The sequence below is a fragment of the Pseudomonas sp. 22515 genome, from assembly GCF_052044625.1.
GTDB classification, from domain to species: domain Bacteria; phylum Pseudomonadota; class Gammaproteobacteria; order Pseudomonadales; family Pseudomonadaceae; genus Aquipseudomonas; species Aquipseudomonas alloputida.
In genome coordinates this window covers 1-48,669 of record NZ_JBQENN010000036.1, presented here as the reverse complement: position 1 = coordinate 48,669, position 48,669 = coordinate 1, and the positions used below count along the sequence as shown (strand labels likewise).

Here is a 48,669-nt window from a genome sequence, read left to right as displayed (position 1 = left end):
AGGGCACCTCGAAAAACCTCGGCCCCCTGCGATTGGTAAAATTGCGTTGTCCTGATTTCGTTCTCTGACACCAGCCATGAAGAAGCGCACTGCCATCAAGACGGACCTGTTCGCTGACGAACATCATCGGAAGAAGATCGACACGCTTGGAGATCCGCTGGCCCAGATCGAGTCGTACATCGATTTCGCGGCACTTGCGGCGGAAGTCGATCGGGTAGCGCCGCGCCCTGTCAGCCCTCAAGGCGGTCGCCCGCCGTATCCGACGGAGACGATGGTGCGGATTCTGGTGCTCAAGCGGCTGTACAACCTGTCGGATGAACAGATGGAGTACCAGTTGCTTGACCGGATGAGCTACAAGCGATTCTGCGGGTTGGCCAGCGCGGTCAATATTCCGGATCGAACGACCGTGTGGACGTTCGAGAACCGCATCGGCGACGCCGGCGCGAAGGTCCTGTTCGACGGTGTCACGGCCCAACTGCTCCGGCACGGATTCATCGCCCGCGGCGGCCAAATCGTCGATGCCACGCTGGTGCCTGCTCCCAAGCAACGTAACAGCCGTGAGGAGAACAAGCTGGTCAGGGAAGGCGCGATGCCGGCTAACTGGAAGCCAGCCAAACGGCGCCAGAAGGATACGGATGCCACCTGGACGCAGAAGCACGGCAAGAACCACTTCGGCTACAAGCTCTCGGTCAACGTGGACAAGAAGTACAAGATCATCCGCAAATTCGAGACTGATACGGCCAGCGTCCATGACAGCAAGCACTTCGATGCGCTCATCGACCGGAGCAACACGAGCCGCGATGTCTATGCGGACCGAGGCCACACCAGCGCAGACCGGGAGGGCTGGCTCAAGGATCACGGCTATCGTAATCAGATCCAGAGGAAGGGGTACCGCAACAAGCCCCTTTCCGAGTGTCAGCAACGGCGCAACCACCGCATCGCCAAGACGCGTGCCCGAGTGGAGCACGTGTTCGCGAGCATCGAGCAGATGGGCGGCAAGTTGATCCGTACCATCGGACAGGGGCGCGCGAACTTTGCGATGACGATGATGGCGGCCTGCTACAACTTGAAGCGGCTGGTGTACTTCCAGAAGGCGGGAATCAAGGCCTTCTGACGCCCGGAGTGGGCCGAATCGCCGCTGCAGAGGGCGATTCGGAAGAAAAACGGGGCGACACCGCCCAGAAAGCGGTGATTCGCCGCAGAAATCGAACCGAATTCGATCATGGCCATCATTTGGCGGTCGGATTCACTGAAAACCTCGCGTTATTCGAGGTGCCCATAAACAACAGCAGCAGTAATAACGAGCGATTCGGACGCACGACAAATGCGCCCATTGCGCTCATGGATAACGAATCCATGGTTGAGTCCTGAGTTAAAGGGGTCTTGGGCCGCACAGCAGCCTATGTCAGAGCACGAATGTGGCGCGCGGTGGCCGTTCAATCAGGAAGATCGGGCTTGGAGGAATGGAGTAACGAGGGGCGGGTATCGGCTGCGTACGTTCAGGCAGCGTGCTGATGCTGAGCAGCGTGGTCAGGTGCGGTGTTTCATGCACATGGTCGGCGGTCAGCGGTGAGTGGCAGTGATCCCCGTATGCAGCACAGGCGAGCGCCTCGTCACCATGGGTATGCGAATGTGCGCCATTGTTGCCACTCCCGACTGGCTGACTCGAACCCATAAAGAGCGCAGAGGTGTGCCCGGCCCAGGCTATCAAGATGGCCAGAGCAAGGGCAAAAATCACCTTAGTGCTGATGGGGTTGCTGAGCATGTCGTGTTTCTTTTGATGCCTAAGCGGATGGTTGTTCTGAAGGGGTAGTTGGTTTGACCATATCCCCCCCAGGGGGATAGGATGCGAGCGTAATTCATCGATGCATGAGACTCAAGGCATGAGCGATCACGAACACGGCCATCAGCACCAAAGTCATAGCGATATCATCAAAAGGTTGAAGCGTGCGGAGGGCCACCTGCGCAGCATCGTCAGCATGATCGAAGACAGCCGGGCCTGCGTCGACATCGCTCAGCAACTGCATGCCGTGGAAAAAGCCGTCTGCCAGGCCAAGCGTGTGCTTATCCAAGACCATATCGATCACTGCCTGGAACACACCGTCGAAGCACTCGCGACAGGTGAACGCGCATCGCTCGAAGACTTCAAGCAAATCACTAAGTACCTCTAGGCCTTTTCCCATGTCGAGCTTCGCTGAACTGCTGCAACAGGGAGCCTCGCAGGCCTGGTTGTACTTCCCCAGTGCCATCCTGCTGGGAGCCTTGCATGGCCTAGAGCCAGGGCATTCGAAAACCATGATGGCGGCGTTTATCGTGGCCATTCGCGGCACGGTGAAGCAGGCTGTTCTGCTGGGACTGGCCTCAACGCTTTCCCACACCGCAGTGGTTTGGCTGGTGGCCATGGCCGGCATGTACCTGGGGCAGAACCTGAATGCCGAAACCACCGAGCCGTATTTCCAGCTTGCGTCCGCCGCCATAATTATCACCATCGCCCTGTGGATGCTTTGGCGCACCTGGCGTGGCGAGCAGATGTGGCGCTTCGAGGAAGGCGATGATCTTCAGCATGACTATCACCACCACGATGAAATGCAGCGCATCGACACCGGGCATGGGCGCATCGAACTGTCGATCTTCGAAGAGGGCGTCCCTCCGCGCTGGCGACTGAATATCTTGACTGGCCATGCCTGGTCGGCAGCTGAAATGAGCCTGCTGACGACCCGCCCCGATGGCCTGGCCCAGCAGTTTCGCTTCGTCGACCGAGGTGACTACCTGGAGTCAGTGGACGAGATTCCCGAACCCCACGAATTCACAGCGCGCCTGAGCCTCGGCCATGCCGGTCATTCTCACGACTATGATCTGGAGTTCCACGAGCACGGCCACGGTCATGGCCATGATCATGCAGAACTGGAGGGCCTGGAGCTGTCGTTGGAGGGCTACCAGGATGCCCATGAGCGGGCGCATGCCAACGATATCCGCAAGCGCTTTAGCAATCGCAACGTCACCACGGGCCAGATCATCCTGTTCGGTTTGACGGGCGGGCTGATTCCTTGCCCGGCAGCGATCACCGTGCTGCTGCTCTGCCTACAAGTGAAGGAAGTCGCGCTGGGAGCCGTGCTGGTGTTGTGCTTCAGCATTGGCCTGGCCATCACCCTGGTTACCGTTGGTGCTGCCGCCGCTATCGGAGCACGCCAGGCGTCCAATCGCTGGCCCTGGCTTGGTGCTGTGGCGCGTCGCGCTCCGTACCTGTCCAGCCTATTGATCATCGGTGTGGGGATTTACGTGGGTGTCCATGGCTGGATCGGCCTGAACGCCTAGCCTGATGTGCGAGTTATCCGGCTATTTCGGCCTGTTCCTCGCCGCCTTCGGTGCCGCCACGCTGCTGCCCATGCAGCCGGAAGCGGTGCTGGTCGGCTTGCTGCTGACCGACCCCTATGCCGCCTGGACACGGCTGGCCGTGGCGACCACGGGCAATGTACTGGGCTAAGCACTGAACTGGCTGTTGGGCCGTTTTATCGAACACTACCGACACAAACGCTGGTTTCCCGTCAGCGAAGAAAAACTGGAAAAGACCCAGCAGGCTTATCACCGCTTCGGGCGCTGGTCGCTGCTGATCAGCTGGGTACATATTATTGGTGATCCACTCACAGTAGTGGCTGGCGTCCTGCGGGAACCCTTTTGGAGCTTACTGTTGATCGTAACGCTGGCCAAGGCCACTCGCCATCTGGTGCTGGCCCCTGACGCTCGGGTGAGACAGGTCAAGTTCTTCGGCTGGTCGCTCGATAAGTATTGGATTGCCGCTGTCGAAGATTTAATCCGGCAAGAGATGGTCTTTCCTCAAGCCTGCGCATTTACAATATAGGCACTCTCCCAAGTGCTTACTGTTCGTGGTCGGGCGCTAGATTGACCAAGGGGATTATTCCAGCTTGAGCAGAGCGCACCCACCCAGCGAGGGTCTCGAGATTCTGTTGCAGCGACTCAGCCTCCGTCCAGATGCAGGCATTCTCAGTAGGTACTGTCAGTGGCACACCCTCTACAAGGGTTAGGGCCATCGCATGAAGCTTCAGCAGCTCATCTCGGACAGCCACAACTCCACCTAACTCAGCCAGACAGGCATCGAATTGGTCAACCAGTCGCAGAAGCTGGGAGGTGTCGAAGCTGGCTCGCAGCTTGTCCAGTGCTACACCATCCACTTCTCCGTAGGGTGTGACTCGAAAAGTCGCGGGAGGGATCTCGATCATGTTGCCTCCTAGGCACCGGTCTTGCTGGCCGTGTTGGCTCGAAGCGAGCCGGCGGCCTGTTGGAATACCGAGTCCTTGATCCAGGGCTCCGGTGGCCTATTGAGCTTGAGGTTGAACTCACCGAAGCGCTTGACGTTGCTGGTCAGGTAGGGGCTGAGGAACGACACGTCCTCATCGGTGAACTGCCAGCCCTCGCGGGCCAGTTTATGCAGGATGCGCATCATGTCCACAGTGTTCTGCAGGATCACCGACGAGGCCACCATGTCGTTGTAGCGCAGCCGTTTCTGCTGCTCGTCCGGATCGTTTTCAGCAATCACATCGCCGCCGAAAGATAACCACTTGGAGAAACCGTTGTAGGACTCGATCTTGTTGGTGTTCGCGGTGACCTCCTGGCGCAACTCGCGACTGCCGATCCAGTTGAGCAAGAAGATCGTACGGATCACGCTGCCCAGTGCCTGAGCCGCATGGTAGAGCTTGTTGCGCCGGCTGTAGGAGCCGAGTTTGCGCAGCAGCATGGGCGAGGAAATCTTGCCGGCCTGGATCGACAATGCGACCTGCATCAGATCCTGCCAGTGGGTTTCGATCAAGTTCCAGTCGGCAGTGTCGGTGAACAGGCGGTTGATATGCTTGTACGAAGCACCGCGATCCGGCCGGCACATCACCAGGTCGCGCCAGTTGCGAATACGTGGCATCAGATTGATGCCCAACAGATGGGTGAAGGCAAACACCGTGGCCGACTGCCCTTGGGTATCGGAGTACACCGTGTCAGCCTCGACGCTGAGATCAGCCTTGAGCAGCCCCTCGATCACGTAGATCGCCTCCCAGATGCCCGGCGGGATGAAGTGCTGGAACACGGCGATGTAGTTGTTGGCCACGTGCCGATAGGCCACGGCTCCCATTTTGCGGTAGCGAAAGTGGTAGCCGGCCAGCAGGTTGTCATCATAGAAGTCGAACTGCGTGCCGTCCGCAGCCACCGCCTTGCCATCGCCCCAGAGCTTGGGCAGATCAAGTTGAAGGTAGAGTTCCACCAACTCGCGGTTAGCCTTGTCCAGTTTTTCCAGCGAGAGGTGACGGCGATTCGTATAGGACAGCATGTGTGGCGTGACATTACCGGTCAGATGCCGTGCAGCCTGGCTAGGGCCTAGGTTGCAGCCCATGGCGAAGATCGTCATCAGGTAGCGCTCGGCAGGCTCTTTGAGCTTCGGCTCGTTACCGGACATGGGCCCGAAATGCCGCGTGAACTGAATCCAATGCTCGATGTTAGCCATGATATCGAGCACATGCCTGGCCGGCATGCGCTGCATAAGCGCCGTCTGCAGCGAGATGGCCGAAGGGGGGATGTCCCGCGCCGCTACTCGGCGCAACACCGGTTCTCCAGCTTCGTTAATCGATACGTCCCCTCGGCATGATGGGAATTTCTCGTCCAGTTGTTGCGCGGTTTCCTCCAACTGGGTCTTGAGAGAGGCAACAAACTCCTTCGCTGTGCCAGGCAGCCCCATCTTTTCGCAGTAGGCCGGTAGTCGCTGGAGACATTCCTCCCAGGGTAGCAACTGCTTGCGATAGTCGGCGAAGGATACCGACCCTTGTACGCACATGTCGCCGGATCGCAGCTCGCTGGCCAGGTAGGAGAAAACGCAAACTTCCAGATAGCGCCGGTTGGTCGGTGGCCCCTCACTCGAAGGGCGACGAACGACCTTGACCCAGCGCTCCGACGCAAACGACAAATCGACGTGCTCGTCGATCCATTCGCGGTGTAGATTCTCGCTGTCCTGGATCAGTTGAAGTGCCTGAGTCAGCGACCGATCCTGAGTCGTGGGCTCCAGTTGGAGAAGGTGACTGAGACGGAACAACAGCGAGCGATGGGACCTGAAGTGCTTCCAGATCAACGGCAGGTAGTTATTACCGCCGGTAGCTTGGACTTCGGCGCAAGTCTCACGCAACCGATCCAGATTGCCATCAGGGGAGAGGTATTCCCGAATCAGGCTGCCAGCTTCCTGGTCATCCGGTTCTTGAACCAGAATCTGCACCACGCCGTCCAGGGTCGCCGCCAACTGCTCCAGCTTCTGGCGTTGTCGCGCCTGGATTTGTTCCAGCTCCTCCTTGGCGCGTTTATGGATCGTCGAAATCCGCCGGATGAACATCTCGGCCAGGTGGTCCCGAGTTCGCACACGCATTCGATATATCAAGGCCAGCATCAGCGTGTGGCGCTTCGGCAGCGAGCAGTCCTTCAGCTCGGAGACGTCCGCCGCCGCGGCTTGGGCAGCAAAGTGGCGAATCTTGGCATCGACGATCCCCTCAAAGATGGCCTCCAGGTCCCCGAAGCTCTCTAGCCAGGCCAAGTGGTCGATCAGCACCTCCAGGTGCTTGCGAGATGGCTTCTTGGGTGCCTGTTTCAGCGCATTGAAATCGCTCTGGCGCCGGCCGAAGTCGGTGTCGAGCAGCTCCTTCAGCTTGTAGATCACCTCGATTGGCGCTCGAGTCACGACTAGGTTGAAGGTAACTTCCTGGGCACTCGCCAAGGCGGTTTCTGCGAGGTTGTTGAGCGTCGAATAAGCCGGAAGCTCATAGCCACGCTGAATCAGCTCATCAAGCATGGCATTGATGAGATCGACTCGCTGCTCAAGAACTACAGCGCAGTCACGTGCGATCTGCTCAGTGACCGCTAGCCCGTCGCTGCTGTAGAAGGGGGTAACCTGCAGGTACTGCCGTACCGCTGCTTGGTGCCGGTAAAGGGTGCGGGGATTGCTATAGCGTGGAGCTATTCGTGCGCCGTAGCGGAGGCATTGCCGGACATGACTGATGAGTTCCTGAGGAAGCTCCTCGAACGGAACGAAATAGTGCAGCTGCTGAAACACCTTTAACTGGATTGCCAGCCCAATCGAGAGCGCTGGACTCTTAGCGGTGTTGTTGACCCATTCGATCTCTGAATCAGACAGGGAATAGCTTCGATGAAGCTCCTTGGCCGGTAGCTGACTGGGCAAGATAGGGTAGGCTGTTCTTTCCACCGATGCCATTGAACACATCCCCCAAGCGAGGCAAAAGCATCAGCATAGACGGCTAGCCAGACGGTGGATGACCAGCAAGCCACGGCCTCTCGAATAACCTTTTAAATCATATATTTACAGAACGAATGTCCTAATTTTTGCCTTATCTCGGCATAACCCCTGGTCGAGGCCACAGTGCAACGCGCACGCCCGGTCTTGCTTACGGCATTGGCAGCCATCCTGGCCTTCATCCCCCTCACCCACTCGGTGTTCTGGGGCACCTTGGCCTACACCCTGATCGGAGGCACGTTCGTGGGCACGATCATGACCTTGGTGTTCCTGCCGGCGATGTATTCCATCTGGTTCAAGATCCACCCAGATAGCCGCATTGCCAAGCCAGCAGCTGCACGCCGCGCCTGATTGAACATTGCCTGCAACCCGTGCGCGCCCGGTGTCATTCGTGGCGCGCTCATGATCCAACGAGAGGTCGAAATGGCTCACAACGTTATTCAAAAGCGCATCGTGGTGACCGGCACCGGCGTTGTTAGCCCGCTGGGCTGTGGCGTAACGGAAGTATGGCGTCGATTGCTGGCTGGCCAGTCCGGGATTCGCGCGCTTGCTGCCGATATCGTCGAAGGCACTGGCGTGTCAGTGGGCGGCAGCGTGCCCACATTGGCCGAGGATGCCGTGGCAGGCTATCAACCCGAGCAGGTCATCCACGCCAAGGAACGCAAGAAAATGGATCGATTCATCGAGTTTGCGCTGGTAGCAGCGGATGAAGCATTGCAGCAAGCCGGCTGGCATCCCGAGCGTCAGGCGGAACGCGCGCGAACCGCCACCGTCATCGCTTCCGGAGTCGGTGGCTTCGGCGCCATCGCAGAGGCGGTGCGCACCACTGACACACGTGGCCCTCGCAAGTTGTCGCCCTTCACGGCGCCATCGTTCCTGGCCAATATGGCAGCGGGTCATGTCTCCATACGCTACGGTTTTGAAGGCCCACTTGGGGCACCCGTCACAGCGTGCGCTGCGGGGGTGCAGGCCATCGGCGATGCCGCTCGGCTCATCAGAAGCGGCGAAGCGGATATCGCGATCTGCGGTGGCGCCGAAGCGGCAATCGATCGCGTGACGCTAGGCTGCTTTGCGGCTGCACGAGCGCTCAGCACGGGCTTTTCGGATAGCCCTGAGCAAGCCTCCCGTCCTTTCGATAGCCAACGGGACGGGTTTGTCATGGCTGAAGGGGCTGGCTTGCTGGTGATCGAGTCGCTGGAACATGCGCTGGCCCGTGGCGCCAAGCCCCTGGCCGAGCTGGTCGGCTACGGAACGAGCGCTGATGCCTACCATTTGACCGCTGGTCCCGAAGACGGAAGCGGTGCCAGGCGTGCCATGCAACTCGCGCTGCAACAGGCGTCGGTAGCGCCTGGGGACGTGGACCATATCAATGCGCATGCGACTTCTACCCAGGTTGGCGACAAGGGTGAACTTTCAGCGATTCGCGCCGTATTCGGTAGCGGCAGCGGCGTGGCGATTACATCGACCAAATCGGCCACCGGCCACCTCTTGGGGGCGGCAGGCGGTATCGAAGCCATTTTCACGGTGTTGGCGCTGCAAGACCAGATCGTTCCCCCCACGCTCAACCTGACTCAAGTCGATGATGCTGCGCTTGGCCTTGACCTGGTTGCAGGAACAGCCCGTGAAATGCCCATCGAATACGCCTTGTCCAACGGTTTCGGATTCGGTGGTGTGAACGCCAGCGTGCTGTTCCGCCGCTGGGAGGCCAGCGTATGAACAGCCAACTCGAAACCCACGCCAACGAAGCTGACGGCGAGACTCAGAGGGCCAACGTTCTGACGGCCAAGGTCATCCTTCTACTGGCAGCACTCGCTGCCATCAGCAACTTGTCCACCAATATCATCCTGCCCGCTTTTCCTGAAATGGCTCGACAGTTCAACGTCTCATCCCAGAAACTCGGGCTGACGCTCTCCAGCTTTTTCATCACCTTCGCCTTCGCCCAATTATTGGTAGGGCCGCTTGCCGATCGCTATGGCCGCAAGCGGCTGGTAGTGGGTGGGCTGATGATTTTCGTGGTGGGTACGTTTTGGGCGGCTAACGCCGCCACATTCGACATGCTGATCCTCGGACGAGTAATCCAGGCTATTGGCGTGTGTGCCGCCGCGGTTCTGGCCAGAGCCATCGCTCGCGATCTTTATGAGGGTGAGAACCTGGCACGCGCGTTATCGCTGACGATGATCGCTGCCGCCACAGCACCAGGCTTCTCACCTTTGATCGGCAGTATGCTGAACACCACTTTGGGATGGCGTGCACTTTTTGTAGTCGTCGGCATGTCGGCAATCCTTATCGCGCTGTTCTACGTCAGAGGGATAGGTGAAACCCTTCCTAGCCGTCGTCGGGTGACTCAATCAGTACCTGCGGTCCTGATCGCATACGGCAAACTGGCGTCCAACCGCCTCTTCATTTTGCCCGCACTGGCGACCAGCCTGCTGATGAGCGGCTTATTCGCCTCGTTCGCCGCTGCGCCGTCCATCTTGATGGACGGTATGGGGCTTAACTCGCTCCAAGTGGGCCTTTATTTCGCGGCAACTGTCTTCGTAGTCTTTGCCGCTGGCTTGGCTGCTCCTCGCTTGGCTCACCGTTGGGGTAGCCGAGCCATCACCTTATCAGGCCTCGCGACTGCGTGTTTGGCGGGTGCATTGCTGCTGGTAGGCCCGAGCAATCCAAGCTTGGGCTGGTACTCATTGTCGATGGTGCTTTTCCTAGGGGGTATGGGTATTGCCAATCCGCTGGGAACGGCCTTGACCATGACACCGTTCGGGAAAGAAGCAGGACTGGCCTCAGCCCTTTTGGGATTCCTCACCATGGCAATCGGAGCAGTGTCGACCTGGATGGTTTCAACGCCGAATTTTCCCACTGTTGCCATACTGGGAACGACCCAAACTGCAGTGTGCTTGCTAGCAATCATGCTGTTCGCGTGGTATGCCAAACGAAAGGTACCACACAGCACTCAGCGCACATGAGCTAACTCAACTCGACAAATCTCTCCAGTAGGTCCCTCAGCCCCACCGGCACTGGTCGCCGATTATGGCGGTCAACGAAAACGTGCACAAAATGCCCGCTCGCGACCGCCTGCTTATGGCCTTCGACCCCAGCGACTACGTTTCAGCTCACCCCAGGCAACGCATTCTAGGTCAGCGTTGATCTTGTCCAGCAGTTTTCTCCCACTCCAGCAGCCACACGCGAAGCGGCTTCCTGCCTCTACCTGGTCAAGAACACGGACATGATTTGCAATCTAACCTAAATGTTATGTTATAACTAACTAAATTAAACGTTACCTCTGGCTCGACTGCGAACCGTCCATGGCCGGCAACCGGTCCCAGGCCGGGCCCGTCGCGCGCTGCTGACCGATGAGGAAAGGGCCCAGGGAACGGAAGGCTGGATGAAGCTGACCAACCCCTTCCCCGGCTGGAACTGATTCATACCCCTTGCTGCTACGTGCAAGGCTCCCACCACTGGATAGACATGATGAGCTCAGCATTACCCGACGTTTCCGTCACCGACCTGGCCCACAGCCTAAGCCCGTTGCAATGGGTCGGCATGCAGGGTATCGACCTGCCGGTAAGGATCGAAGAACCGACCTACCAGCGCGAGCTACACGCCCGGGCGGATGTCCAGGTCGACCTGCCGGCGCCGCACGTCAAAGGCATTCACATGTCCAGGCTGTATTGCCTGCTGGACGCTTGGGGGCAGGCTGCGGCGGTGTCGCCGGCAAGCCTCTTCGCGCTGTTGCAGGAGATGATCGACAGCCATCAGGATTGCGGAAGCCGCAATGCCAGGTTGCGCCTGGATTTCGATTTGCTGGTTCGCCGCCCTGCGCTGGTGACCGAGGGCCTCTCTGGCTGGAAGTCGTACCCGGTTCACGTGCTCGCCACGAAGGTCGGCGGGGCACTGAACCTGAGTATCGAGGTCAGGATCGGCTATTCCTCGACCTGCCCGTGCTCGGCCGCTCTCTCCCGACAATTGATTGAGGACGGCTTCCTGCGAACCTTCAAGGACCAGCCGCTGCTCGAAGCCAGCGCCGTCGCGCAGTGGCTGCGCAGCAACGCGTCGCTGGCGACGCCACATAGCCAACGCAGCGAAGCTCGAGTGCGCGTCACGGTACCTTCCGATGCCCCGGATCTCGGGTTGCTGGCCCTGATCGACCAAGTCGAAGGCGCTTTGCGCACGCCGGTTCAGACCGCCGTAAAACGGGCTGACGAACAGGCTTTCGCAGCGCTCAACGGGCAGAACCTGATGTTCGTCGAAGACGCTGCGCGGCGTATTCAGGCAAGCCTGCGCGGTTACCGCGATAGCCAAGTGCACGTTCGCCACCTGGAAAGCCTGCACCCGCACGATGCCTCGGCCTGGTCCGCCCCGCAGGCATCTGCGCCTGACCAACAAGAATCATTTGCAACCGGTAATGAGCGCTAACCACTGGCGTTACGTTATTACATCTAATAACATGCGTATCCCAACACATGAACATTTCCTCATCAGGATTCATTTGTCAGGCCTGACGCAAGGCGGCCCCTCTACTCGTAAGGGTTTCTAGTCATCTTTGATGCAGCACCGCCCGAAGCAGCGCGCGGCATCGATGTTGGCGTCGAGTGCAGCCTGATGGTGTATCCGTTGTGATCCCCTTCGAGCTCGTGGACAGTGCCCAAGTCAGGACGCACCAAAAAATGCAACGTTATAGCGTGAAAAACGGAGACTTTACGTGAACCCTCGTGCCCCCCTTCTGGCCGGCCTGACGCTGGGCTTGTTCGGCCAGCCGATTTCAGCGGCACAACCCTTGCTGCTGAACGAAACCTCCATCACCGACGCCTACCTCGAAGAGCGCGCCGACGGGCCGGTGCAAGGCTACCGTGCCAACCGCTCTGCCACCGCCACCCGCACCGATACCGACCTGCGCGACACGCCGCAGAGCATCGACGTGGTGCCCGCACAGGTGATCAAGGACCTCAACACCACCCGCATCGACCGCGCCCTGGACTTTGCGGGTGGCGTGTCGCGGCAGAACAACTTCGGCGGCCTGACTTTCCTCAACTACAGTGTGCGCGGCTTCACCACGGGCGAGCTGTACAAGAACGGTTTCGCCATCAACCGCGGCAGCTACAGCGCGCCGGACACGTCCAACATCGAACGCATCGAAGTGCTCAAAGGCCCGGCGGCCAGCCTGTACGGCCGTGGCGACCCTGGCGGACTGGTCAACATCGTCACCAAGCGCCCCCAGGCCGAAGCCTTCAGTACCCTCACCCTCAGCGCAGGCAGCTGGGACCGCTACCGCACCGCCCTGGACGCCAACTCGCCGCTGGACAGCGAGGGGAATCTGCTGGGCCGGATCAACCTCGCCGTCGAAGACAACGACAGCTTCCGCGATCATGTCGGCAGCGAGCGCCGTATCGTCAGCCCCTCCCTGAGCTGGCAACTGTCACCCGACACCCGACTGATGATCGACACCGAGTTCTCCCGAACCGAGTCGGTGTTCGACCGAGGCATTCCGGCGGTCAACGGCGAAATGGGGTCGGTCAAGCGCTCGACCTTCCTTGGCGAGCCGAATGACGGCGAGATCCGCAACGACAACCAGACCCTCGACGTGGCGCTGGAACACGTGCTCAACGACAACTGGACGCTGCGCCTGGCCAACCACTACACCCAGGGTACGCTCAAGGGCAACAGCTCCGAGCCCCAGGCCCTGGTGGGCACCACCATCACGCGCTTCTATCGCGAACGCGACTTCGAATGGAACGACAACATCACCCAGGCTGAGCTGCACGGGCAGTTCGAGCTGGGTGGCTGGCAGCATCAGACCCTGGTCGGGCTGGAGTACGAAAACTACCGCAACAGCCAGAAGTACCCGCAAAGCGCCACCTCCGCAGCGTATGGGCTGGATATCTACAACCCGGTATACGGCAAGCCGAAGCCGGCCATCACCCGTGCCAACGACTTCTTCGAGCACACTGAAAGCTATGCGATCAACCTGCAAGACCAGATCGCCTTCACCGAGCGCTTGCGCGGGTTGCTGGGCATACGCCTGGAGCGCTTCGAGCAGACCTCGCAGAACCGCACCATGGGTCTGAGCAACAGCCAGGAAAAGGACGTTGCCACACCGCGCATCGGGGTGTTGTACCAACTGACCCCGCAAGTCGGCGTGTTCGCCAACGCATCCACTTCGTTCAAACCCAACACCATCGGCACCCAGGGCCAGGTGTACAAGCCTGAAAAGGGCTTGGGTTACGAGACCGGGGTCAAGCTCGACCTTCTCGACAGCCGCCTGGGCGCGACCATCGCCTTGTTCCATATCGACAAGGAGAACGTCATCACCACCGACGCCCTTGGCGAGAGCGTGGCGGCGGGCGAAGCGCGCAGCCAAGGCCTGGACCTGCAGTTCAGCGGCCAGCTGACCGACGCGTTGCGAGTGATCGGCGCCTACGCCTACATCGACGCCGAGGTCACCAAGGGCGACGCAGCCCTGCCCAAAGGCAGCGACTTGCTCGGCATCGCCCGTAACAGCGGCAGCCTGATGGGCGTGTACGAATTCCAGGACGGTGCCCTGCGCGGCTCGGATGTGGGCGCGGCGGTGAACTACGTCGGCGAACGCTCCGGCCAGGCCGGCAGCGACTTCACCCTGGACGCCTACAGCACGGTCGACCTGTTGGCGCACTACAAAGCCAGCGAACAGGTCACCGTCGGCCTTAACCTCAACAACCTGTTCGACCGCAAGTACTACGAACGCTCGTACAACAGCGCTTGGGTGCTGCCCGGGGAGCCACGCAACTTCAGTGTAAGCCTGACCCTGAGCCTTTGAACCGAGGAACCATCATGCATCCATCGTTGAAAGTCGCTTCCCTGCTGACCCTGATGGTCAGCGTCAACGCAGGCGCCCACGGCCTGTGGACCGAGGAGCGACGTGGCAATATCGAGGCCGTATACGGCCACGGCGCCGAGGATAACGCCTACAAGGCGGAAAAGATCAAGCGCGCCTGGGCGTTCGACGCGACCGGGAACATGGTCCCGGTCACGGTCAAGCGCCTGGCGGATCATGCCGTGCTGCAACCACTTACCCCGCCTGCGGCACTTGCCGTGCTGCTGGACAACGGGCCTTGGTCGCAGCGCCCGGACAGGCAATGGGTCAATCAGGATCGCACCCACGTCAAGGATGCGATCGCCTCCACCCACAGCTTGAAGTACAGCCTGGCAATCTACCAGCGCGGTGCTCGCCTGCCGAAACTGAACATGCTGCGTTTGGCGATTATCCCCCTGAGCGACCCTCTGCAAATCGGGCCAGGCAAGACGCTGGAAGTGCAGGTGCTGCTCGTTGGCAAGCCGGCTGCGGATATACCGCTGCAGGGTGATTACCGGGGCGCCCCTCACCAGGTCAGCGCCACCACCGACAAGCAAGGCCGGGCACGTATCACCGTACGCAATGAAGGACTCAACATCATCGCGGCCCAGGCTACCCTGCCAATGGCAGACGGCAGCCCCGTGGCCCAGCAGAGCCTGTTCAGTTCACTGTCGTTCCTGGGTGAGCCGCACCACGAGTAGACTAAGCGACCTACCTCGGCCGTGACGGCCGAGGTATGGCAGTTGGAGGCGTTCGGAATGAGTGCCTGCAACCAGCATCCGCACCATGACCATTGGCACAAGCCCAGCTGCGGCCACACGGCAATCGAACACGATGGGCATGTCGATTACCTGCATGATGGGCACTTGCATCACATGCAGGGCGATCATGTCGATGAACACACTAGGTCGCGTTTGCCGAGCTCCCAGCGCTAATTGAAGAGGTCAACACTTGCGGGCGCTCCTCGGGCGCTACCACCGGGGCAGCAGGCATCCGGTATTGGTTCTCCCACTTCGCCACAACCAGAGGCGCCAGTGCGTTGCCCAAGACATTCAGCGCCGTGATCGGCATGTCCATCAAGCGATAGACTCCGGCGATGAACGCAATACCTTCCACCGGCAGACCGGCACTGGTCAGCGTAGCGGTCAAGATGACGAACATGGCACCCGGGACGCCGGCTGCGCCCTTGGAGGTCAGCACCATGATGATGATCAGCATCGCCTGGTCAGCCAAGCTCAGGGGAATCTCATAGAGCTGCGCGATGAACAGCGTGCCGATGCCCACGAACAGCGATGCGCCATCCAGATTGAAGGAATAACCCGTAGGGATAACCAACGTAGCAATCGAACGCGGCGCACCGTAGGCCTCGACCTTTTCAATCAGCTGGGGCATGACAGTCGCCGAGGCGGCGGTACTGAACGCCAGGATCAACTCATCCTTGATCGCCTTGATCAGGTCGAAGATGTTGATCCCTGCAACCTTCGCGATGCCGCCCAGCACAACCACGCCGAACAGAATGACCGCGACATAGGTGACGGCTATCAGTTTTGCCAGAGGCAGCAACGCGGAAAGCCCGAAGTTGGCGACCGTCACGCCGATCAGGCCAAAGATCCCGATGGGTGAGTAGTGCATCACGATATGCGTCACCTTGAACATCGTCGCGGAAATGGCATTGACTACCGCGATCAACGGCATTTTCTTCTCTTTGTCCAGAGCACTTAGCCCAAAGCCGAACATGACCGAGAAGAACAGGACAGGCAACAGCTTTCCTTGCGCCATTGCACCGACGATATTGTCCGGGATGATATTGAGGATGACTTGAGCAAACCCTGTGCTCTCCGAGGTAGAGGGAAGCGAGAGCGATTGGGTGTTTGTCAGCGTCGTCAAGTTGGCACCTACGCCTGGCTGCGCAAGATTGCCAACCAGCAGGCCACACACAATTGCGATGCTGGTCACGACAAAGAAGTAGAACAAGGCTTTCACCCCTACCCGCCCTATCGCCTTGCTATCACCATTGCCTGCAATCGCGCCGACCATGCACGCGAATACAAGGGGTATGACAATCATCTTCATCATCTTGATGAAAATATCGCCGACGGGTTGCAAAAAACTGCTGATTATCCAGGCTTTATACTCGGGAAAGAAATTGAGAAGTGCCCCCACTACAACCCCGAGCACAAGACCTACAATAATTCTAGTCACCAGACTAGTCTTCGCCATACGTCCTCCAGTTATTATAATTTGGACTGTACATTGGCCGGCAAAAATGCCAAACACATCGTTGGAGCCTATTATTTTTATTGAGTGGCCACTCATCGATACACGCCTCTTATCTCACGCAGACAAAGCGGGAGGCGCGTCCCGAAGGTTTATGCCAATCAGCTGGCAAATACACCTTCAAAGTCCTTGAACCCTTTAATCTCGATCGGGTTGCCACTGGGGTCCAGGAAAAACATCGTTCGCTGCTCCCCAGGTTGGCCCGGGAATCGTACAACCGGCGGTATGTCGAACTGCACGCCATGAAGCGCCAGGCGGTCTGCCATCGCGAACCAGTCATCCAGATGCAGCACCAAGCCGATATGCGGCATCAGCACTTCATGGTCGCCGACTTTACCGGTACGGGTAGTTGGAAAAGGAACACCTTTGTGAAGCGAAATCTGATGACCGAAGAAATCGTAATCCACATAAGTTTCACTCGCACGGCCTTCTTTGCAGCCGAGAATGTTACCGTAGAAGTTACGAGACGTTTCGAGATCTGTGACGTGGTACGAAACATGAAATAACGATTTCATAACTAACCTCTTTGCTTCGTGATAGAACTTTTGGGGAGGTTAGCGTAGCCTCGCGCACGTGCTAAAGCGCATTTTTCCATCTCTCAGCGAAAGGAAATGTTTTGGACACTCGATTTCTCGAAAGCCTGATTGCGGTAATAGAAACTGGCTCGATTGCCGCAGCTGCTCGACGGGAAAACCTGACAGCACCTGCAGTCAGCCAACGTATACAAGCACTCGAGAAGTCACTGGCGTGCGAACTCCTGATCCGAAGCGCACACGCTGTCGAACCGACCGAGAAATGCCTGTCATTGCTGCCGAAGATTCGAGATCTGATCCAGGGGGCAGCAGAGCTGAAAGAGGATCTGGACACCAGTAGCCTGTCGGGGTATCTCGAGATCGGTGCGATCTCTACAGCGTTGACAGGCATATTGCCAGAGGCCATGAATCAGCTATCAAGCATTGCCCCGCAACTGAGGCTACGCATCACGCCAGGGGACTCGCGCAGACTTTACGAACAAGTAGCCTGCGGAGAGCTCGATGCGGGAATCATGGTATGTCCGCCCTTCACCGTCCCCAAAACCATTCGTGTACAGGTGCTTCGAGAAGAACCCCTGATGCTTTTGACCAAAGACCCGATTGACAAGCGCGACATCCGCTCGACGATTCTTGGTCGAAACCTGATTCGATATGACTCAAATGCCTGGGGTGGGCAGATTGCACAGCAGTACTTGAATGACAATAACCTGCAACCCGATGTCCTCTGTAATCTGGATGCGCTAGATGCAATCTACATCATGGTCGCAAAAGGTATGGGGGCCTCCGTCGTCCCGCTATGGGCGGGATTGAAAACGGACGACGTACAGGCAACACCCGTGTCGGACGCTGACCGCTACATGCGCCAGGTAGTCCTGCTTTACAAGTCCAACCCCAGAAGGCCTAAAGCGGTGGAGGCTTTGAAGGAACAGCTTATGAATAACTGCAGCTTCCCATCGATCACACACGCGCTGCGTTGACTGCCTCAGCCATCATGCTTGAACTGACTCGGGGCCGGATCTCACCACGCCCATACTGGCAACAACAGGAGTGGCGGCCTACCTCTCCGAGGGTGTCGCCCATCTCGTTACCCCTGCGCATTTTAACCCGGCTGCAGCCGGCATGCCGCGCGCTTGTTTGCACACGCGGGCAGTGGACTTGTGCTTTACGAACTCCGCGCTCTTGCTGCCGAACTCATCGGTGAGCACTGAGTCTCGGTGGGCCTGTACATGAAGCCGACATTGCTGCGATCGCCCTCCCCCGACAGTACCCGATTGACTATTCGTGCTTGAAAAATCCCCCCTGTTCAGATGCACCAGAAGATGTAGAATCGCTCGCCAACCTCTAAACCTGATCATTCAGTTGTCACGCCGAGTCCTGCAATGAAGCTGGCCCACCACACACGATCACAGGTCGCCTGGGTGCTGTATTTCAGCATCTTGTTCGGCTCGTTGCTGTGCGCCATGGGCCATGGGCAAATGGCCGGGTTGCGCCTGGCTGGCATGGATGATGCCGCCTGGTGCACGGCCGACAGCAGCGGCATGGTCCAAGGTGAGCAAGACTTCAGCGATCCGAGCCTGCCTGCCGGCGGTGACTGCGTGATCGCCAGCCTGTTCAGCGCCACACTGCTGGCCGTATTTTTCGGCCTACTGACCCTGCTCGCCGGCGAGCCGGGCAGCCCTTTACCCAACCAACCTCCGCCACGCCTGCCCAAGCAGCGTTGGCCACTGGTCAATCCCCGCGCCTCTCCCGCTTCGCTTCTCGCGTTCTGACATCGCCACGTCCCCGTGCCGCCTGATCGGCAGCGGGCGTGTGCTCACCGATTTCAGCCAGGAAGCCTTGCATGTTCCGCATGACCACTTTGGCGCTGCTCGTTGGCAGCGCAACCTGTGCCTGGGCGCAGGATGACACCCTGACCCTGCCGGCCAGCACTGTCACGGCCACAGCCAATCAACCCACGGAGGCAACCCGCCTTGACCTTGATCGCCCCATCGAAAGCGGCTCGCGGCTGAACCTGAGCGCCAGGGAGAACCCCGCCTCCGTCAGCGTTGCCGACCGCAAGACCATGGAGCGCATTGGCGCACGTAACTTCCAGGACGCCGCCAATGCACTGCCCGGGGTTAACGCCTCGGCTCCGCCCGGCTGGGGGGGATATGTGGCGTACCGAGGGTTCAACGGTGCCCAGATCAGCCAGTTGTTCAATGGCATCAATTTGCAGTATGGCGGCGCGGCGCGCCCGGTGGGCGCCTGGATCTACGACCGCGTCGAATTGCTCGGCGGGCCGTCCTCCTTCCTCAACGGCAGCGGCGCTGTCGGTGGCAGCCTCAATTTCATCACCCGGCTGGCAAGCCGTGACGAAGACACCTTCGAAGGGCGCGTCAGTTATGCACGCTACGACACCATGGAAACGTCGATCGCCTTCAACAAGGCGCTGAACACGGGCGACGGCCCACGCCACTATGCACGCCTCGACTACAGCCGCACCAGCACCAACGGCTATATCGATCGCCAGGAGAATGGGGCCGGCAACCTGGCCTTCTCGCTGCTTAGCGACATCAACGACCAGCTCTCGCACACGCTGGCCATCGAGTACCTGGAAGAGCAAGAGGACAGCCCCTACTGGGGCACACCGGTATTGCAGCCACTGGTCGGTACCTTGCACATCGACAAGCACAACCGTTTCAACAACTACAACGTCGAAGACGGTCGCTACGAGCAGCGCACCCGGTGGCTGCGCTCGATCACCGACTACCGCGTCGACGACAACACCCAACTGCGTAATACCTTCTACCACTACAACGGCCAGCGCGATTACCGCAATCTCGAGGTGTATCGCTACAACGCCGACAACAGCGCCATCGCTCGCTCCGGCGGCTATCGCCAGCGGCACGACCAGGAGGTCAACGGCAACAAGCTCGAGCTGACCCACCAGGGCCAGTTGTTCGGCATGGCCAGCGACTGGGCGTTCGGCATGGACTACAGCACCAACCAGCAAACCAACTACCCGCTGTCCAAGGGGGCGTTCGACACGGTTGACCCGAATAGCTTCGAACCCGGGCACTTCCTCGATATCCCCGGCATGGACGCGCCCATGACCAAGGGCAGAACCACCACCACCGACACCACCTCGGCCTTCGTCGAGAACCGTACCCGCCTGACCGATCAACTGTCATTGATCACCGCGCTGCGCTACGACCATATCGACTTCGACGTGGTCGACCATGTGGCGCGAGCCAGGCTCGACCGACGCTGGGACGCCATCACCGGTCGCCTGGGCCTGATCTATGACCTGACCTCCAACGTCAGCCTGTACACCCAATACAGCACCTCGGCCGAACCACCAGGCGGTACCCTGACCAGCGCCTCGATCAGCCAGGTCGGCGACTTCGACCTGAGCACCGGCCGTCAGGTCGAGGTAGGCAGCAAGTTCGACTTCCTCGACGGCCGCGGCTCGGCCACGGCAGCGGCGTATCGCATCGTGCGCAAGGATATCTCCGTGCCCTCCTCGACCGTGCCCAACACCACCGAGCAGGCGGGCCAGCAGACCTCCACTGGCATCGAGCTGGCAGCCTCGTTCAAGGTCACGCCCAAGCTGCTGGCGGCGGGCAACTTCAGTTGGGTAAATGCCGAATACGATGAATTCAACGAGACCATCGGCGGCGTGGTGTACTCGCGCAAGGGCAAGCACCCGGTCAACATCCCCGACCGCGTGGCCAACCTCTGGTTGACCTACGACCTGGCGCCCGGCTGGCAGGTCGGGGCCGATGCCCGCTATGTCTCATCGGTGTACGCCAACACTGCCAACACCGCATGGGTACCGTCGTACACCGTCTACGGGCTGTCCATGACCCACGACCTGGACAAGCACGTGCAAGTCAGCGCGCGCCTGCGGAACCTCACCGACGAGGTGTATGCCCGCTTCATCCACCAGACCAACACCCAATACTACCTGGGTGAACCGCGCAGCCTGGAAGTCGCTGTGCAGTGGCGCTACTGATGAGCGTGAAGCGCCAGCTGTACCTGTGGCACCGCTGGCTGGGCATCGTCGCCTGCCTGTTCATGGCGCTGTGGTTCGTCTCCGGGGTTGTCATGCTGTACGTCGGCTACCCCAAGCTGACACCGACCGAGCGCCTTGCCCACCAGCCGGCTTTGCCGGCGGGGTGCTGCGCCGAGTTGCCCGAACATTGGGCGCAACAGCCGCTGAAGGCGCTACACCTGTTCGCCTGGCTGATGCGGGTGTTCAGGGTGGCCGCCAGCATGCGCAGTCATTGAGCCCTCAGCGTGGTGCACCTGCGACAAAATGGCCTGCCACGGAACGTATACAGCCCGCAACGGATGCGGCTCAATTCGCTCCACGTTCGTTCGGGCCGTCATGCCTTGCCGCTGCCACGGGACCAGTGGCCTCGGCTGAACCCCGCGCCTCGCCCCTGGCCTGAACCGTCGCTGCTGTCTTGTGGTCATGGCGTGCGCTGCACGACGCCTGACCTTGCCCGACCGTTTTTGCCAGGAAACCACACATGCCTGCGTCCCGTTGCACCGCACGCGCCGTATTGCCCGTGCTCGCCTTGTTCGGCCTCAACCCACTGTCACTTGCCATCGCTGAAACACTGCCTGCCGAAAACTCGGTACTCACCCTCGGCGCGGTCAATGTGACCGGCACCGACAGCGGCCCCCTGGCCACAACCAGCGTGCTCAGTTCGGTGGATATTCTGGGCGGTGACATCCTCGAGAAGATGCCAGTTGCCTACAGCTGGGAGCTGTTCCGCCGGGCACCGGGGGTGATGCTCACCGAGTTCAACCAAGGCACCACCTCCGGCAAGCTTTCGTTCCGCGGTTTCAATGGCGAAGGCGAAATCAACGCCGTGAAACTGTTGATCGACGGCATTCCCAGCAACACCAATGACGGCAACATGCCCTTCATCGACTCGGTGTTCCCCATGGACATCGACAGCATCGAGGTGGTGCGTGGCACCAGCGATCCGCGCTATGGCCTGAACAACATTGCGGGCAACGTCAACATCAATACCCGTACCGGCGGCAACTACAACAAAGCGCGCATGCGTTATGGCAGCTTCAACACCCGCGAGGTGCAACTGGCCAAGGGCATCGAGACCAGTAACTGGACGCAGAACTACTTCTTCGCCCGCCAGCAGGTCGACGGCTACCGCGACCATGCCGACACCGAACGCTACAGCTTCGGCGGTAAATGGTTCTACACCCCGGACGATGGCAACTACCGCGTGGGCCTGATCGCCCGCCATTACGAGTCCGAAGCGCAGGAGGCCGGCTACCTGACCGAGGACAACGCCCGCCACCACCCGCGCATGAGCAACGACTACAACGCCACGGACAAGGGCACGCGGCGGATGAACCAGGTCAGCCTGCATTTCGATACCGAACTGGCGCAGACCCTGTCCTGGTCCGCCAGGACCTACGTCAACACCTTTGACGACCGGCGCTGGACCCAGTACTGGAGCAGCAGTTCGCAGCAGGAACGCGACACGTACGAAACCCAGTACGGCGCCATTACCTCGCTCACCTGGCGCCCGCAGGTCGACTGGCTGCATGCCTTCACCCTGGAAGGCGGCAGCGATATCCAGAAGCAGGAAAACCGCAGCGAACGTTACCGCACGCTCAACCGCGTGCGGCAGGCGCAAACCCGCGACCAGCGTTACGACTTCAACACCGTGGGGGCCTATGTGCAGGCGGAGATCGAACCGGTCGAATCGCTGAAGATTGTCCCGGCGTACCGTGTGGACAGGATCAGCGGTGACTTCACCAACGAGATGACCGGCCAGGATTACGACATCAACGACTACGGCCTGATCAAACAGCCCAAGCTCAGCGTGGTCTATTCACCCTGGAAGGTCGCCAGCGTCTATGCCAATTGGGGCAGAACGTTCCAGGTGGGTACGGGCGCGGCCGCCTACAAAGTACCACCGCGCAACGAAGACCTTTCTCCGTCGATCAACGAAGGCTGGGAAACCGGTGTCAAGTTCACGCCAGCCGGTTGGGTCGATGGCCGCTTCGCCTATTGGCGCCAGGACGCCACGGGCGAGGTCAGCCGCCGTCTGAACGACCCCAGCGGCGAGTCGGACAACGTCGGCGAGACACGCCGCTGGGGCTATGACCTGCAGGTTAACCTGCACCCGGACGCACGCACCGAGATGTGGATGTCGTATTCCTGGCAGTACTCGAAAATCCTTGAGCCCAGCAGTGCCTTGCCAGCCAGCAAAGGCAAGGAAATCGACCACGTGCCGCATCACCTGTGGAACACCGGCATCAGCTACCAGGCCACCCCTGCCCTGCAATTGACAGCCTGGATGAATGGCCAGACCCACTACTACCTGGAACGCGAGAATACCCAGGGCCGGTATGGCGGTTACGTACTCACGAACCTTGGCGCGACGTACAAGGTCACCGAAGCGATGAGTGTCGACCTGCAGTTGAAGAACCTCACCAACCGCGACTATGAGTACGTGTGGTACGACCCGGATGGTGCGGAGGCTTCCCTGCACGCCCCGGGTGACGGTCGAGCACTGTATGCCGGCGTGACGTTCGACTTCTGAAAGTCTGCACGTTGGTCGGCGCCAGTGGCTCGGGCAACGCCCTCAGTGGCCTTGGCTTGCTCGACCGCTTGTTGGCCGTCGCGATCAATTGGCTTTCGAAGTGCCGGAAAACACGCTATGTTCGTGATTGAACTTGCGAGGGGAAACTGTGCAGCCAAGGCAGCCTTCGATCAAGTAAAGGATCCGCGCAACGACGTGAAATACGGGAAACGTCGCAGGTGCCGTAACCGTGGCGATAACCCGTGCTGCACTGCCACTACTTACCGCAACGCTTTCTGAATCCAGCAATCGAACAGGGCAAAGGGCATCACATGTGAACGCCAGGAGGCTTTTCCAGGACGCCGTCAAAGTGCCAGAATCCGCTACCGGTCACACGCGGCGGCGCCAGCCATGACAAACCTTGATCCCGGCGATGAAATAGCCTACTCCGTACGGAGGGATCGGCTTGAACAGCTGTTTGTCCAGTCGGCGCCCGCTGTGCTTGGCAGCTTCCTGGCCGCCGTCATGCTGTGCTGGTTGGGCTGGGAGCGTTTCGACCCGCAAAGGGTCATCGTGTGGATGACGTTATTGGGCCTGTCGACCGGCGTGCGTACCGCCATGTTCTTCGCCTATCTGCGAGCACCGGCCAACCAGCGCACGGCCGAACGCTGGGAGTGGCGTTACTGGGTCACGCTGATGCTGTCGGCGGCTATCTGGGGCTGGGGCGCCTTTGCCGTAATGCCCACCGACGACGCGCTGGGGCAGACGCTGATCATGTTGTTTGCCGTCGGCATGTCTGTCAGCGCGGTGTCGTGTTACTCCTCCTACCGCAACATGACCCTGGTGTCGATGGGCCTGGTCTTGCTGCCTTCTACAGGCTGGCTACTGTTGCAACCTTCCACACTGCAACAAGGGATAGCCTTGGCGGTGCTGGTGTTCGCCTGGTTCGTGGTCAGCGCGACGCAAAGCCTGTCCTCGGCATTGACGACGGCCTGGCGCCTGAAACACGAAATGCAACGCGCGCATCGGCTTGCCATGGTGGCCTCGTGCACGGACGAACTGACCGGCCTGAACAACCGACGTGCTTTTTTCGACAACGCTTCGGCGCAGCACGCCCAGTGCAGGGATGCGGGTAAATTCATGGCCGTGTTGATGCTGGACGTCGACCATTTCAAACAGATCAACGACACGTTCGGGCATGCCGCAGGCGACCAGGTACTGCAGCGCATCGGTGCAGCGATCAGTGCCAGCCTGCGTGACAACGACATTGCCGGCAGGCTGGGCGGTGAGGAGTTCGCCATCCTGCTGCCCAATACGCCGCCAGACACGGCGATTGAGGTTGCCGAGCGCCTGCGGGCCCTGATAGCCAAACTGCGTGTGAATGATGAACACCCGGTCACCGCAAGCATAGGTTTAGCGTTCGCGAAGGCCCCTGCCACTGAGCTCGGCGCCTTGCTCAGCAGCGCAGACAGCGCCATGTACCTTTCCAAGGTATCGGGCCGTAACCGGGTCACGGTCGCCGAACCGGAGCAGGAGGCATTGCACAAGCAGCACTAGCTCCTTCAAGGAAGTGCTATGCAGGGTCCTGGGCCGCAGCCTCACCCGGCTCAGGGCGTTGCGTGCGGGTTCGGTGTTTCAGCAGCGCACGTGCCGCCAACGCCGCGAGCACCAGGCCTGGAGCCGCGGCCATCAGCAGCCCCCCCGCACCTGCGCCTGCTGCAAGGATCTGCCCGGCCGCCAGAGGACCGGCCATGGAACCCAGGCGCCCCACCGCCACCGAAGCGCCCAAGCCCGTTGCGCGCACCTGGGTCGAATACAGCGTCGGCGCCAGCGCGTACAGCACCAACTGGCCGCCAATGGCGCAATACCCTGCAGTGAATCCGGCCAGCAACATCAGCCCGAAACTGCTCGACAGCCCCAGCCCCGCCAACGACGCCAGCATGCCGGCGTAGGCGATCAATACCGCCCGCCCGGCAAACCCGCGGTCCATCATCCGACCGGTCAGGAACGATCCAGCCGCCCCACCCAGGTTGAACAGAATCTGCACGGCGCCCGCCTGCGGTCGGCTGAAGCCTTGGCCGATCAACAGCGACGGCAGCCAGTTGAGCAACATGTACAACACTGTCAGGGTGAAGAAACATGCCACCCACAGCAACAGCGTGCGGCTTGCCTGCTGCGGCCCGAACAGTTGGGTAAGCACACCTTCACTGCCAGCCTTGGCAACGCCTTGGGCACGGAATGCCTGGGACTCTTTCAGCCAGATCATCAGCACGAAGGCGATCACGATCGGTGCGATGCCGCCGACGTAGAACACCGTACGCCAACCGTCGTCCACGCCGGCCATGCCGATCAGCGACGCAACCGCCCCGCCTAGCGGCACACCACAGTAAGTCAGGCTGACCGCCGTGCTCCGCAGACGCTCAGGCGCCGCCTCGCTGGCCAGGGCGATCAGGATCGGCAACGCCGCCCCCAGCCCGAGCCCTGTCATCAGCCGCGCGATCAACAGTGAGTCGTAGGTCTGGGCATGGGCGGTCCCTAGCGAGAAGCCGCCAAACAGCAGCACCGCCACGATCAGGATCGCTTTGCGGCCAAAGCGGTCTGCCAGCCAACCGCCGATCAGCGCGCCGGGCAGCAACCCCAGCAACCCGGCACTGAATACCCAACCGAGCATGGCAGGGCTCAGGTTGAATGCCTTGGCCATGTGCGGCGCGGCGATGCCGGTGGCCTGCAGGTCCAGCCCTTCCAGCAAGGCAACGAGAAAACACAAGCCGATGGTGAGCACGGCCTTGCCTGATGACGCGGATGAATGATGCATATGTGGCCCTCTGTTGTTGTTATCGGTCGGGTGGTCAAAGGCGGAACGTGGCACGTACTGAGACGAACGACGAATCTTCGCCGCCAGCCTCCTTGATGGCCGTGCCCACGTCGTAGTACTTCAGGTCAAGGTCCAGGGTCAGGTTGGGAGTGGCAAGCCAGCGCGTGCTGGCGCGGTAGATGGTACCGACATGGCGACCCGTGCCGCGGGTGTTGGCCAGCATGCTCATGCCGGGCATGTACACGCCGTCTTCCTCACGCTGTTTCCACACTTCGAAGATGCCCGGCTCGATGCGCAGCGTGCGCCAGGGCGAGAAGCCGAAGGTCGGCCCCACCACGATGATGTTGCTCAGGGTGGTGAGGCTGGCTTCGCCATAGACACCATTGCGTGGGTAAAGCGGGTCGAAGGTGCCGACTTTTCCGTCGCCCAGGTCACTGTCGCCGCTTGCGGCATCGATGCGCATGGCCAGGCGCGGTTGCCAAGGGTGGGTGAAGGTGAAGCCGCTGTCGCTCGACAGCGCCCAGGCGCGGATCGACGCGTTGCCCAGGTGGCCGGTCTGCCCGACAAGGTTCCAGCTCCAGTCCAGTGCCTGATGGCGGCCGAACAGCCGCGTGCCGAAGGTGTAGCGCTGCTCGTCACCCGACTCGCCGGCCAGGCTGCGGTCGTCGGTTTCCAGGCCAAAGGCTAGCAGGTCCATGTTCCACGACGCCGACAGCGGCAAGGTGCCGTAAAGACCGTAGAATTTGATGTTGTTGTTGCTGCCATCGTCCCAACTGTCTTCACCGGTTTTCAGCGGGCGCACAGCGAATGCATCCAGCTTGCGTCCGTCCTTGAGGTTGAGGCTGGCGCGCACGCCGTCGAAGCTCAGGCGGATGTTCGGCGCGTCGCGGTAGGTGACCAACACCTGGTCGCCGAAGCCCATCTCCTGGCGACCTACGCGTGTGGTATAGCGCCCGGCGGCGAAATCGTGGTTGAAATCGACGAAGGCCTGTCGCACTTCATTGCGGCTTTCATCATTGGGCGAGTACAAGTCCTTGCCGAAGGCGCGGGTATTCTCGACCTGGACGAAGGTACGCACGGCATCGTCGAACAGGTGCAGGTCGGCATGGGCCTGCAGCCGTTGCTGCAGATAGGAATCGTCGTTCAGCCCGCGGAGGCCAAAGAAGGGTTTGTCCGAAGCATCGGCCCGGTAGCGGGCCTCAGCCCCGAGTTGCAGCCAGGCCGACTCTGACAGCCGATGGTAGCGCAGGCCATCGAAGGGGGCAGTGGCCTTGGCGGGGTCGTCGAGAAAGCGGTAGTCCTCGATCCAGCGAGGGGCCCCTGGCCTCCCCGGCCGGCTCTCTTCAAGCGGGCTGGCCGCGTAGGCGGACTGGCACAGCGAAAGCACCATGAGGGGCAGGCATACCCCGTTCAACGGCTTGATCATCAGAATTTCCCTTCACTTGTTTTTATAATTGTTCTTACAAACTGGATAACTCTGTTAACGATTATTTTTGTTAACCATATACGCCGTCAATAGCGTTTTACCCGTGTACAAGGAATGATCAGCATCAAGCGTTCGCTAATCGCACACTTCTGCAGCGAGCGGCTGCGGCATTCATTCATCCGTCGCTAAAATCCAGTAGCGTGCTGTCTATTCAGAGGCCATGCGCAAAATTCGAGCCCATTACAAAAACAAGAGTCCCCCCATGAATTGCCTCCGCCCCCTTGCCGCCCTCGGCGTGCTCATGCTTGGTGCCAGCCACGCCATGGCCGCACCAACCGTTAAACAACCAAACATTCTGCTGGTGGTCGCTGATGACCTCGGTTTCTCCGACCTGTCGGCCTTGGGCAGCGAAATCCAGACGCCCAACCTGGACAAACTGTTGGCCGACGGTCGCCTGATGCTCGATTTCCATGCCGCGCCCAGTTGCTCGCCGACGCGGGCGATGCTGATGTCCGGCAACGACCCACACCTGGTCGGGCTGGGCATGATGTCGGAGACACGCAAGCGCCTGCCGGCCGGCGCAGAGGTACGCGCCGGCTACGAAGGCGTGCTCGGTGCCAATGTCGCGACCCTCGCCGAACTGCTGCATGACGCCGGCTACCGCACCTACATCGCCGGCAAATGGCACCTGGGCATGCAACCGGCCCAACAGCCACACAACCGCGGCTTCGACCAGGCCTACGTGCTGCTCGAAGGCGGCGCGGCACACTTCAAGCAGGCCAACATGGACCTGCAGTCGAACTACAGCGCCACCTATCGCCACAACGGCGAGCCGATCGCGCTGCCCGACGACTTCTATTCCACTACCTGGTACACCGACCGCCTGATCGACGCGATCGACCAAGGCAAGGCCAGCAACAAACCGTTCTTCGCCTTTGCCGCCTACACCGCGCCGCACTGGCCGCTGCAGGCACCGGATGCGTACCTGGCGCAGTACCGAGGCCGCTACGACCAAGGCTACGAAGTCATCGCCCACGAACGCCTGAAGCGCCAACGCGAAGCCGGCCTGGTGCCCGCCGACTTCTCTCTGCAAGCACAACTGGAAGGTGTGCCGAGCTGGGCATCGCTGAGCGATGAACAAAAACGCCAGTCCGCACGCACCATGGAGGTGTATGCGGCCATGGTCACGGCGCTGGACGCCGAGGTGGGGCGCCTGGTGAACCACCTGCGCAAGACCGGCGAGCTGGAAAACACGATGATCCTGTTCATGTCCGACAACGGTCCGGAGAACGCCACCCGTGTCGACCCCGAGTGGATCAAGGCAAACTTCGATAACCGCCTGGACAACTACGGCCGCCGCGATTCGTTCCTGATGATCGGCTCAGCCTGGGCCCAGGTCAGCGCCCTGCCCAGCCGTCGCTACAAGATGACCACCTACCAGGGCGGCATCCGCGTACCGGCCTTCGTCTACTACCCGGCCACCATCAAGGCCGGCCGCAGCGAAGAGCTGGCCAGCGTCCGCGACATCATGCCGACCCTGCTGCAACTGGCCGGTGCGCCGATGCCCGGCGTCAAGTACCGCGACCGCGATATCGTGCCGCCGCAAGGCACGTCGGCGCTGAACTACCTGCAAGGCCAGGACAGCCAGATCCACGCCCATGACGAAGCCCTGGGGTGGGAAATCAACGGCAGCGCCTCGTTGCGCAAGGGCCCGCTGAAGCTGGTGTGGGATGCCACCGACAGCAAGCCGAGCTGGCACTTGTATGACCTGCGCAAGGACCCTGGCGAGCACCACGACATCGGCGCAGGGCACCCCGAGCAGGTGGCGCTGATGCTGCGCGACTGGAAGGCTTATGCCCAACGCGGCAACATCGCGATCGATGCCGACGGCCGTCCGGCCAGCCCGATCCTGGTCAAGCAGCAATGATCGCCCGGGCAGCCGGCTGCGCAGCACTCGCCACCGGCCTGCTCGCCGCCGCCTATGCCGTGTGGCCGCAAGCCCCGGCGCCGGCGCTGCTGTGCACGGACTACAGCGGCCTGCCCGCGCAGCGCCAAGGCCCTTGGCGAGACGGCATGGTGCACGTGCCGGGCGGCGAGTTCAGCTTTGGTTCAAGCCGCTTTTACGACGAAGAAGGCCCGCCTCACCCCGCCAAGGTGTCCGGCTTCTGGATTGACGTGCATCCGGTCACCAACGCCCAGTTCGCGCGCTTCGTCAAGGCCACCGGGTATGTCACCCATGCCGAGCGCGGTACCCGTGTCGAGGACGACCCTGCCCTGCCCGGCGCGCTGCGGGTACCGGGTGCGATGGTGTTTCATCAGGGTGCGGACGTGCTCAGCCCCGGCTGGCAGTTCGTGCCCGGCGCCAACTGGCGACACCCGCAAGGGCCGGGCAGCAGCCTGGCCGGGCTGGACAATCATCCGGTGGTGCAGATCGCCCTGGAAGATGCCCAGGCCTATGCCCGCTGGGCAGGCCGCGAACTGCCCAGCGAGGCGCAGCTGGAATACGCCATGCGCGGCGGCCTGACCGATGCCGACTTCAGCTGGGGTGCCACCGAGCAGCCCAAGGGCAAGCTCATGGCCAATACCTGGCAGGGCCAGTTCCCTTATCGCAATGCGGCGAAGGATGGTTTTACGGGTACATCACCCGTGGGCTGCTTCCCGGCCAACGGCCTTGGCCTGTTCGATGCCGGCGGCAATGTCTGGGAGCTGACTCGCACGGGCTATCGGCCAGGCCATGACGCACAGCGCGACGCCAAGCTCGACCCCTCAGGCCCGACCCTGAGTGACAGCTTCGACCCGGCAGACCCCGGCGTGCCGGTGGCGGTGATCAAAGGCGGCTCGCACCTGTGTTCGGCGGACCGCTGCATGCGCTACCGCCCCTCAGCACGCCAGCCGCAGCCGGTGTTCATGACGACCTCGCACGTGGGTTTCAGAACGATTCGGCAATGAATGGCAACGGCGTGGCGGCCGCGTCGATGGCCGCCACCTGCCGGTCGAGGTCGGGCAGCAGGTAGCTGAAGAAGAACCCACCGCTTTCCTGCTTTTCCCGACGCTGCGCCGACCCCACTGGCAACGCCTGGATGCAGCGCGCGCTGCGGGCCCAGGCGAAGGCCTGCAGCACCGTTGCGCACAACTGCAGGAAGTCGCCTGCGGCGCGGTACGGAAATTCGGGATCGCCCGCGGTCATCGACAGCACCTTGGCCAGCACGGCCTCCAGCGTGTCGCACGCGCTGCCCAACGCGGCGGCGGCGGCGCCAGCGTCCGCAGCGGCCTCGGCACGCAACTCACCCAACAGCAGGGCGAAACCTTCCCCCCCATCGCCCAATACCTTGCGCAGCATCAGGTCGTTGGCCTGTATTTCGTTGGTGCCTTCGTAGATCATCGCGATGCGGCTGTCGCGCAAGGTCTGCTCGATGGCAAACTCCTGGGTGTAGCCATAGCCACCGAACACCTGCAGGGCCTGGCTTGCCAGGCTGAACCCCTGCTCGGTGAAGGCCGCCTTGACGATGGGGGTCAACAGCGCCACCAATGTCGCGGCCTTCGCCCGTTGTGCAGGCTCGACGGCGGCGTCGGCGATCTCCAGCCACTGGGCCGTCCAGTAGGCCAGCGCGCGCATCCCCTCGGTACGCACCCGCAACTCCAGCAAGACCCGACGCATGGCCGGGTGCAGGTGGATCGGGTCGGCGCCCTGGACGCCCCCCTTGGCCCGCCCCGGGGCACTCATCTGGCGCCGCTCCAGGGCATAATCGCGGGCCTGTTGCCAGGCGGCCTCGGCATGCCCCAGCCCTTGCAGGCCAACATGCAGCCGTGCGGAATTCATCATCACGAACATCGCGGCCAGGCCGCCATGGGGCTGGCCTATCAACCAGCCCCGGGCCCCCTCCAGGCGCAGTGCACAGGTGGCGCTGCCCCGGATGCCCAGCTTATGTTCCAGGCCGTCGCAGTACAGTGTATTGCGCTGGCCATCCTCCAGCCATTTCGGCACCAGCAACAGCGAGAGCCCGCGGTTGCCGGGCGGCGCATCCGGCAACCGGGCCAACGCCAGGTGCAGTATGTCGCGGGTCAGGTCGTGTTCGCCGCCAGAGATGAACAGCTTGTTGCCACTGACCGCGTAGCCACCGTCGCCCAGGGGCACGGCGCGGCAGCGCAACAGGCTGAGATCGCTGCCGGCCTGGGGTTCGGTCAGGCACATGGTAGGCAGGGTGGCACCACTGACGATGCCCGGCAGATAGCGCGCCTGCAGCTCGGCGGATGCATGGGTTTTCAGGCACAGGTAGGCACCGTGGGCGATGCCGGTGTACATGGCCCAGCCGTGGTTGCTGCCGAACAGCATCTCTTGCAAGGCCGCCTCCAGCACTAACGGCAGCCCTTGGCCGCCAAGCGCCGGGGCGCATGCCAGCGACGGCCAGCCACCGTCGACGTAGGCGCGATAAGCCGCCGGGAATCCGTCCGGGGTGCGTACTTCCCCGCCCTCCATCTGGCAGCCCTGGCGATCGCCCGAACGGTTCAAAGGGGCCAGTACCTGCTCGCAGAAACGGGCCGCCTCTTCCAGTACCTGGGCCGCCAGGTCGAGGTCGACGTCGGCATATGCCGGTAATTGCGCCCAGGCCTGATCGGCCCGCAGCCAGTGTTGCAGGACGAACTGCATGTCGCGCAGGGGCGCCTTCCAGGTCATCGGATACCTCCGGGTCAGGCAACGAAATGAGGGTTTTCGATCAGCAGCGCCATGCCTTGGCCACCGCCGATGCATGCCGCTGCGATGCCATAGCGCAAGTTGCCGTCGCGCAATTGACGGGCCAAGGTGTGGACCAGGCGCAGACCTGTAGCGGCCAGTGGGTGACCGAGGGCGATAGCGCCGCCATGGACATTGAGCTTGTCCACATCGAGTTCGAGCGCCTGGGCCACCGCCAGCACTTGGGCGGCCTGGGCCTCGTTGATTTCCAGGCGGTCGATCTGCTCCAGGCGCAGGCCGCTGCGCTCGAGCAGCAAGGTAATGGCCGGCGCCGGCCCGATGCCCATGAGGCCGGGCGACACGCCAACAGCCGTGGCCATCAGCAAGCGCGCCAAAGGCGGATGAGTGCAATCGGAGTAGCGCGTGACCAAGGCTGCCGCCGCGCCATCGACCACCGCGCAACTGTTACCAGCCGTCTGCACGCCACCGGCGTGCACCGGGCGCAGCCGGGCCAGTGCGGCGGCATCGGTAGGCCTCGGGTGGCTGTCCTGGCTGACCTCACTCACGCCACGCGGCAATGCAATGCCGCGTGGCTGGCAGCCTTCTGCCTCTAGTGCCTGCGCGGTGACGCTGACGATTTCCTCGTCGAACCAGCCCTGCGCCTGGGCTTGCAGGGCCCGCTGATGGCTGCGCAGGGCCCACGCGTCCACCGTTTCACGCGCCAGGCCATAGGCACGGGCCAGGTTTTCCGCAGTACCGATCATGTCCACGCCGGCAGCCGGGTCGTACAGGGCTTCCCAGAGAAAGTCCTTAAACCCGACCGGTGCCCCCAGGCGAAAACCGCCCCGGTGTTCATAGGCCGCGATCGGGTTGCGCGACATCGACTCCGCACCCACGCACAGCACCTGGCGGGCGCCACTGCGCAGCTGTTCACCGGCCTGACGCAACAGTTCAAGGCCCGTGCCACAGATGCGCTGCACCGCCAGTGCCGGTACCGACTGCGGCACGCCACAGTAGAGGCCGACATGGCGTGGCAGCATGTAGGCGTCGAAGCTGGCCTGGGCCATGCTGCCGGCGAGCACGCTGTCTACCGCCTGAGGGGCGGCAGCTGCACGTGCCAGCACCGCGCGACCGGCCTGAATGCCCAGGTCGATGGGCGAGATCGCGGCCAATGCGCCACCCAGGTCGACCCAGGGCGTGCGCACCATCTGGACGATGGCCGTGTCCTCAAAGACGGTGCACAGCCCGGCCGCACTCAAGGCCGCACCTTGGCGTGCAATGCGTGGGGGTCTTCGCCACGGTACAGCGCCTCGACCTGAGCGGCGCGCCGCTGCAGCACAGCGCGCTGATTGATCGAGCCCTTGTCGGTGATTTCACCGGCGTCGATCGACGGCGGCTCGGCCAGCAGCGACAGCCATTCGATACGGCTGGCGTTGCCCTGGGCATCGCGGTTCAATCGCTCCAGCCAGTCAGCGAACCAACTGCGCACGGTGTCGTTGGCCAGTACCCGCGCATCGCTGGCATCCTCTGCCAGCCCGGCCAGGCGCCGACACTCGGGCAGACGCGGGAACACCAGCAGACCCAGGCATTCACGGTCCGGCGCGGTGACCACGATGTCCTGTACGTAAGGCGAGCCCTCCAGCACTGCGCGGTTGCGCAGCGGCCCGACACTGACGAATACCCCGGACGAAAGTTTGAAGTCCTCAGCGATACGGCCATCGAACATCAGGCCAAGCTCGGGCTGCCTGGCATCGGCCAGCTTCAACGCGTCGCCCGAACAGTAGAAACCCTCCTCGTCGAACGCCTCGGCGGTCTGCTGCGGCGAGCGCCAGTAGCCCGGCATGATATGCGGGCCACGGAAGCGCGCCTCGAGCTTGTCACCCACCGGCACCAGCTTCACTTCGCAGCCAGGTGCCGGCAGCCCGACATAGCCGGCCATCGACAAAGGCCCGGTGGTGAAGGTGCACGATGGTGAAGCTTCGGTCATGCCAAGGCCGGCCATCATGCGGATGCGTTCGCCACAGTGTTGCTCGGCAATGCGGTCCAGCCGGTCCCAGACGCTTTGCGACAGGCCTGCGGCGGCAAAGAAGAACAGCTTGATGCGGGCAAAGAACACCTCGCGCAGCTCTGGGTCCTGCTCCAGTGCCTTGACCAGTTCCTCCCAGCCCTTGGGTACGGTGAGGTAGGCCGTGGGGGAAATCTCGCGCAGATTGCGCAAGGTCTCGGCAAAGCCTTGCGGGGTCGGCTTGCCGGCGTCTAGGTAGAAACTGCCCCCGTTGTAAAGCACGATGCCGAGGTTGTGGCTACCGCCGAACGTGTGGTTCCACGGCAGCCAATCCACCAGCACCGGCGGCTCCTCGGCGAACGTCGGAAAAGTCTGCAGAAGCATCTGCTGATTGGCGCACAGCATGCGCTGGGTGGTGATCACCGCCTTGGGCAGCTTGGTCGAGCCCGAGGTGAAGAGGAATTTGGCGATGGTGTCCGGCCCGGTGGCGGCGAAAGCCGCATCGGCCGCCGCCAGGTCACCCGGTTGTAGCAGGCTGTCGAAGCTTATATGGGGGCGACCTGCGACCTGGCCACGCACGCTGATCACGCCGACCGAATCGTTCAGCACCGCCTCGAAGGCGCGCTGGAACGGCTGGCTGTCGCTGACGAAGACCACTCCGGGGGTGAGCACCTCGCAGACATGGCGCAACTTGGCGAAGTCTTGCGACAACAGCGCGTAGGCCGGCGACACCGGGCAATAGGCAATACCGGCATACATGGCGCCGAGGGCGATTTGCAGGTGTTCGATGTCGTTGCCGGAAAGCAGCGCCAGCGGGCGCTCGGCACTGAGACCCAGTCCTAGCAAGTTGGCGGCGATGGTGCGCACATCGGCGAGCATCTGCACGTAGCTGATCGAACGCCAGGCACCGTCTGCCTGGCGTGCCGCGATGAAAGTGGTGTCCGGGCGCACCTGGGCCCAATGCACCAGGCGCTCGAGCAGGCGCGCCGGCAGCGGCGCCAGTGGCTCGACAAGTTGCATGCGCAGCACATCGTCGACGTGACTGACCTGCACCTGGGGATGCCCGATGGCCACCTGGCGGTAGCGCGGACGTTGGCCAGGGTCGGTCGACCCTGAGCGGGCTTCGTTATTCACGCAGGTTGCTCCTTGTTCTTGTTGTACATCCTGCCGCCGCCCGAAATGACGGGCGGCGGTCATCTTGCCAGTGGCCTGGGCCTGCCGCGGCTAGATGGGATAGTGACGCGGGCCGTGCTGGAGGGTGACCCAGCGCAACTGGGTGAACTGATCGATGGCCGTGCGGCTGCCGAAGCTGCCATAGCCGCTGGACTTGACCCCGCCAAACGGCATCTGCGCTTCATCGTGAACGGTCGGGCCGTTGATATGGCAGATACCCGACTCCACCCGTTGAGCCAAGGCCAGGGCGCGGCTGGTGTCGCGGCTGAAAATGGCCGATGACAGACCGAACTCCGAGTCGTTGGCCAGCTGCAGCAAGGCTTCGTCGCCTTCGGCGCGCAGTACCACCGCCACCGGGCCGAAGGACTCCTCGCGGTACAGGCGCATGCTGGCATCGACGTTGTCGAGCAAGGTCGGTTGCAGGATGCTGCCTTCCAGCTGGCCGCCGCTGACCAGGCGCGCGCCCTTGGCCACGGCATCGTCGATCAGTGCCTTGATGCGCTCGCCGGCCGCTGCGCTGACCAGCGAGCCGAGCACCGAGGTGCTGGCTTGCGGATCACCTGCACGCAGCCCGGCGATCTTCACCGCCAGCTTGTCGACGAAGGCGTCGGCAATACGGCTGTCCACCACAAGGCGCTCGGTGGACATGCAGATCTGCCCCTGGTTGAAGTAGGCACCGAAGGCCGCCGCTTCGACCGTGGCGTCCAGGTCGGCATCGTCGAGCACCAGCAAAGGCGCCTTGCCGCCCAGTTCGAGCAGGGCTGGCTTGAGGTGGCGGGCCGCCAGTTCGCCGACGATGCGCCCGACGTGCGTCGAACCGGTGAAGTTGACCCGGCGTACCGCAGGGTTGGCGATCAGCCGCTCGACGATGGCCGGGGCATCCTGCGGCGCATTGCTGATGACATTGACAACGCCGTCGCCGATGCCTGCATCGTGCAGCACCTGGCCGATCAGCCGATGGACCGCCGGGCTCAGCTCCGAGGCCTTGAGCACCACGGTGTTGCCGCAGGCCAGCGGCATGGCAATGGCACGCGTGGCCAGTATCACCGGGGCGTTCCACGGCGCGATGCCCAACACCACGCCGCAGGGCGCGCGCAGGGCCATTGCGAAGCTGCCAGGGACGTCCGAGGGGATCACTTCACCGGTGATCTGCGTGGTCATGGCTGCAGCCTCGCGCAGCATGTTGGCGGCCAACTTCACGTTGAAGCCATACCAGTTGGCCATGGCCCCGGTTTCACCGGCGGCGGCGATGAACTCGGCGGCCCTCGCCTGCAACAGATCAGCGCCTGCCAGCAAGCGGCTACGCCGCTCGCCCGGTGCCAGGGCGGCCCAGGCCGGAAACGCCGCGCTGGCAGCAGCCACCGCGGCATCGGCATCGGCCAGTGTGGCGGCGGCAGCCTGCGACACCACCTCGCCAGTCACCGGGTTACAGCGCTCGAAGGTTCGTCCATCGCTGGCGGGGCGCGACTGCCCGCCAATCAGCAAAGGCACCTGCAACATGCTCATTCCTCTTGTTGTCGTTATAGAGAAATACCCGCGGGCTTTGGCGCGGCACACCGCCGCCCGCGGTGCGACTCAGCGCTTGTAGGCCTGCAGGCCCGGCTTGATGCTCTTGTCGTCGAGGAACTGCTTCATGCCCTGCTCGCGGCCGCCGGTAGTGTCCAGCAGGCGCGACTGGTCGAGCTTGGCGTAGAGGTAGTCCTCGTTCTGTTCCCAGGTCAGCTCGCGGCAGCGCTTGAAGCCATTCTTCGCGGCGCGCAGCACCACCGGGTTCTTTTCCAGCAGGTTCAGCGCCAACTCGCGGGTGGTTTCACGCAGCTCGGCCAGCGGCACACTGTCGTTCACCAGGCCCATCTCGGCAGCCTTGCGACCATCGAAGGTCTTGCCGGTCATGATGTAGTACAGCGACTGACGATGGCCAACGGTATCGGCCATGGCCTTGCTGACCAGATTGCCAGGCGGGATGCCCCAGTTGATTTCCGACAGGCCGAAGGTCGCTTCGTTGGCGCAGATCGCCAGGTCGCATGCCACCAGTGGGCTGAAGCCGCCGCCGAAGCACCAGCCGTTGACCATGGCGATGGTCGGTTTGGCATACAGACGCAGCAACTTCCATTGCCATTGCGAGGCTTCGCGACGAATCTTTTCCTGGAGGATTTCCGGGCCGGCGTCCACCTCGCGGAAGTACTCCTTCAGGTCCATGCCGGCGGTCCAGGACTCGCCGGCACCGGTCAATACCAGCACGCCAGCGTCAGCGTCCTGCTCGAGGGTTTCCAGCACGTCGACCATTTCCCGGTTCAGGGTGGGGCTCATGGCATTGCGTTTTTCCGGGCGATTGAGGGTCACCCAGGCGATGCCCGCTTCCAGTTCGACCTTCACGGTGGTCCAGCGGCCTTCGTATTTGCTCATGGTTCTGCACTCTTGTTGTTCGAGGTGATGGGGCCACGCTAACGGGTCAAATTAGTTATGTCAATTAACCATTAACAAATTTATCTTTGTTCCATGGTTAGGCGCGCTGCCTTTTTGCGGAACCTCACTAGCCGAATCGCATAAGGACAGGCAAAATAGGTAACTTTATTACCCATGATCGAGGAGCATGAACCCTGATGGCTAGGTCTGCCCGTAGTACCGACGACGCTTGCGTGGCTGCTCCTGTGGGAGAAGGGGTGCTTGAAGACTTGATCGGCTACGCCTTGCGACGCGCGCAATTGAAGCTGTTTCAGAACCTTATTGCCCGGCTCTCGGCCCATGACCTGCGCCCGGCCCAATTTTCCGCCCTGGCGATCATCGACCAGAACCCAGGGCTGATGCAGGCCGACCTGGCACGTGCGTTGGCAATCGAACCCCCGCAAGTCGTGCCAATGCTGAACAAACTGGAAGAGCGCGCGCTGGCCGTGCGCGTGCGGTGCAAACCGGACAAGCGCTCGTATGGGATTTTCCTGAGCAAATCGGGCGAGGCCCTGTTGAAGGAGTTGAAGCACATCGCCGCCGACAGCGATCACCAGGCGACATCCAACCTCTCGGATGACGAAAGGACTGAACTGTTGCGGTTATTGAAGAAAATCTACCGGGACTGACTCAGTCAACCCAGCGTGGTGAAATCCGATCGACCTGTTGCGCCTCTTTGACGTCCCAAGAAAGCACCTTGGCAAATCAACCCAGAGGCGAGGTACTCATGAACGACCGCATCATCGCGTTTTTCACCGAAACCACCGTATTCGGCATCTCCATTCTCAATCTGTTGGTGGCGCTGACAGTCGCCACCTTAGTCTTCCTGGTCGCCCGTGCCGCCATCAGTTTCCTGATGCGCCGGGTACGGCGCTGGTCAGAACACGAAGGCCCATTGAGCCAGATAATGGCCAAGGTGCTTTCCGGCACCAGCAACGTTCTGTTGTTGCTGGCCTCTTTGCTGGTGGGCCTGAGCATGCTCGACCTGCCCGAGCGCTGGCTGAGCAGAGTCAGCAGCCTGTGGTTCGTGGTCGCTGCCTTGCAGATTGGCCTGTGGGCCAACCGCGCCATCGGCCTGGGCCTGAGCCGCTACTTCGCCCGCCACCGTACCGACGGCCTGAACCAGGGCAGCGCACTGGCAACCCTTTCGGCCTGGGGCGCGCGGGTCCTGCTGTGGTCAGTCGTAGTGCTGGCGATGCTGTCGAACCTGGGGGTGAACATCACCGCCTTCGTCGCCAGCCTTGGCGTGGGTGGCATCGCGGTGGCGCTGGCTGTGCAGAATATCCTTGGCGACCTGTTCGCTTCGTTGTCGATCGCCGTGGACAAGCCGTTCGAGATCGGTGACTTCATCGTCATCGGGCCCCTGGCGGGCACCGTTGAGCACGTTGGCCTCAAAACCACACGCATCCGCAGCCTCGGCGGCGAGCAGATCGTCATGGCCAACGCCAGCATGATCAGCAGCACCATCCAGAATTACAAGCGCCTGCAAGAGCGTCGCATCGTGTTCGAGTTCGGGCTTTCCTACGACACGCCCACCGAGGCCGTGAAGAAAGCGCCAGCCATCGTAGAAGACGCCATCAAGGCCCAGGAGCAGGCGCGTTTCGATCGCGCTCACCTGCGCGGCTTCGGCAAAGAGGCGCTGGAGTTCGAGTGTGTCTACATTGTCCGGGACCCAGGCTACAACCTTTACATGGACATTCAGCAGGCGATCAACTTCAGGCTGCTGGAGCGGTTCTCGCAAATCGGCGCCAAGTTCGCCGTGCCGGTGCGCGCGATCAAGGTCACGGCATTGCCAGAGGCCTCCGGCCTGCATGGCCAGGCTCGCGAAGGCCTGAGCATCAGAGGCGCTTGATGCTGGTAACCTGCCCGGGCCTTCAGATAGGTGCGCCGCAGGGCGTGCACATGCGCACGCCCTGCCCGCGCTGAATCGCTATTTCAGCGCCGCGATGAAGCTGTCTTTCAGCACCTCGAGAAGGAAGTCCGCATTGGCCCGGCTGAAAATCATCGAAGGGCGCATTTTCAGCACGTTGTCATGCGGGCCTTCGGTGCCGATCAACACGCCGCGCTCCCGGGCACCATCAGCCACTTTTCTGGCCAGGGCCGTGGCTGGCGCCTTTGACTTGCGGTCAGTGACCAGCACGATGCCGAGGAACAGGCCCAACCCACGCACATCACCAATCACGTCGAACTGCTGCTGAAGCTTGCGCAAACCCTCGAGCAGGTAATGGCCGACACTCAAGGCGTTTTCTTTCAACTGGTCGCGCTCGATTGCATTGAGTACCGCCAGGCCTACCGCGCATGACACTGGGTTACCGGCGAAGGTATTGAAATACTCCATACCGTTGTTGAAAGCATCGGCAACCTCGCGCGTGGTCACTACCGCCGACATCGGGTGGCCGTTACCAATGGGTTTGCCCATGCTGACGGCATCCGGGACCACGCCCTGGGTCTCGAATGCCCACCAGTGGCTGCCGACCCGGCCAAACCCGACCTGAACCTCATCGGCCAGGCACAGACCACCTTCGGCGCGCACCATGGCGTACACCTCCTCAAGGTAGTGTTCGGGCAAAAACACCTGCCCCGCCACGCTGGGGATCGATTCGGCAATGAAAAACCCGGGGCGCTTGCCTGCCTTGCGCATGGCATCCAACTGCTCTGCCACCGACTCGGCAAAGCGCTTGCCGTGCGCTTCCACGGGCCAGTGCGCAGGCGCGTAGTAGCTGTCCGGGACCACGGCCTCGTAAACATGCGACGCCCTGCCCTTGCCCGCCTTGCGCTTGTACTTGTAAGGGCTCAGATCGATCAGTTCCTGAGTGGTGCCGTGGTAGGCCCAGTCCAGCACGATCGCCTGATCACTGCCTGTGTAGTTGCGCGCCATACGCAGCATCAGGCTGTTGGCCTCACTCCCCGAGCAGCCAAAGGACGCTACGCAAAGGCCCTTGGGCAAAGTGCCGGTCAGGCGTTCGGCGTATTCGACGATGTTGTCGTGCAGGTAGCGGGTATTGGTGTTGAGCAGCGCAGCCTGGCGGGTCAGGGCTTCGACCACGTCGGGATGACTATGGCCCAGGTGGCACACGTTGTTGAAGCAGTCCAGGTAGGCCCGCCCGAAGTTGTCGATCAGCCATACGCCATCACCGCGCACGAACTTGATCGGGTCGGTGTACGAAATGGACAGGTTGGGTAGCAGCAGTTCCTTGCGCCTGGCAATGATCTGGGCCTTGGTCATCCCCTGCTGGCTATAGGTCTCTGGCGGGATACCGGCCAGGGCCGAGGCATCGGGGAACAGGTCGGCCCACGCTTCGCGGTACGCGGGCTCACCCACGCCAATGACCTCGCACGCGCGCAACTGAGTATCGGTGACCACCTGCAGATGCAGGTGGGGAATCCAGCCGCCGTTCTCGTGATCGCTGCCCATGTAACCGACGAGGTCGCCCGCTTCGAGCTTGTCACCGGCCTTCAAACGGCTGAGCGCCTCGTGGGCCATGTGCCCCCACAGTGTCAGAAATGGCGGGCAACCGGGCGGGGTATGCTCGAGCATCACCAGGCCGCCATAACCCAGCGGGCCTGGCTCGACCTCGACGCTTCTGACGGTGCCGGCAATCGGTGCGTACAGCGGCGTACCCGCTGGCATCAGCAAATCTACCCCCACATGCAGGGTCCGGTGCTGCCCCTTGATGAAGCGAGACTCAAAGGCGCTGTCGGTATAGACGGCACGTACCTCGCCCCATGGCCCGATGCCCAGCGGGGCCTTGTGCGCGGCAGAGCATTCATCCCACCACCGCGTCGCATCTGCAGGGCGCTGCTGGGCCGAGGCAATGGTCATCTCATGGCTGGCATCGCCAAACGGCGCGATGACCTTGTCCAGAATGGCGGCTGACGGGCGCACCAGATCGGCAAACGACTTGTGGTTGTCAGCAATCCAGCGGCGGACTTCCCCCGCACCTTCGATGGCATCGAAACCACAGGCCTTGCGCAGAATGCCGGTGGCCAACCGTGGGTTCATCGAATCGAGCTGTTCCAGTAGACGCCAGGCAGGCGCTTCACTGATCGCCAGGTAAGGGTTGTCGTCGGTCTGGTCCTGCCGGGAAGCGGAGAACGTGACGCTGATGACCAAGCGCATGGCAATCAGGTTGAACAACACATCAAGCTCTTGCGCTTGCAACGGGTACTTCTCATGGAAGCCGGCCACCAGCGCAGCAGCAGCGCCGATCGGGTCGTCCATGTCGAGAATGGCGTAGGCGCTGGCGATTGCGACCTCGGCAATCAGAACGGTGTGCACGGCATCGCCAAAATCGATGAAGCCAGTCACGCTACGGGGCGTTTCGGCATCGACCAGGATGTTCCAGTCGTTGGCATCGTTGTGGATCACCTGGGCCCGAAGGGACGCCAGTTCAGGCTGTACCGTCTGCTCGAACCGGGTGATGAAGCGCTCGGCAACGGCCCGGCGATCAGGGTCCTTGATGCAGTGCAGCCGCGAACGGGAGCGCGCAGCATGGCGTAAGTCCCAGTCCAGGTCGCGGACTGCGCCCGGGTGCATGAAGCCCTGCAGCGCACGGTCAAGTTCACCGAGTGCCTGGCCGAAGTTTCTCATCAGCGCCAGGGAGCGTCTGGCCTTGGCAAGTGGCGTGCCGGCCAGCCAGCTGACCAGGCGCACAGCGTGCTGTTCACCGGTGCTGCTGGCCACAGACGGCAGGTAGTCGCCCGTCACGCTGGCCCGCAGGTGTGGTACGCCCAAATGCGCGCCATGCACGCCCAGGTGGTCGAGTAGCGCGGTTTGAAACTCGCTTTCTACCCTGGGCTCGCTGGCATTGACGATTTTCAGTATCCAGCCTGCATCTACGCCAGTCTCCAGGCGATAATTGCGATCACGCTCCCCATCCAGGGGCGTTGCAGTGCCGGTGACATTGAAGAAATCTTTTGCAAGGCCCTCTGCATCGCTTGCCGAAAACCGAGGTGCCGGGTGGGAAAGGTCTGTCATATCATCAGGTTCCGAGCGCGCTGATTGTTTTTCAATAGCTTGTCATGCGCCGCCGAAACGGACACCCTGCATACGGTCGGGCGCAACAGGCATTATGCCGGTCCCGACCGGCATAATGACGGCAAGCTTATCAAGGGGCTGCAATGCGTGACCTGGACGCTAAAGATCGTGAAATTCTTGAGGTACTTTCGAAGGACGCGCGCATTGCGCTCAAGGCGTTAGCCGGCCGCATAGGCCTTTCCCGAAGTGCCACCACCGAGCGTGTCGCCAACCTTGAACGCAGCGGAGTCATTCGCGGTTATCGCGCTGACATCGGCGAAATAGACGCCAACGTGATACGCGCGATCTTGCTGGTGACGTTGCAGCGCACGCCTGCCATGGGGCTGCTCGACCAGTTGGCAACGGACGCGCGCGTACGGCGGGTGTCGTCGGTGAGCGGTCAGCTCGACCTGGTGGTTGAAGTGGAGACCCGAACGATCGACGACCTCAACCAGGTACGCGACAACGTGGCACGTCACGAATCAGTGGATGACATTACCACGTCGGTAGTCCTGCGCCGTGATATCGACCGCCAGGGCGCCTGATACCTGCAGAGGCAGTAGACAGGCCATACTCACCCAAGCCTCACAGGTGTCGAAGCACGCCCTGAATCTCGCGAACGACCTGCCGCGTTGCCTCGTCGACGGTCCTTTCATTACGGCACAGCACCCAGCCTTGCTCCGCAACCGCACGCTCGAACGCCTCGGTACAGGCAACCTGTTCTTCCAGGTTATAGATCACCGTACTGCCCAGCCCACGCGTGCGCGCCGCGGCCCTCGCCCACGAGGTTTCAGGCGTTGTGACAACCCCGACATGCAAATCGGGCACTTGCACGTTTCGTTCGAGGTTCAGGCGCAGGATCTTGTCAAATGGCACTGTGCGGCGAAACGCAGCGTCAGAGGGGTACCAGCGGTCAATCAGGATGATGCTGTCAGCGGGCTGCCTGGGCAGTACATGTCGGGAAATCCAGGCTCGGCTTTCAGCGAAGCGTTCGCAAACCTTGAACTCAAGGTCCTGGCAAGGGCTTCTGGAAAGCTGGTTGACCAGGGCCATGGTCTCGCCCCGGTGAGGATCATTCTTTCTTTCGCAAAGGCGGATCACCTTGTTCCCGTCCAGCCGTAACGCTTGAGTGACAGCCTCCAGCAGCGTGGTCTTGCCGGTACCCTTGGGCCCATCGATGGAAATAAACAGCGGGCGGTTCATCTTTCAATACCAGTTGGCTCAAGCGCGGGATAAGACCATTGATCGTAGCTGCGTTCAAGCGATTCTCGACGGGAGTACATCCGTACTCCATGCTGTGATCAAAGCATTGCCTTGGGAATGGACCGGCATTGCCCGACCCGCCATCCCCAAGGCGTGCAATGCCTGCTAGGCTGACGGACGATGGCGGACCTGCAGCCCGCCTCCCCTTACCCACAGGCACGGGCCAATGACCTACAACCCCCACGTTAACCTGACCAACTGCGACCGGGAGCCCATCCAGATTCCCGGGAGCATCCAGCCCCATGGCTGCCTGCTGGCCTGTGATGCCTCGGCGACCGTGGTGCTGCGCCATTCGGTCAACGCCCCACAGATGCTGGGTGTAGCAAACGATATCAATGGTCAGAAACTGCACGCGGTGCTGGGTGACGAGGTCACGCATACGCTTCGCAACGCACTTGCCCGTACCCGGGATGCCTCGCGGCCCGCGCTCAGTTTCGGCGTGACGTTGCCCAACGGCGCGGCCGTCGACATCGCCGCCCACTTGTACAAAGGCACGGCAATCCTCGAATTCGAGCCCGCCGGGGCGAGCATCGCCGAACCGATCGAGCTGGCCCGCACGCTGATTGCCCAACTGCGCGAAATCGACCAGACCCACAAGCTGTTCCGCGACGCCGCCCGCTTTGTCAGGGCGGTGCTCGGTTACGACCGGGTGATGATCTACCAGCTGGGAGCCGACGGTGCCGGCAAGGTGGTTGCCGAGTCCAAGCGTAGCGACCTCGAAAGCTTCATGGGCCAATACTTCCCCGCCTCCGATATCCCCCAGCAGGCCCGCGCGCTCTACCTGCGCAACCCGATCCGGGTAATCTCCGACGCCCAGTTCAATACGGTCGCCATCAACCCGGTGCTCGACCCCTCGGGCGAACCGCTCGACCTGTCCTACGCGCACCTGCGCAGCGTCTCGCCGATCCATTGCGAATACCTGTGCAACATGGGCGTGGGCGCCTCGATGTCGATTTCCGTCATCGTCAATGGCGAGCTGTGGGGAATGATTGCCTGCCATCACTACGCACCGCGCACGCTGGCCATGGGGCAACGTGTGGCCGCCGAGATGTTCGGTGAGTTCTTCTCCCTGCATATCGAGACCCTGCGTAGCCGGCAAAAACTCGAAGCCGCCGTGCGCATCCACAAAGCCCTGGACAGCCTGCTGCGCGACGCCAACCAGGCGGCGGACATTGATGGGTTCTTCCACGCACGCCTGCCCCGGTTGATGTCGCTGATTCCCTGCGACGGCATCGGCATGTCGCTGCTAGGCCGCTGGTCGTGCGCAGGGCTGGCGCCGCCCCAAACGGCCGTGCCTGATCTGCTGCGCCTGGCAGACATGGTCAGCGAAGGCCGAATCTGGGCGTCCAATCGCCTGTCGTCAGTGCTCCCGTCGGCCCAGGCGTATTTTAATGATGTGTCGGGTGTGCTGATCGTCCCGATGTCGCAACACCCAAGGGATTACTTGATCTTCTTCCGCAAGGAGGTGGTCGAGACACTCGATTGGGCCGGGGACCCGAACAAGACCTATGACAGCGGCGCGTTGGGCGACCGCCTGACGCCCCGCAAGAGCTTCGCCATCTGGAAAGAAACCGTTCACCAGCAGTCGCTACCCTGGACCGAGCAGGACCGCCAGTTTGGCGATGCCATCCGTACCGCTATCGTCGAAGTGGTACTGCACAACAGCGAACTGCTCGCCAGTGAACGCGCCAAAGCCGACGTGCGCCAGCGCATGCTCAACGAAGAGCTCAACCACAGGGTCAAGAACATCCTGTCGCTGATTGGTGCACTGGTTGCCCATCCGACCCCGGAGAGCCAGACCCTGCAGGACTATGTGGCAACGCTCAAAGGGCGTATCCAGGCCTTGTCGTTGGCCCATGACCAGGTGGTGCGCGGTGACGGTGGCGGGCGCCTGGCGAAGCTGCTGGAGGCCGAGCTTTCTCCCTATCGCACGGCTGCCGACGTGATCGAGTTGCAGGGCCCGAACGTCATCCTCGATGCGCGCGCGTACTCGGTCATGGCGCTGGTGCTGCATGAACTGGCCACCAACGCGGCCAAGTATGGTGCGCTATCGCGGGCTGGCGGCAAGCTTTCGGTGAGCTGGGCAATCGACGCCAGTAACGCCTGTGCCATCAGTTGGCGGGAAATGGGTGGGCCAACGGTACGCCCGCCCAGCCGCAGCGGCTTCGGCACGGTGCTGATCGACCGCAGCATCCCATTCGACCTGGGTGGCACCAGCGCAGTGGAATATCACCCCGAAGGCCTGCAAGGCTTTTTCAGAATCCCGGCCAAGCACCTTTCCGTAGCCGAAGCGGCAGAAACCGCTCTCCCGGCCACGCCTCTGGCCCGTGCAAACGGTGCGCTTGCAGCGCGCTCGGGCTTGTGTGTGCTGATACTCGAGGATCAACTGGTGATTGCAGTAGGCCTGGAGCAAATTCTCAACGATGCGCAAATCGAGGACGTGATCACCGCCAGCTCCGAGGACCAAGCCATGCAACTGCTTGGTAGCCACAAACCGGACGCGGCAATACTGGATGTCAATCTGGGCACCGGAACATCCATTTCCGTAGCAGATGAACTGGTTCGCCGGCAGGTCCCGTTCCTCTTTGCCACCGGCTATGGCGACGGCCTCAGCATTCCCGAGCACTTGCAGCATGTGCCCATCACCCGCAAGCCTTATGACGCCAATGCCATTCTGGCCAGCCTGCAAGGTCTGCTTGAGCTGGGGTGAATGGGATACAGAAGCAGCCTTGTATTGCGAAAAGGCCCGTAAAGCCGACACATTACCGTCGGCTATACGGGCCTCTTTGCAGCACCAGGCCGCGCCGGCCAAAAGACGGCGCCGGCCTGTCAGGGCTTACACCGCCAGCGCGCGCTCACGCAGCTCGCTGTTGAGAATGCGGTCGTTCTCGCTGTAATCGACCGGGCAGTCGATCACGTGCACACCTGGGGTCTTGATGCAGTGCTCCAGCAGCGGCAGCAGGCCTTCGGCGCTTTCCACGCGGTGGCCGTTGGCGCCGTAGGCTTCGGCATACTTGACGAAGTCCGGGTTGCCGTAGTCCAGGCCGAAATCGGTGAAGCCCATGTTGGCCTGCTTCCAGCGGATCATGCCGTAGCCGTCGTCACGCAGGATCACCACGGTGATGTGCATGCCCAGACGTACTGCAGTTTCCAGTTCCTGGCTGTTCATCATGAAGCCGCCGTCACCACACACCGAGATTACCGGGCGGTCCGGGTGCACCAGGTGCGCAGCCATTGCCGATGGCAGGCCAGCGCCCATGGTCGCCAGGGCGTTGTCCAGCAGCACGGTGTTTGGCTTGTGCGCTTTGTAGTTGCGGGCGAACCAGATCTTGTAGATGCCGTTGTCCAGGGCGACGATGCCTTCGGACGGCAGTACACGACGGATGTCAGCCACCATGCGCTGTGGGTAGACCGGGAAGCGGTCGTCGTCGGCGCCTTCGGCGATCTGTGCTTCGTTGGCTTCACGGATGGCCATCAGGCGGGTGAAGTCCCAGTGCGACGTGTCGTTCAGTGCTTCACTGATCTGCCACACGGCGTTGGCGATGTCGCCGATCACTTCTACTTGCGGGAAGTACACGGCATCGACTTCGGCAGAGCGGAAGTTGATGTGGATGACTTCGGTGCCGCCACGGACCATGAAGAACGGCGGCTTCTCGATCACATCGTGGCCAATGTTGACGATCAGGTCGGCGGCTTCGACGGCGCGGTGAACGAAGTCGCCCGACGACAGCGCAGCGTTGCCAAGGAAGCGCGGGTGGCGCTCGTCGACCACGCCTTTACCCATTTGGGTGGTGATGAACGGGATGCCGGTCTTGTCGATCAGTTGCTTGAGGACCTTGGCGGTCATCTTGCGGTTGGCACCGGCACCGATCACCAGGATCGGGTTACGCGCGTTCTGCAGTTTCTCGACGGCAGCTTCGATGGCCACGTGCTCGGCCAGCGGGCGGCGGTGCAGGCTGCGCGGGATCGGCAGCGCGTCGGTCTGCTCGGCGGCGATGTCTTCCGGCAGCTCCAGGTGCACCGCACCCGGCTTTTCTTCTTCGGCCAGGCGGAAGGCTTCGCGCATGCGGGCCGGGATGTTGTCGGCCGAGGCGAACTGGTGGGTGTACTTGGTGATGGGGTCCATCATGCCGCACACGTCAATGATCTGGAAGCGACCCTGCTTGGACTTCTTGATCGGCTTCTGCCCGGTGATCATCATCATCGGCATGCCGCCCAGGTAGGCGTAGGCGCTGGCGGTCACCAGGTTGGTGGCACCAGGGCCGAGGGTCGACAGGCTGACGCCGGTCTTGCCGGTCAGACGACCGTAGGTGGCAGCCATGAAACCTGCAGACTGCTCGTGACGGGTCAGTACCAGCTTGATCTTCGACTTGCGCAGGGA

35 protein-coding genes and 3 pseudogenes are annotated in these 48,669 nt (G+C 61.7%); 23 read left to right on the top strand and 15 right to left on the bottom strand.

Annotation, left to right across the window (positions count from 1 at the left end; genetic code table 11):
- The first annotated feature begins 76 nt into the window (after window positions 1-76).
- Together ACTJJN_RS24725 and ACTJJN_RS24720 are read left to right on the top strand one after the other, a co-directional pair.
- Window positions 77-1,114 carry an IS5 family transposase gene (locus ACTJJN_RS24725; protein ID WP_023082810.1) on the top strand — a complete coding sequence of 346 codons (1,038 nt, stop codon included), beginning with the start codon at window positions 77-79 and terminating at the stop codon, window positions 1,112-1,114.
- Between the two features lie 8 nt (window positions 1,115-1,122).
- Window positions 1,123-1,371 (top strand): hypothetical protein, encoded by a 249-nt coding sequence (locus tag ACTJJN_RS24720; protein WP_090315687.1) that lies wholly within the window; start codon window positions 1,123-1,125, stop codon window positions 1,369-1,371.
- A 34-nt stretch (window positions 1,372-1,405) separates the two neighbouring features.
- Here the strand turns inward: ACTJJN_RS24720 and ACTJJN_RS24715 are convergent, their stop codons facing one another.
- Entirely contained in the window at window positions 1,406-1,765 is a 360-nt protein-coding gene (locus tag ACTJJN_RS24715; RefSeq protein ID WP_010953870.1) for a hypothetical protein, read from the bottom strand.
- A 118-nt stretch (window positions 1,766-1,883) separates the two neighbouring features.
- On the opposite strand from ACTJJN_RS24715, the gene mreA reads away from it, so the two are divergent.
- The 3 genes and pseudogenes from mreA to ACTJJN_RS24700 form a co-directional block, all read left to right on the top strand.
- On the top strand, window positions 1,884-2,171 hold the full coding sequence (gene mreA / locus ACTJJN_RS24710) for a metal-sensing transcriptional repressor MreA (RefSeq protein WP_010953869.1): 288 nt from the start codon (window positions 1,884-1,886) through the stop codon (window positions 2,169-2,171).
- A 10-nt stretch (window positions 2,172-2,181) separates the two neighbouring features.
- The gene (gene mrdH / locus ACTJJN_RS24705; protein WP_010953868.1) at window positions 2,182-3,315 is read left to right on the top strand and encodes a Ni(II)/Co(II) efflux transporter permease subunit MrdH; all 1,134 of its coding nucleotides are present in this window, start codon (window positions 2,182-2,184) and stop codon (window positions 3,313-3,315) included.
- 4 nt (window positions 3,316-3,319) lie between these two features.
- Window positions 3,320-3,733, top strand: a pseudogene (locus tag ACTJJN_RS24700) (YqaA family protein); the annotation flags it as partial.
- A gap of 142 nt (window positions 3,734-3,875) precedes the next feature.
- On the opposite strand, the gene tnpC reads toward ACTJJN_RS24700, so the two are convergent.
- Together tnpC and ACTJJN_RS24690 are read right to left on the bottom strand one after the other, a co-directional pair.
- Window positions 3,876-4,238 (bottom strand): Tn3 family transposase post-transcriptional regulator TnpC, encoded by a 363-nt coding sequence (gene tnpC, locus ACTJJN_RS24695; RefSeq protein WP_010953865.1) that lies wholly within the window; start codon window positions 4,236-4,238, stop codon window positions 3,876-3,878.
- 8 nt (window positions 4,239-4,246) lie between these two features.
- Window positions 4,247-7,252, bottom strand: a complete 3,006-nt coding sequence (locus tag ACTJJN_RS24690; protein WP_023082813.1) for a Tn3 family transposase — start codon at window positions 7,250-7,252, stop codon at window positions 4,247-4,249.
- Between the two features lie 150 nt (window positions 7,253-7,402).
- On the opposite strand from ACTJJN_RS24690, the pseudogene ACTJJN_RS24685 reads away from it, so the two are divergent.
- The 6 genes and pseudogenes from ACTJJN_RS24685 to ACTJJN_RS24660 form a co-directional block, all read left to right on the top strand.
- Window positions 7,403-7,642, top strand: a pseudogene (locus tag ACTJJN_RS24685) (efflux RND transporter permease subunit); the annotation flags it as partial.
- Between the two features lie 72 nt (window positions 7,643-7,714).
- Window positions 7,715-9,007, top strand: a complete 1,293-nt coding sequence (gene fabF, locus ACTJJN_RS24680) for a beta-ketoacyl-ACP synthase II (protein WP_012052251.1) — start codon at window positions 7,715-7,717, stop codon at window positions 9,005-9,007.
- Window positions 9,004-10,254: a multidrug effflux MFS transporter gene (locus ACTJJN_RS24675; protein WP_440781690.1), complete on the top strand. Its 1,251-nt coding sequence runs from the start codon at window positions 9,004-9,006 to the stop codon at window positions 10,252-10,254. Before fabF ends, ACTJJN_RS24675 begins: the two co-directional genes overlap by 4 nt.
- A gap of 505 nt (window positions 10,255-10,759) precedes the next feature.
- The gene (gene folE2, locus ACTJJN_RS24670; RefSeq protein ID WP_017148335.1) at window positions 10,760-11,704 is read left to right on the top strand and encodes a GTP cyclohydrolase FolE2; all 945 of its coding nucleotides are present in this window, start codon (window positions 10,760-10,762) and stop codon (window positions 11,702-11,704) included.
- Window positions 11,705-11,990: 286 nt separating this feature from the next.
- Entirely contained in the window at window positions 11,991-14,081 is a 2,091-nt protein-coding gene (locus ACTJJN_RS24665) for a TonB-dependent siderophore receptor (RefSeq protein WP_014756853.1), read from the top strand.
- A gap of 14 nt (window positions 14,082-14,095) precedes the next feature.
- Window positions 14,096-14,818: a DUF4198 domain-containing protein gene (locus ACTJJN_RS24660; protein ID WP_440781689.1), complete on the top strand. Its 723-nt coding sequence runs from the start codon at window positions 14,096-14,098 to the stop codon at window positions 14,816-14,818.
- 202 nt (window positions 14,819-15,020) lie between these two features.
- Here ACTJJN_RS24660 and ACTJJN_RS24655 read toward each other — a convergent pair whose 3' ends face one another.
- Together ACTJJN_RS24655 and ACTJJN_RS24650 are read right to left on the bottom strand one after the other, a co-directional pair.
- Window positions 15,021-16,337: a cation:dicarboxylate symporter family transporter gene (locus ACTJJN_RS24655; RefSeq protein WP_017148332.1), complete on the bottom strand. Its 1,317-nt coding sequence runs from the start codon at window positions 16,335-16,337 to the stop codon at window positions 15,021-15,023.
- A gap of 158 nt (window positions 16,338-16,495) precedes the next feature.
- Window positions 16,496-16,909, bottom strand: coding sequence for a VOC family protein (locus tag ACTJJN_RS24650; RefSeq protein ID WP_014756856.1), 414 nt, complete (start codon window positions 16,907-16,909; stop codon window positions 16,496-16,498).
- A 101-nt stretch (window positions 16,910-17,010) separates the two neighbouring features.
- Here ACTJJN_RS24650 and ACTJJN_RS24645 point away from each other — a divergent pair, with 101 nt between their 5' ends.
- The 6 genes and pseudogenes from ACTJJN_RS24645 (at window position 17,011) to ACTJJN_RS24620 (ending at window position 25,029) form a co-directional block, all read left to right on the top strand.
- A complete protein-coding gene (locus tag ACTJJN_RS24645; protein ID WP_221100299.1) occupies window positions 17,011-17,904 on the top strand; it encodes a LysR family transcriptional regulator in 894 nt (297 codons plus the stop codon).
- Between the two features lie 402 nt (window positions 17,905-18,306).
- Complete coding sequence (locus ACTJJN_RS24640; RefSeq protein WP_012052243.1) at window positions 18,307-18,696, top strand: DUF2946 family protein; 390 nt, start codon at window positions 18,307-18,309, stop codon at window positions 18,694-18,696.
- Between the two features lie 71 nt (window positions 18,697-18,767).
- Window positions 18,768-20,921, top strand: a complete 2,154-nt coding sequence (locus tag ACTJJN_RS24635) for a TonB-dependent receptor (RefSeq protein ID WP_440781688.1) — start codon at window positions 18,768-18,770, stop codon at window positions 20,919-20,921.
- 5 nt (window positions 20,922-20,926) lie between these two features.
- Window positions 20,927-21,162 (top strand): annotated as a pseudogene (locus ACTJJN_RS24630) (PepSY domain-containing protein); the annotation flags it as partial.
- A 279-nt stretch (window positions 21,163-21,441) separates the two neighbouring features.
- Window positions 21,442-23,493 (top strand): TonB-dependent receptor, encoded by a 2,052-nt coding sequence (locus ACTJJN_RS24625; protein ID WP_440781687.1) that lies wholly within the window; start codon window positions 21,442-21,444, stop codon window positions 23,491-23,493.
- 477 nt (window positions 23,494-23,970) lie between these two features.
- Window positions 23,971-25,029 (top strand): GGDEF domain-containing protein, encoded by a 1,059-nt coding sequence (locus ACTJJN_RS24620; protein ID WP_041168421.1) that lies wholly within the window; start codon window positions 23,971-23,973, stop codon window positions 25,027-25,029.
- Between the two features lie 16 nt (window positions 25,030-25,045).
- On the opposite strand, the gene mhpT is transcribed toward ACTJJN_RS24620, so the two are convergent.
- On the bottom strand, window positions 25,046-26,287 hold the full coding sequence (gene mhpT / locus ACTJJN_RS24615) for a 3-(3-hydroxy-phenyl)propionate transporter MhpT (RefSeq protein WP_012052238.1): 1,242 nt from the start codon (window positions 26,285-26,287) through the stop codon (window positions 25,046-25,048).
- Between the two features lie 34 nt (window positions 26,288-26,321).
- Window positions 26,322-27,713, bottom strand: coding sequence for an alginate export family protein (locus ACTJJN_RS24610; protein WP_012052237.1), 1,392 nt, complete (start codon window positions 27,711-27,713; stop codon window positions 26,322-26,324).
- A 262-nt stretch (window positions 27,714-27,975) separates the two neighbouring features.
- Here ACTJJN_RS24610 and ACTJJN_RS24605 point away from each other — a divergent pair, with 262 nt between their 5' ends.
- Together ACTJJN_RS24605 and ACTJJN_RS24600 are read left to right on the top strand one after the other, a co-directional pair.
- Window positions 27,976-29,640 carry an arylsulfatase gene (locus ACTJJN_RS24605; RefSeq protein WP_041168420.1) on the top strand — a complete coding sequence of 555 codons (1,665 nt, stop codon included), beginning with the start codon at window positions 27,976-27,978 and terminating at the stop codon, window positions 29,638-29,640.
- Window positions 29,637-30,662, top strand: a complete 1,026-nt coding sequence (locus ACTJJN_RS24600; protein WP_012052235.1) for a formylglycine-generating enzyme family protein — start codon at window positions 29,637-29,639, stop codon at window positions 30,660-30,662. The genes ACTJJN_RS24605 and ACTJJN_RS24600 overlap by 4 nt, the downstream gene beginning before the upstream one ends.
- On the opposite strand, the gene ACTJJN_RS24595 is transcribed toward ACTJJN_RS24600, so the two are convergent.
- The 5 genes from ACTJJN_RS24595 to ACTJJN_RS24575 all read right to left on the bottom strand — a co-directional run bounded on the left by ACTJJN_RS24595 (window position 30,643) and on the right by ACTJJN_RS24575 (window position 37,969).
- Window positions 30,643-32,388, bottom strand: a complete 1,746-nt coding sequence (locus ACTJJN_RS24595; protein ID WP_088513141.1) for an acyl-CoA dehydrogenase — start codon at window positions 32,386-32,388, stop codon at window positions 30,643-30,645. The genes ACTJJN_RS24600 and ACTJJN_RS24595 overlap by 20 nt on opposite strands.
- 14 nt (window positions 32,389-32,402) lie before the next feature.
- Window positions 32,403-33,644 carry a thiolase family protein gene (locus ACTJJN_RS24590; RefSeq protein ID WP_012052233.1) on the bottom strand — a complete coding sequence of 414 codons (1,242 nt, stop codon included), beginning with the start codon at window positions 33,642-33,644 and terminating at the stop codon, window positions 32,403-32,405.
- Window positions 33,641-35,524: a feruloyl-CoA synthase gene (locus ACTJJN_RS24585; RefSeq protein WP_440781686.1), complete on the bottom strand. Its 1,884-nt coding sequence runs from the start codon at window positions 35,522-35,524 to the stop codon at window positions 33,641-33,643. The genes ACTJJN_RS24590 and ACTJJN_RS24585 overlap by 4 nt, the downstream gene beginning before the upstream one ends.
- A 90-nt stretch (window positions 35,525-35,614) precedes the next feature.
- Window positions 35,615-37,063 carry an aldehyde dehydrogenase gene (locus ACTJJN_RS24580; RefSeq protein ID WP_088513139.1) on the bottom strand — a complete coding sequence of 483 codons (1,449 nt, stop codon included), beginning with the start codon at window positions 37,061-37,063 and terminating at the stop codon, window positions 35,615-35,617.
- Window positions 37,064-37,138: 75 nt separating this feature from the next.
- Window positions 37,139-37,969: a p-hydroxycinnamoyl CoA hydratase/lyase gene (locus ACTJJN_RS24575; protein WP_010954234.1), complete on the bottom strand. Its 831-nt coding sequence runs from the start codon at window positions 37,967-37,969 to the stop codon at window positions 37,139-37,141.
- A gap of 197 nt (window positions 37,970-38,166) precedes the next feature.
- Here ACTJJN_RS24575 and ACTJJN_RS24570 point away from each other — a divergent pair, with 197 nt between their 5' ends.
- Window positions 38,167-38,637: a MarR family winged helix-turn-helix transcriptional regulator gene (locus ACTJJN_RS24570; RefSeq protein WP_012052230.1), complete on the top strand. Its 471-nt coding sequence runs from the start codon at window positions 38,167-38,169 to the stop codon at window positions 38,635-38,637.
- 98 nt (window positions 38,638-38,735) lie between these two features.
- Window positions 38,736-39,860 (top strand): mechanosensitive ion channel family protein, encoded by a 1,125-nt coding sequence (locus tag ACTJJN_RS24565; protein WP_161774902.1) that lies wholly within the window; start codon window positions 38,736-38,738, stop codon window positions 39,858-39,860.
- Between the two features lie 78 nt (window positions 39,861-39,938).
- Here ACTJJN_RS24565 and ACTJJN_RS24560 read toward each other — a convergent pair whose 3' ends face one another.
- Entirely contained in the window at window positions 39,939-42,986 is a 3,048-nt protein-coding gene (locus tag ACTJJN_RS24560; protein ID WP_440781685.1) for an aminotransferase class III-fold pyridoxal phosphate-dependent enzyme, read from the bottom strand.
- Window positions 42,987-43,129: 143 nt separating this feature from the next.
- Between ACTJJN_RS24560 and ACTJJN_RS24555 the strand changes: the two genes are divergently transcribed.
- Window positions 43,130-43,570 (top strand): Lrp/AsnC family transcriptional regulator, encoded by a 441-nt coding sequence (locus ACTJJN_RS24555; protein ID WP_004374903.1) that lies wholly within the window; start codon window positions 43,130-43,132, stop codon window positions 43,568-43,570.
- A 40-nt stretch (window positions 43,571-43,610) separates the two neighbouring features.
- Here ACTJJN_RS24555 and ACTJJN_RS24550 read toward each other — a convergent pair whose 3' ends face one another.
- Window positions 43,611-44,228, bottom strand: coding sequence for a dTMP kinase (locus ACTJJN_RS24550; protein ID WP_440781684.1), 618 nt, complete (start codon window positions 44,226-44,228; stop codon window positions 43,611-43,613).
- Between the two features lie 226 nt (window positions 44,229-44,454).
- Between ACTJJN_RS24550 and ACTJJN_RS24545 the strand changes: the two genes are divergently transcribed.
- On the top strand, window positions 44,455-46,998 hold the full coding sequence (locus tag ACTJJN_RS24545) for an HWE histidine kinase domain-containing protein (protein WP_088513138.1): 2,544 nt from the start codon (window positions 44,455-44,457) through the stop codon (window positions 46,996-46,998).
- A 126-nt stretch (window positions 46,999-47,124) separates the two neighbouring features.
- Here the strand turns inward: ACTJJN_RS24545 and ACTJJN_RS24540 are convergent.
- Window positions 47,125-48,669 (bottom strand): acetolactate synthase large subunit (locus ACTJJN_RS24540; RefSeq protein ID WP_440781683.1); only part of this gene is annotated, 1,545 nt, incomplete at its 5' end.

What these genes read in the sequence shown, in the direction of transcription:
- ACTJJN_RS24690 (WP_023082813.1), bottom strand. Translation starts at nt 7,252, where the DNA reads ATGGCATCGGTGGAAAGAACAGCCTACCCTATCTTGCCCAGTCAGCTA.
- ACTJJN_RS24635 (WP_440781688.1), top strand. Translation starts at nt 18,768, where the DNA reads ATGTTCCGCATGACCACTTTGGCGCTGCTCGTTGGCAGCGCAACCTGT.
- fabF (WP_012052251.1), top strand. Translation starts at nt 7,715, where the DNA reads ATGGCTCACAACGTTATTCAAAAGCGCATCGTGGTGACCGGCACCGGC.
- ACTJJN_RS24625 (WP_440781687.1), top strand. Translation starts at nt 21,442, where the DNA reads ATGCCTGCGTCCCGTTGCACCGCACGCGCCGTATTGCCCGTGCTCGCC.
- tnpC (WP_010953865.1), bottom strand. Translation starts at nt 4,238, where the DNA reads ATGATCGAGATCCCTCCCGCGACTTTTCGAGTCACACCCTACGGAGAA.
- ACTJJN_RS24595 (WP_088513141.1), bottom strand. Translation starts at nt 32,388, where the DNA reads ATGACCTGGAAGGCGCCCCTGCGCGACATGCAGTTCGTCCTGCAACAC.
- ACTJJN_RS24605 (WP_041168420.1), top strand. Translation starts at nt 27,976, where the DNA reads ATGAATTGCCTCCGCCCCCTTGCCGCCCTCGGCGTGCTCATGCTTGGT.
- ACTJJN_RS24560 (WP_440781685.1), bottom strand. Translation starts at nt 42,986, where the DNA reads ATGACAGACCTTTCCCACCCGGCACCTCGGTTTTCGGCAAGCGATGCA.
- ACTJJN_RS24610 (WP_012052237.1), bottom strand. Translation starts at nt 27,713, where the DNA reads ATGATCAAGCCGTTGAACGGGGTATGCCTGCCCCTCATGGTGCTTTCG.
- folE2 (WP_017148335.1), top strand. Translation starts at nt 10,760, where the DNA reads ATGAGCTCAGCATTACCCGACGTTTCCGTCACCGACCTGGCCCACAGC.
- ACTJJN_RS24570 (WP_012052230.1), top strand. Translation starts at nt 38,167, where the DNA reads ATGGCTAGGTCTGCCCGTAGTACCGACGACGCTTGCGTGGCTGCTCCT.
- ACTJJN_RS24565 (WP_161774902.1), top strand. Translation starts at nt 38,736, where the DNA reads ATGAACGACCGCATCATCGCGTTTTTCACCGAAACCACCGTATTCGGC.
- mrdH (WP_010953868.1), top strand. Translation starts at nt 2,182, where the DNA reads ATGTCGAGCTTCGCTGAACTGCTGCAACAGGGAGCCTCGCAGGCCTGG.
- ACTJJN_RS24555 (WP_004374903.1), top strand. Translation starts at nt 43,130, where the DNA reads ATGCGTGACCTGGACGCTAAAGATCGTGAAATTCTTGAGGTACTTTCG.
- ACTJJN_RS24675 (WP_440781690.1), top strand. Translation starts at nt 9,004, where the DNA reads ATGAACAGCCAACTCGAAACCCACGCCAACGAAGCTGACGGCGAGACT.
- mreA (WP_010953869.1), top strand. Translation starts at nt 1,884, where the DNA reads ATGAGCGATCACGAACACGGCCATCAGCACCAAAGTCATAGCGATATC.
- ACTJJN_RS24580 (WP_088513139.1), bottom strand. Translation starts at nt 37,063, where the DNA reads ATGTTGCAGGTGCCTTTGCTGATTGGCGGGCAGTCGCGCCCCGCCAGC.
- ACTJJN_RS24600 (WP_012052235.1), top strand. Translation starts at nt 29,637, where the DNA reads ATGATCGCCCGGGCAGCCGGCTGCGCAGCACTCGCCACCGGCCTGCTC.
- ACTJJN_RS24545 (WP_088513138.1), top strand. Translation starts at nt 44,455, where the DNA reads ATGACCTACAACCCCCACGTTAACCTGACCAACTGCGACCGGGAGCCC.
- ACTJJN_RS24660 (WP_440781689.1), top strand. Translation starts at nt 14,096, where the DNA reads ATGCATCCATCGTTGAAAGTCGCTTCCCTGCTGACCCTGATGGTCAGC.
- ACTJJN_RS24640 (WP_012052243.1), top strand. Translation starts at nt 18,307, where the DNA reads ATGAAGCTGGCCCACCACACACGATCACAGGTCGCCTGGGTGCTGTAT.
- ACTJJN_RS24725 (WP_023082810.1), top strand. Translation starts at nt 77, where the DNA reads ATGAAGAAGCGCACTGCCATCAAGACGGACCTGTTCGCTGACGAACAT.
- ACTJJN_RS24715 (WP_010953870.1), bottom strand. Translation starts at nt 1,765, where the DNA reads ATGCTCAGCAACCCCATCAGCACTAAGGTGATTTTTGCCCTTGCTCTG.
- ACTJJN_RS24655 (WP_017148332.1), bottom strand. Translation starts at nt 16,337, where the DNA reads ATGGCGAAGACTAGTCTGGTGACTAGAATTATTGTAGGTCTTGTGCTC.
- mhpT (WP_012052238.1), bottom strand. Translation starts at nt 26,287, where the DNA reads ATGCATCATTCATCCGCGTCATCAGGCAAGGCCGTGCTCACCATCGGC.
- ACTJJN_RS24575 (WP_010954234.1), bottom strand. Translation starts at nt 37,969, where the DNA reads ATGAGCAAATACGAAGGCCGCTGGACCACCGTGAAGGTCGAACTGGAA.
- ACTJJN_RS24650 (WP_014756856.1), bottom strand. Translation starts at nt 16,909, where the DNA reads ATGAAATCGTTATTTCATGTTTCGTACCACGTCACAGATCTCGAAACG.
- ACTJJN_RS24550 (WP_440781684.1), bottom strand. Translation starts at nt 44,228, where the DNA reads ATGAACCGCCCGCTGTTTATTTCCATCGATGGGCCCAAGGGTACCGGC.